The sequence below is a fragment of the Martelella lutilitoris genome (assembly GCF_005924265.1).
GTDB classification, from domain to species: domain Bacteria; phylum Pseudomonadota; class Alphaproteobacteria; order Rhizobiales; family Rhizobiaceae; genus Martelella; species Martelella lutilitoris.
Genome location: NZ_VCLB01000002.1, coordinates 343,175 through 400,845, shown reverse-complemented (window position 1 = coordinate 400,845; position 57,671 = coordinate 343,175). Strand labels below are relative to the sequence as shown.

General features: G+C 62.7%; 47 protein-coding genes, 2 tRNA genes and 1 pseudogene (2 of these 50 running past the window's edge). 22 read left to right on the top strand and 28 right to left on the bottom strand.

The genetic code is table 11. The features are described 5' to 3' along the window. Positions 1-373, top strand: partial view of an HpcH/HpaI aldolase/citrate lyase family protein gene (locus FF124_RS04620; protein WP_138747303.1) — the 3' end only. 536 nt of this gene lie to the left of the window's left edge; 373 of the gene's 909 nt are visible here — the last part of the coding sequence; its start codon lies off the left edge, out of view; its stop codon occupies positions 371-373. Positions 374-382: 9 nt separating this feature from the next. Next, entirely contained in the window at positions 383-589 is a 207-nt protein-coding gene (locus tag FF124_RS04615) for a DUF1737 domain-containing protein (protein WP_138747302.1), read from the top strand. Positions 590-600: 11 nt separating this feature from the next. On the opposite strand, the gene FF124_RS04610 is transcribed toward FF124_RS04615, so the two are convergent. The 3 genes from FF124_RS04610 to rpsO form a co-directional block, all read right to left on the bottom strand. Beyond that, entirely contained in the window at positions 601-1,605 is a 1,005-nt protein-coding gene (locus tag FF124_RS04610) for a class I SAM-dependent methyltransferase (protein WP_138747301.1), read from the bottom strand. Positions 1,606-1,848: 243 nt separating this feature from the next. Beyond that, the gene (gene pnp / locus FF124_RS04605) at positions 1,849-3,987 is read right to left on the bottom strand and encodes a polyribonucleotide nucleotidyltransferase (RefSeq protein WP_138747300.1); all 2,139 of its coding nucleotides are present in this window, start codon (positions 3,985-3,987) and stop codon (positions 1,849-1,851) included. A gap of 286 nt (positions 3,988-4,273) precedes the next feature. Next, positions 4,274-4,543 (bottom strand): 30S ribosomal protein S15, encoded by a 270-nt coding sequence (gene rpsO / locus FF124_RS04600; protein ID WP_138747414.1) that lies wholly within the window; start codon positions 4,541-4,543, stop codon positions 4,274-4,276. A 388-nt stretch (positions 4,544-4,931) separates the two neighbouring features. Here rpsO and FF124_RS04595 point away from each other — a divergent pair, with 388 nt between their 5' ends. Then, a complete protein-coding gene (locus tag FF124_RS04595) occupies positions 4,932-5,912 on the top strand; it encodes a zinc-binding dehydrogenase (protein WP_138747299.1) in 981 nt (326 codons plus the stop codon). An 88-nt stretch (positions 5,913-6,000) separates the two neighbouring features. Further along, positions 6,001-7,176 carry a serine hydrolase gene (locus FF124_RS04590; RefSeq protein WP_138747298.1) on the top strand — a complete coding sequence of 392 codons (1,176 nt, stop codon included), beginning with the start codon at positions 6,001-6,003 and terminating at the stop codon, positions 7,174-7,176. On the opposite strand, the gene truB is transcribed toward FF124_RS04590, so the two are convergent. From truB to rimP, 6 genes are all read right to left on the bottom strand, one after another. Next, complete coding sequence (gene truB, locus FF124_RS04585) at positions 7,177-8,109, bottom strand: tRNA pseudouridine(55) synthase TruB (RefSeq protein ID WP_138747297.1); 933 nt, start codon at positions 8,107-8,109, stop codon at positions 7,177-7,179. Between the two features lie 8 nt (positions 8,110-8,117). Then, complete coding sequence (rbfA, locus tag FF124_RS04580) at positions 8,118-8,531, bottom strand: 30S ribosome-binding factor RbfA (protein ID WP_138747296.1); 414 nt, start codon at positions 8,529-8,531, stop codon at positions 8,118-8,120. 586 nt (positions 8,532-9,117) lie between these two features. Beyond that, a complete protein-coding gene (gene infB / locus FF124_RS04575) occupies positions 9,118-11,871 on the bottom strand; it encodes a translation initiation factor IF-2 (RefSeq protein ID WP_138747295.1) in 2,754 nt (917 codons plus the stop codon). A gap of 103 nt (positions 11,872-11,974) precedes the next feature. After that, on the bottom strand, positions 11,975-12,637 hold the full coding sequence (locus FF124_RS04570; RefSeq protein ID WP_281285228.1) for an RNA-binding protein: 663 nt from the start codon (positions 12,635-12,637) through the stop codon (positions 11,975-11,977). Between the two features lie 6 nt (positions 12,638-12,643). Then, positions 12,644-14,299 carry a transcription termination factor NusA gene (gene nusA / locus FF124_RS04565; protein WP_138747293.1) on the bottom strand — a complete coding sequence of 552 codons (1,656 nt, stop codon included), beginning with the start codon at positions 14,297-14,299 and terminating at the stop codon, positions 12,644-12,646. Positions 14,300-14,393: 94 nt separating this feature from the next. After that, positions 14,394-15,002, bottom strand: a complete 609-nt coding sequence (gene rimP, locus FF124_RS04560; protein ID WP_138747413.1) for a ribosome maturation factor RimP — start codon at positions 15,000-15,002, stop codon at positions 14,394-14,396. Positions 15,003-15,272: 270 nt separating this feature from the next. Here rimP and FF124_RS04555 point away from each other — a divergent pair, with 270 nt between their 5' ends. Continuing rightward, entirely contained in the window at positions 15,273-16,919 is a 1,647-nt protein-coding gene (locus FF124_RS04555) for an MFS transporter (protein WP_138747292.1), read from the top strand. Between the two features lie 145 nt (positions 16,920-17,064). Here the strand turns inward: FF124_RS04555 and FF124_RS21085 are convergent, their stop codons facing one another. Continuing rightward, positions 17,065-17,172, bottom strand: a complete 108-nt coding sequence (locus FF124_RS21085; protein ID WP_484177343.1) for an SEC-C metal-binding domain-containing protein — start codon at positions 17,170-17,172, stop codon at positions 17,065-17,067. Positions 17,173-17,208: 36 nt separating this feature from the next. Further along, positions 17,209-19,854 (bottom strand): annotated as a pseudogene (secA, locus tag FF124_RS04550) (preprotein translocase subunit SecA); the annotation flags it as partial. Between the two features lie 353 nt (positions 19,855-20,207). On the opposite strand from secA, the gene FF124_RS04545 reads away from it, so the two are divergent. The 4 genes from FF124_RS04545 (at position 20,208) to mutT (ending at position 23,670) form a co-directional block, all read left to right on the top strand. After that, positions 20,208-21,071 carry a peptidylprolyl isomerase gene (locus tag FF124_RS04545; protein WP_138747290.1) on the top strand — a complete coding sequence of 288 codons (864 nt, stop codon included), beginning with the start codon at positions 20,208-20,210 and terminating at the stop codon, positions 21,069-21,071. 54 nt (positions 21,072-21,125) lie between these two features. Continuing rightward, positions 21,126-22,361: a bifunctional glutamate N-acetyltransferase/amino-acid acetyltransferase ArgJ gene (gene argJ, locus FF124_RS04540; RefSeq protein ID WP_138747289.1), complete on the top strand. Its 1,236-nt coding sequence runs from the start codon at positions 21,126-21,128 to the stop codon at positions 22,359-22,361. A 140-nt stretch (positions 22,362-22,501) separates the two neighbouring features. Then, positions 22,502-23,263 (top strand): GNAT family N-acetyltransferase, encoded by a 762-nt coding sequence (locus FF124_RS04535; protein ID WP_138747288.1) that lies wholly within the window; start codon positions 22,502-22,504, stop codon positions 23,261-23,263. Further along, the gene (gene mutT / locus FF124_RS04530; RefSeq protein ID WP_138747287.1) at positions 23,263-23,670 is read left to right on the top strand and encodes an 8-oxo-dGTP diphosphatase MutT; all 408 of its coding nucleotides are present in this window, start codon (positions 23,263-23,265) and stop codon (positions 23,668-23,670) included. Before FF124_RS04535 ends, mutT begins: the two co-directional genes overlap by 1 nt. A gap of 6 nt (positions 23,671-23,676) precedes the next feature. Here the strand turns inward: mutT and FF124_RS04525 are convergent, their stop codons facing one another. After that, positions 23,677-24,540, bottom strand: a complete 864-nt coding sequence (locus FF124_RS04525; RefSeq protein WP_138747286.1) for a LysR family transcriptional regulator — start codon at positions 24,538-24,540, stop codon at positions 23,677-23,679. Between the two features lie 102 nt (positions 24,541-24,642). Between FF124_RS04525 and FF124_RS04520 the strand changes: the two genes are divergently transcribed. Further along, positions 24,643-25,572, top strand: coding sequence for a DMT family transporter (locus tag FF124_RS04520; RefSeq protein ID WP_138747285.1), 930 nt, complete (start codon positions 24,643-24,645; stop codon positions 25,570-25,572). Here FF124_RS04520 and FF124_RS04515 read toward each other — a convergent pair. Next, positions 25,569-26,453, bottom strand: coding sequence for a methyltransferase domain-containing protein (locus FF124_RS04515; RefSeq protein ID WP_138747284.1), 885 nt, complete (start codon positions 26,451-26,453; stop codon positions 25,569-25,571). The two genes, FF124_RS04520 and FF124_RS04515, sit on opposite strands and share 4 nt — an antisense overlap. 80 nt (positions 26,454-26,533) lie before the next feature. Between FF124_RS04515 and FF124_RS04510 the strand changes: the two genes are divergently transcribed. The 4 genes from FF124_RS04510 to FF124_RS04495 are packed head-to-tail and all read left to right on the top strand — an operon-like array spanning position 26,534 to position 28,930. Continuing rightward, positions 26,534-27,319 carry a ComF family protein gene (locus FF124_RS04510; RefSeq protein ID WP_138747283.1) on the top strand — a complete coding sequence of 262 codons (786 nt, stop codon included), beginning with the start codon at positions 26,534-26,536 and terminating at the stop codon, positions 27,317-27,319. Positions 27,320-27,356: 37 nt separating this feature from the next. Then, entirely contained in the window at positions 27,357-27,614 is a 258-nt protein-coding gene (gene grxC / locus FF124_RS04505) for a glutaredoxin 3 (RefSeq protein WP_138747412.1), read from the top strand. 10 nt (positions 27,615-27,624) lie between these two features. After that, a complete protein-coding gene (locus tag FF124_RS04500) occupies positions 27,625-28,485 on the top strand; it encodes a carbon-nitrogen hydrolase family protein (protein ID WP_138747282.1) in 861 nt (286 codons plus the stop codon). Positions 28,486-28,501: 16 nt separating this feature from the next. Further along, a complete protein-coding gene (locus FF124_RS04495; protein WP_138747281.1) occupies positions 28,502-28,930 on the top strand; it encodes a DUF1178 family protein in 429 nt (142 codons plus the stop codon). Between the two features lie 30 nt (positions 28,931-28,960). Here FF124_RS04495 and FF124_RS04490 read toward each other — a convergent pair. Continuing rightward, positions 28,961-29,036, bottom strand: a tRNA-Ala gene (locus FF124_RS04490). A gap of 577 nt (positions 29,037-29,613) precedes the next feature. Between FF124_RS04490 and FF124_RS04485 the strand changes: the two genes are divergently transcribed. Further along, positions 29,614-30,678: a porin gene (locus tag FF124_RS04485; protein ID WP_187326807.1), complete on the top strand. Its 1,065-nt coding sequence runs from the start codon at positions 29,614-29,616 to the stop codon at positions 30,676-30,678. 248 nt (positions 30,679-30,926) lie between these two features. Then, positions 30,927-32,384, top strand: coding sequence for a peptide MFS transporter (locus FF124_RS04480; RefSeq protein ID WP_138747279.1), 1,458 nt, complete (start codon positions 30,927-30,929; stop codon positions 32,382-32,384). A 167-nt stretch (positions 32,385-32,551) separates the two neighbouring features. On the opposite strand, the gene FF124_RS04475 is transcribed toward FF124_RS04480, so the two are convergent. The 3 genes from FF124_RS04475 to FF124_RS04465 form a co-directional block, all read right to left on the bottom strand. Continuing rightward, a complete protein-coding gene (locus FF124_RS04475) occupies positions 32,552-33,355 on the bottom strand; it encodes a 2-keto-4-pentenoate hydratase (RefSeq protein ID WP_138747278.1) in 804 nt (267 codons plus the stop codon). A 254-nt stretch (positions 33,356-33,609) separates the two neighbouring features. Continuing rightward, positions 33,610-33,685, bottom strand: a tRNA-Ala gene (locus tag FF124_RS04470). Between the two features lie 305 nt (positions 33,686-33,990). Beyond that, positions 33,991-34,383 (bottom strand): TIGR02300 family protein, encoded by a 393-nt coding sequence (locus FF124_RS04465; RefSeq protein ID WP_138747277.1) that lies wholly within the window; start codon positions 34,381-34,383, stop codon positions 33,991-33,993. Between the two features lie 265 nt (positions 34,384-34,648). Between FF124_RS04465 and FF124_RS04460 the strand changes: the two genes are divergently transcribed. Next, positions 34,649-35,224: a transglycosylase SLT domain-containing protein gene (locus tag FF124_RS04460; RefSeq protein WP_187326817.1), complete on the top strand. Its 576-nt coding sequence runs from the start codon at positions 34,649-34,651 to the stop codon at positions 35,222-35,224. A 17-nt stretch (positions 35,225-35,241) separates the two neighbouring features. Here FF124_RS04460 and FF124_RS04455 read toward each other — a convergent pair whose 3' ends face one another. The 10 genes from FF124_RS04455 to FF124_RS04410 all read right to left on the bottom strand — a co-directional run bounded on the left by FF124_RS04455 (position 35,242) and on the right by FF124_RS04410 (position 50,320). After that, entirely contained in the window at positions 35,242-36,408 is a 1,167-nt protein-coding gene (locus FF124_RS04455) for an alginate lyase family protein (RefSeq protein ID WP_138747275.1), read from the bottom strand. Between the two features lie 40 nt (positions 36,409-36,448). Further along, entirely contained in the window at positions 36,449-39,226 is a 2,778-nt protein-coding gene (locus FF124_RS04450) for a tetratricopeptide repeat protein (protein WP_138747274.1), read from the bottom strand. Then, positions 39,223-40,491: an alginate O-acetyltransferase AlgX-related protein gene (locus tag FF124_RS04445; protein WP_138747273.1), complete on the bottom strand. Its 1,269-nt coding sequence runs from the start codon at positions 40,489-40,491 to the stop codon at positions 39,223-39,225. Before FF124_RS04445 ends, FF124_RS04450 begins: the two co-directional genes overlap by 4 nt. Continuing rightward, complete coding sequence (locus tag FF124_RS04440; protein WP_138747272.1) at positions 40,484-41,281, bottom strand: hypothetical protein; 798 nt, start codon at positions 41,279-41,281, stop codon at positions 40,484-40,486. The genes FF124_RS04445 and FF124_RS04440 overlap by 8 nt, the downstream gene beginning before the upstream one ends. Before the next feature lies 1 nt (position 41,282). After that, on the bottom strand, positions 41,283-42,875 hold the full coding sequence (locus tag FF124_RS04435) for a right-handed parallel beta-helix repeat-containing protein (protein WP_187326806.1): 1,593 nt from the start codon (positions 42,873-42,875) through the stop codon (positions 41,283-41,285). Beyond that, positions 42,872-44,290: a mannose-1-phosphate guanylyltransferase gene (locus FF124_RS04430; RefSeq protein WP_138747270.1), complete on the bottom strand. Its 1,419-nt coding sequence runs from the start codon at positions 44,288-44,290 to the stop codon at positions 42,872-42,874. Before FF124_RS04430 ends, FF124_RS04435 begins: the two co-directional genes overlap by 4 nt. After that, positions 44,287-45,483 carry a hypothetical protein gene (locus tag FF124_RS04425; RefSeq protein WP_138747269.1) on the bottom strand — a complete coding sequence of 399 codons (1,197 nt, stop codon included), beginning with the start codon at positions 45,481-45,483 and terminating at the stop codon, positions 44,287-44,289. Before FF124_RS04425 ends, FF124_RS04430 begins: the two co-directional genes overlap by 4 nt. 10 nt (positions 45,484-45,493) lie before the next feature. Then, the gene (locus FF124_RS04420) at positions 45,494-46,960 is read right to left on the bottom strand and encodes a glycosyltransferase (RefSeq protein ID WP_138747268.1); all 1,467 of its coding nucleotides are present in this window, start codon (positions 46,958-46,960) and stop codon (positions 45,494-45,496) included. Positions 46,961-46,968: 8 nt separating this feature from the next. Continuing rightward, on the bottom strand, positions 46,969-48,288 hold the full coding sequence (locus FF124_RS04415) for a nucleotide sugar dehydrogenase (RefSeq protein WP_187326805.1): 1,320 nt from the start codon (positions 48,286-48,288) through the stop codon (positions 46,969-46,971). 262 nt (positions 48,289-48,550) lie between these two features. Beyond that, positions 48,551-50,320 carry an IlvD/Edd family dehydratase gene (locus FF124_RS04410; protein WP_138747267.1) on the bottom strand — a complete coding sequence of 590 codons (1,770 nt, stop codon included), beginning with the start codon at positions 50,318-50,320 and terminating at the stop codon, positions 48,551-48,553. A gap of 275 nt (positions 50,321-50,595) precedes the next feature. On the opposite strand from FF124_RS04410, the gene FF124_RS04405 reads away from it, so the two are divergent. Further along, entirely contained in the window at positions 50,596-51,201 is a 606-nt protein-coding gene (locus FF124_RS04405; RefSeq protein WP_138747266.1) for a hypothetical protein, read from the top strand. A 139-nt stretch (positions 51,202-51,340) separates the two neighbouring features. Next, complete coding sequence (locus tag FF124_RS04400) at positions 51,341-52,696, top strand: mechanosensitive ion channel family protein (protein WP_138747265.1); 1,356 nt, start codon at positions 51,341-51,343, stop codon at positions 52,694-52,696. A 103-nt stretch (positions 52,697-52,799) separates the two neighbouring features. On the opposite strand, the gene FF124_RS04395 is transcribed toward FF124_RS04400, so the two are convergent. Further along, positions 52,800-53,594, bottom strand: coding sequence for a DUF1206 domain-containing protein (locus FF124_RS04395; protein ID WP_138747264.1), 795 nt, complete (start codon positions 53,592-53,594; stop codon positions 52,800-52,802). Between the two features lie 413 nt (positions 53,595-54,007). On the opposite strand from FF124_RS04395, the gene FF124_RS04390 reads away from it, so the two are divergent. From FF124_RS04390 to FF124_RS04380, 3 genes are all read left to right on the top strand, one after another. After that, the gene (locus FF124_RS04390; RefSeq protein WP_138747263.1) at positions 54,008-55,354 is read left to right on the top strand and encodes an ABC transporter substrate-binding protein; all 1,347 of its coding nucleotides are present in this window, start codon (positions 54,008-54,010) and stop codon (positions 55,352-55,354) included. Positions 55,355-55,426: 72 nt separating this feature from the next. Then, complete coding sequence (locus FF124_RS04385; protein ID WP_246072171.1) at positions 55,427-56,731, top strand: carbohydrate ABC transporter permease; 1,305 nt, start codon at positions 55,427-55,429, stop codon at positions 56,729-56,731. Beyond that, positions 56,728-57,671, top strand: partial view of a carbohydrate ABC transporter permease gene (locus tag FF124_RS04380; RefSeq protein WP_210237433.1) — the 5' portion only. Its footprint extends 307 nt past the window's final position; 944 of the gene's 1,251 nt are visible here — the first part of the coding sequence; it begins with the start codon at positions 56,728-56,730; its stop codon lies beyond the right edge, outside the window. The genes FF124_RS04385 and FF124_RS04380 overlap by 4 nt, the downstream gene beginning before the upstream one ends.

Genomic DNA, 57,671 nt, shown 5'->3' with positions numbered 1-57,671 from the left:
CGCGCCCGGCCGTGCCTATCTGGTGCCCTGGCTGATGCAGGTGGTGCTTGCCGCCCGCGCCTATGACATCGCGGTGATCGACGGGGTCTATAATGACTTTGCCGACAGCGAAGGCTTTGCGGTAGAATGCGAAGAGGCTCGCGCCATGGGCTTTGACGGCAAGATGCTGATCCATCCGAACCAGATCGAGCCCGCAAACGCGCATTTCAGTCCTTCAGAAGCAGCCCTTGCCGAAGCCCGCGCCATTGTCGAAGCCTTTGCAAAGCCGGAAGCGCAAGAGCTGAACGTCATCGACCTTGACGGCCGCATGGTGGAACGCCTGCACCTTGAACAGGCCGAAGCCCTCCTCGCCAAGGCCGGCCAATCAGCATAGGAAACCCTAATGAAACTCTACCGCTTTCTCACCGGCCCCGATGACTCCAGCTTCTGCCATAAGGTCACCGCAGCGCTGAACAAGGGCTGGGCGCTCCACGGTTCTCCCTCGCTCACCTATGACCCGCTTCTCGGCAAGACCTATTGCGGCCAGGCCGTGGTGAAGGAGGTCGAGGGCAAGGACTATGACCCGTCGATCAAGCTTGGCGAACAGTAGGGCGCGAGGCCCTACTTCGCGCCCCAGAGCAGCTTGAAGCGTGCGTTGCGGTATTCCTCGCCGCTCTTCTTGCAGTTTTCGGCGAGCACGTCCTCGTATGGCAGGCCGCGATTGGCGACCAGCAGCAGACGACCGCCGGGCTTCAGCGCGGTCGCGGCAGCCTTGACCAATGCCTTGCCAAGCGACGGCTCGGCTGCCTTTCCGGTATGGAAGGGCGGGTTCATGATGATCAGGTCATAGCGGATCTTGACCGGTTCGGAGGCCAGGTCCTGCCAGAAGAAGCGGGTTGCGGGTGCCGCCGCCGCAAGGTTGACCTTCGCCCGCTCCAGCGCGCGCCAGTCCGCCTCATAGAGATCGATGCCGACCGTACCCGGCGCCCTTTCCGCCAGCATGGCCGAGAGATACCCCCAGCCCGCGCCGAAATCGGCCGCGAGACCGGCAAAATCTTCCGGCAGACGTTCGGCCAGAATGCGCGAACCTTCATCCACCCGGTCATGCGAGAAAAGACCCGGCACGGTGGTGAACCGGCCGTCGATTTCGACGGTCGGGTGCGTGAATGCGGCAACCGCCTCGCGCGCATCGTCGGGACGGGTGAACCACAGCGCAACGCCGTGATATTTCGGCATGGCCTCCAGATCGGCAAACATCTTGCCGAGGCGCTTGCGCATGGACTGCACGCCGTCTTCCTTCGAGCCGGCAATGACGATGAGGCCGCCGGGGACGGTTTTCGCCAGCGCTTCGGCCACGCGATTTTCGTTTTCGCCGCGATGCTTGGTGAGAAGGATCAGCGTCGCCGCATAGGGCCCCTCGCCCGCCTCCGGCGAGACGGAAGCGCCTGCCCGCTCAAGCGCGGCATAATGCAAGCGAAACGGCTGCACGGCCGAGAGTTCTCCGGAAAAGCCTTCCGGCAGGCGATAACCGGCTTCAGCGCCGAGAAACAGCACGGGGCCGGCAACCGGCTCGACAGTGCCGCTGTCGAAGGGATGGAAGAGTGTTTTCAGCGTCTCGCGAGCCATGATGTCACCTGTGAAAAAGGCGTGAGCCACAATTGCTCACGCCTGAAATTGTCGGTCTGCCGGGCCACGCCTCTCACAATCTCTTCCCTTGAGGCAGAGAGGGGTGAACGCTATCGGCAAATGCGGAGCAACGGGCTTATGCCCATTACCCCTCTCTGTCGCTTTCGCGACATCTCCCCCTCAAGGGGGAGATTGGAGGGAGCATCACTGCTCCGCAGGTCCAAACCTGACAGTTAGCCAGCCTTACTCGGCGGCGTCGGATTTCGGCTTGCGCTCGATTTCCTTGCCGGTTTCCTGGTCAACGACCTTCATCGACAGCTTGACCTTGCCGCGCTCGTCAAAGCCGATGAGCTTGACCCAGACCTTGTCGCCTTCCTTGACGACGTCGGTGGTCTTGGCAACGCGTTCCTGCGCCAGCTGCGAGATGTGAACCAGACCGTCGCGCGGGCCGAAGAAGTTGACGAAAGCGCCGAAGTCGGCGGTCTTGACGACCGTGCCTTCGTAGATGGCGTTGAGCTCCGGCTCGTCGACGATGGAGTGGATCCACTTCTTGGCGGCCTCGATCTCCTTGCCCGAGGAAGACGCGATCTTGATCGTGCCGTCATCGTCAATGTTGATCTTGGCGCCGGTCTTCTCGACGATCTCGCGGATGATCTTGCCGCCTGCGCCGATCACGTCGCGGATCTTGTCGACGGCAATCGACATCATCTCGATGCGCGGTGCGTATTCGCCGAGCTGCTCGCGGCTTTCGGCAAGCGCCTTGGACATTTCGCCCAGGATGTGAAGGCGACCGCCCTTGGCCTGGTTCAGCGCGATGTTCATGATCTCTTCGGTGATACCGGCGATCTTGATGTCCATCTGCAGCGAGGTGACGCCGGCTTCCGTGCCGGCAACCTTGAAGTCCATGTCGCCGAGGTGGTCCTCGTCACCGAGAATGTCGGAGAGCACGGCGAAACGTTCGCCTTCGAGGATCAGGCCCATGGCGATGCCGGCAACCGGCTTGGCCAGCGGAACGCCGGCATCCATCAGCGCCAGCGAGGTGCCGCAGACGGTTGCCATCGAGGACGAACCGTTGGATTCGGTGATCTCGGAGACAACGCGCAGCGTGTAGGGGAACTGCTCGATTTCCGGCAGCATCGGACGGATGGCGCGCCACGCGAGCTTGCCGTGACCGATTTCGCGACGGCCCGGGGAACCCATGCGGCCCGTCTCACCGACCGAATAGGGCGGGAAGTTGTAGTGCAGCAGGAAGCGTTCCTTGTACATGCCGGTCAGCGCGTCGACGAACTGCTCGTCCTCGCCGGTGCCGAGCGTGGCAACGACCAGCGCCTGGGTTTCGCCGCGGGTGAACAGCGCCGAACCATGGGTGCGCGGCAGAAGGCCGACTTCGGAAACGATCGGGCGGACGGTCTCGAGATCGCGGCCGTCGATGCGGCTCTTGGTGTCGAGAATGTTCCAGCGGACGATCTTGGCCTGGAGGTGCTTGAACACGGCGCCGATCTGCTCGGCCGTGTACTTCGCTTCCTCGCCTTCGGCCGGCGCGTAGCGCTCCTTGACCTTGGCCTTGCAGGCATCAACCGCATTGTAGCGGGCGGCCTTGTCGGTGATCTTGTAAGCGTCGCGCAGTTCGCCTTCGATGAAGGAAAGCATGTCGGCTTCGAGGGCGGACTGGTCTTCCGGCTCGAATTCGCGCGGCTCCTTGGCGGCAACTTCGGCGAGCTTGATGATCGCGTCGATGACCGGCTGGAAGCCCTTGTGGCCGAACATGACAGCGCCGAGCATGACGTCCTCGGGAAGTTCCTTGGCTTCCGATTCCACCATCAGCACGGCATCGCCCGTACCGGCGACGACGAGATCGAGCGCGGTTTCCGGCATTTCGTCGATATGCGGGTTCAGCACATATTCGCCGTTGATGTAGCCGACGCGCGCGCCGCCGATCGGGCCCATGAAGGGAACGCCGGAAAGAGTCAGCGCTGCAGACGTTGCGACCATGGCCAGAACGTCCGGATTGTTTTCAAGGTCGTGCTGCAGAACGGTGATCACGACCTGCGTGTCGTTCTTGTAGCCTTCCGGAAAGAGCGGGCGGATCGGACGGTCGATCAGGCGAGAGACCAGCGTCTCGTTTTCGCTCGGACGACCTTCGCGCTTGAAATAACCGCCGGGAATGCGGCCGGCCGCATAGGTTTTTTCCTGGTAGTTGACGGTGAGCGGGAAGAAGTCCTGGCCGGGCTTGGCTTCCTTGGCGGAAACGACGGTGGCGAGAACGGCGGTCTCGCCATAGGTGGCGAGAACGGCGCCGTCTGCCTGACGGGCAACCTTGCCGGTCTCCAGCTTGAGCGTGCGTCCCGCCCACTCGATTTCCACTGTGTGGGTGTTGAACATGTCTTGTCCTTCAATAAGTGCGCGCGCTGCCCTTTCCTCATGAAAAGGGCGCAACGCGATCTCGACGTTACATTCGACGCGTCACGGGCAAGACAGCGCGCCGCTTCCGATATCGAAGCGGCCAGCAATCCTGCCCCATGACAGGTCCGTTACGGCTTGCGCGGAACCGGAATGCCATCATCCCGGCTTCGCCTTTCAGATCCCTTCGCCCGCCACGGCTTGGAACCGGCGCACATGATGCGCGAAATAAAAGCGGCGGACGCGAGGCGCCCGCCGGTCATGCGGCTTAGCGGCGAATGCCCAGGCGACCGATGAGGGTCGTGTAACGGCTTTCGTCGATCCGCTTCAGATAGTCGAGCAGCGAACGGCGGGTCGAAACCAGCGTCAGCAGACCACGGCGGGAATGGTTGTCCTTCTTGTGGTCCTTGAAGTGCTCGGTCAGGTTGGTGATCCGCTCGGTGAGGATCGCAACCTGAACCTCCGGCGAACCGGTGTCGCCTTCCTTCGTTGCGAATTCCTTGATCAGCTCTGCCTTGCGTTCAGCAGCAATCGACATCGGGTCATCCTTTCGAAATGAGGGTGTTTTTTGGGTCGCCCGGGCCGGGATGTCGTCCAGCAAGGGCCGTTTAAACGCATTTATTTCAATGCTGGCCGCGATATAGGGCAAAAGCGCGTGTTTGTCGAGTGTCATGGTAGGGGCTGCCTGCGGCACGGCCTTTCGGCATTTCCCGGGGCGTGAGCAGCGACCTTCTCCTGCTTCAGCGAAAACGACGGTCGTCCTCCTCTGGCGAGAAACGCAGTGCCCTCCTATATCACTCCCACTAACGAACCATAAACTCCGCACCTGCCTGCCAGACGAAATCCGGCGTTCCGCCACACTCTTGATGTGACATGCCGGCTGAATAGTCCTCCGGCGCGCGGAGCCAGAACAGGGAGCGTCAACCATGCTTGCAGTCATACACGATACCTTCGGCGAACCTGCCGATGTTCTCGTCGCCAGGGAAACGGCGACGCCCGTGCCTGGTTCCGGCCAAGTCCTGGTACGGATGAAACTCAGCCCGATCCACAATCACGATCTCTGGACCATTCGCGGCAATTATGGCTACAAGCCGGAACTGCCCGGCGCCATCGGCGGTAGCGAAGCGCTCGGCGTGATCGAGAAAGTCGGCGCCGATGTAGATCAAGCCATGGTCGGCAAGCGTGTTGCCGTGGCCGGCGTCCATGGCAGCTGGGCCGAGTTCTTCATCGCACCTGCGGGTAGCGTACTGCCATTGCCCGACGAAATTTCCGACGAGGACGGCGCGCAGTTGATCGCCATGCCCTTCAGCGCTATCTCGCTACTGGAAACGCTGCGCGCCAAGAAAGGCGACTGGATCATCCAGACAGCCGCCAACGGCGCGGTCGGCAAGCTTATGACCACATTGGCGAAAAGCCACGGCATCAATCTCGTCAGCCTTGTGCGTCGGAAAGAAGCTGTGAAGGAACTTCACGACCTCGGCATCGGCAATGTCTTCTCCACAGCAGATGAAGACTGGAAGGATGAGGTTCGCGCGCTGATCGGCGAGGACGGCGCGACCTCTGCGATCGATTCCGTCGGCGGCGACACTGCGGCTGATCTTGTCGATCTTCTGGGCGTGGATGGCGAGTTGGTCGTTTTCGGAACGGCCACCGGTGCGCCCATGCCGCTTTCTTCCGGCACGCTGATCATGAAGCATATCACCGTTCGCGGCTTCTGGGGTTCCAGGGTCAGCAAGGAGATGGATGATGAAAAGAGGAAAACGCTGATCGGAGAGCTGGTCGCGTTGGCGGCGAAAGGCGAACTGCAGCTTGAAACGGACGAAATCTTTCCGCTCCAAAAGGCAGCCGACGCCGCCAGTGCCGCATTGAAGCCCGGACGCAAGGGCAAGGTGATGCTGCATCCCTGAAGACTGCACAGCGCCGGTCCGACCGGAGCATTGCCGTCCGCTAGTCGCGATGCGATAGTTTGAAAGAGCAGAACGGAAAGGCCGCACAATGGCTTATCGCAATATCATCGCGGCTGGCGCAATGGCGGTGCTTGCGACCGCCACCCAGGCGCTCGCCAATCCCGCCGAGATCAAGGCGATCGAAACGCTCTGGCAGAACCCGCAGGACCCCGGTGCTCTGGTATCGGAAAGCTTTGCCCGGGCGGTGCCCGACGAACAACTGACCGCTCTCGTCAATCGCCTGAAAAAGGAGACCGGACCGGCGATCAAGGTTGAAGGGGACAAGGGCGAGTATCTGATCGTGACCGAAACCCATGAGATCCCGGTGGAAATCTCGCTGGATGGTGACGGCAGGATACAGGGCCTGTTCTTCAGTCCGCCCGAGGTCCTGACCGAAGGGCCCGCCGCGACGCTCGCGGCCTTCGAGGCCTTGCCGGGCACGGTTTCCTATCTGGTGAGCTCCGACGACAAGACGCTTTTTGACCGAAACGCCGACACCCCTCTTGCCGTCGCCTCGGCCTTCAAGCTCGGCGTTCTCAAGGTGTTGCTTTCCGACATTGCGGCGCAGACGCGAAACTGGCAGGACATCGTCACGCTTCAGCCGGAAGACAGGTCCCTGCCGAGCGGTCGCCTGCAGACTTTTCCGGACGCCTCGCCGCTGACGTTGCATACGCTGGCAACGCTGATGATCGCCGAAAGCGACAATACCGCGACCGACATGCTGATGCGCGTGCTCGGCGCCGACCGGGTCGCAGACGCCCTCGGTCTTCGAAGCGTGCTCACCACCCGCCAGGCCTTCGCGCTGAAGGCCGATCCGGAACTCGCCCGGCAATACGAGGCTGCGCCGGTCGAAGACAAAGCGGCGATCGCTAAAAAGGCGGCGGCCGCCCCGCTTCCGTCCGTCTCCGCCGTGCTCGGGCCAATGACGGCAGGCATCGAGTGGTCTTTGTCCAACGCGAAACTCTGCGCCCTGATGGGCGAGGTCGCCGGGACGGACGTCTTTTCCGTCAATCCCGGACCGGTGCGCCCCGGCGACTGGCAATCGGTCGCCTTCAAGGGCGGCAGCGAGACCGGCGTGCTGAACCTGACGGCGCAACTGACGGGCAAGGACAAACGCACGGTCTGCCTCTCCGTCACCATAAATGACACGGCCGCCATCGATGAAACGAAGGCGGCCGGTCTGTTCACGCGACTTGCGCATCAACTGGCGACATCAGGAAAGTGATCAGCCGAACACCCGGCGCGGCTTGAACTGGCCTTGCGCGATCTCGCCAATGGCCACAAGACGACCGCCGACAGAGGCATAGGCCTCCGGCTCCTCCACCGGCGCGTGGGCGCCGCGCAGGATGATCGGGTTGCCGAGCTTGAGGCGGCGCGCCTGTTCGTCCGTCACCGGCACATGCGGCAGGCTCGTCAGCGCTTCCGAGGTATCGACGAGGAATTCTTCCAATGCGGCAAAGCGCTCGGCGTCGTCCTCGATTTCCTCCAGCGCCGTCAGTTCCGAGAGCGGAACCAGCATGTCCTCGGAGAACGGCGCGACGAAGGGGCGGCGCAGCGCCGAGATATGGCCGAAACAGCCAAGGTCGCGCCCCATGTCACGGGCGAGCGCGCGCACATAGGTGCCCTTGCCGCACTCGACTTCAAAATCCGCCGAATTCTCGTCCGGGCAGCCGATCAGCGTCAGCCGGTGGATCTCGACCTCACGCGTCGGGATTTCCACCGTCTCGCCCTCGCGCGCCAAGTCATAGGCGCGGTTGCCGTCGATCTTGATGGCGGAGAACTGCGGCGGCACCTGTTCGATCACGCCGGTGTATTTTTCAAGCAAGGCCTCGATATCGGCCCGCGCCGGGCGCTTGTCCGAGCTTTCGGTGACATCCCCCTCAAGGTCGTCCGTCGCCCGTTCCTCGCCCCAGGTCACGGTGAATTCATAAATCTTGCGGCCTTCCATGACATAGGGCACGGTCTTGGTCGCGTCGCCGAGCGCGATCGGCAACATGCCGGAGGCCAGCGGGTCGAGCGTGCCGGCATGGCCCGCCTTCTGCGCCTTGAACAGCCATTTGATCTTGGAGACCGCCTCGGTCGAGCCGAAATCGACGGGCTTGTCGAGGATCAGCCAACCGGAAACGGGACGGCCCTTGGGTTTTCTCTGTCGTGCCATATCCGGTCTTATTCTTTGTCTTCGTTGTCGTCGTCGTGATCGAGATCGCGCGCCACTTCCGGCGAATGCAGAAGCTCGTCGATCTTGCGGAAATTCTCGAAGCTCGTGTCGTCACGGAAGCGCAGCTCGGGCATGTATTTCATCTGCCGGAGCTCGCGCGTGATGCGGCCGCGGATGAACTTCGCATGATGGTTCAGGGCGCGCACCGTCGCGTCGTGATCGCGGTCGCCGAGCGGCGTCACATAGGCGGTCGCGACCTTCAGGTCAGGCGACATCCGCACCTCGGAAATCGAGATGACAGTGGTTTCCAGCAGCGGATCAAGCACTTCGCCGCGCTGGAGAACCTTGGTAATGGCGGCGCGAACCTGTTCGCCAACGCGAAGCATGCGCTGGGAGGGCGCCGAGGAGGTAGCTCTCGTCATATCAACCTTGTCTAGATCGTTCGTGTTTGTCTCGTGCCCGACCGTTTGACGGGGTTCGAACCCGCGCGGACATGTTCGATGACTGGCGGCCCGTTTAGCGCTTCGGCGGCGCAACGTCAATCGCCGCGCGCTGTTTCGACGCGGCTGGCCCGATCCTCATTTTTTTGATCAATCAGATGATCATCAGAAAATCAAACTTTTCCGTCGGCCAAGATCAATCATTTGATTCAGCGCAAATCGCTGACACGCATTAGCGGCTAGAAACAGTTCCAGACCGATGAGGCAAGCAACTGCCGACCACACGGAAAGGAATTCAAAGATCAGGGCGTTTCACGATCTCCTCCTCCTTCAATAGCTGAAACGCTTTGTAAGGCCGTCCCGCAGGCCAATCTCCCTCCTCTCAATTGCGGGAAAAGAACGGATCGCCGCAAACGATCCGTTTCAGTTCCGGTCAAACCGGAAAAGCCCGGCGCGCTGCTCCTCAAGAGTTGTTCGCCGGGCTTTCTGATTCTGGAGACGCGGCAAAATCCGCGCATGAAAAAACCGGCCGAAGCCGGTTTTTCCAATTCGTTTGCGCGCTCTCAAATCAGAGCGTGCGGGTGATATGCTCGACGCGGAAGGCCTCGATGACATCGCCGGCACGGATGTCCTCGTAGTTCTCGAAGGCCATGCCGCATTCCTGGCCGCCCGGCACTTCGGACACTTCGTCCTTGAAGCGCTTCAGCGTCTTCAGCTTGCCTTCGTGGATGACCACATTGTCGCGGATCAGGCGTACGCCGGCGCCGCGCTCCATCTTGCCTTCGGTGACGCGGCAACCCGCGACCTTGCCGACCTTGGAGATGTTGAACACTTCCAGGATCTCGGCATTGCCGAGGAAGGTCTCACGACGCTCCGGCGACAGGAGACCCGACATCGCCGCTTTCACGTCATCCACAAGATCGTAGATGATGTTGTAATAGCGGATCTCGATGCCGGCCTGTTCGGCGGCGCGGCGGGCCTGGGCGTTCGCACGCACGTTGAAGCCGATGATCGCCGCGTCGGATGCCTCGGCAAGCGAGATATCCGATTCGGTAATGCCGCCGGCGGCCGCGTGAACGACGCGGGCGCGCACTTCGTCGGTCCCGAGCTTTTCAAGCGCGGCGTTGATGGCTTCGACCGAGCCCTGAACGTCGCCCTTGATCAAGAGCGGGAACTCCTTGAGGCCCGTATCCTGAAGCTGGCTCATCATCTGCTCGAGCGAACCGCGCGAACCGGACTGACGGGCCGCCGCCTTGTCGCGGGCAAGCCGCTGGCGATATTCGGAAACCTCGCGGGCCTTCGCCTCGTTTTCGACGACGGCAAAACGGTCACCGGCCGACGGCGTGCCGCCAAGGCCGAGAATTTCCACCGGCATGGACGGTCCGGCTTCCTTCACATGTTCGCCGTGATCGTCAATGAGTGCGCGCACGCGGCCCCACTGGTCGCCGGCAACAAGAACCTGGCCCGGCTTCAGCGTGCCCTTCTGCACCAGAACGGTTGCGACCGAACCGCGGCCGCGGTCGAGCTGGGCTTCGATGACGACGCCCTCGGCCGTGCGGTCGGCATTGGCCTTGAGGTCGAGAATTTCCGCCTGCAGCAGGATCGCTTCCAGCAGCTTGTCGAGGTTCTTGCCGGTCTTGGCCGAGACCTCGACTTCCAGCGTCTCGCCGCCCATGGTTTCGACGAACACTTCGTGCTGAAGCAGTTCGGTGCGCACCTTCTGGGCATCGGCGGCGGGCTTGTCGATCTTGTTGATGGCAACAATGATCGGCACGCCGGCAGCCTTGGCGTGATTGATGGATTCGATCGTCTGCGGCATGACGCTGTCGTCAGCGGCGACCACCAGAATGGCGATATCGGTCACCTCGGCGCCACGGGCACGCATCGCGGTAAACGCGGCGTGGCCGGGGGTGTCGATGAAGGTGATCTTCTGACCGTCCTGCTCGACCTGATAGGCGCCGATATGCTGGGTGATGCCGCCGGCCTCGCCCGAAACGACATTGGCATGGCGGATCGCGTCAAGCAGCGAGGTCTTGCCGTGGTCGACATGGCCCATGATGGTCACGACGGGTGCACGCGGCTCAAGATCGGCCTCGTCATCGCCGACATCGAAGATGCCCTCTTCAACATCCGACTCAGCAACCCGCTTTACGGTATGGCCAAATTCGGTGGCGATCAGCTCGGCGAGATCGGCATCGATCACGTCGCCGGGCTTCATCATCTGCCCTTCCTTCATCAGGTACTTGATCACGTCGACCGCCCGTTCGGACATGCGTTGCGACAGTTCCTGAATGGTGATGGTCTCCGGCAGGATGACCTCGCGCAGAACCTTCTCGCGCGGCTCCTGCATCTGGGCGCGGCGCATCTTTTCCTGGCGGCGGCGCATGGCCGAGAGCGAACGACCGCGCTGGCTGCCGCCCTCGTCATCGCCGGTCACGGCTGTCACCGTCAGCTTGCCGCGACGCCGCTCGCCCGTGCCCTTCGGGCGCGAAGCGGGCTTGGCCGGCGCTTCCGGACGCAGCGCCTTGCCGCGGGCCGGTCCGCCGGCATCCTCGCTCTCGCGACGCGGCTTGCGACCGCGGCCTGCATCGTTCTCGTCTTCCGTCTCTGTGCGAGCCTGAGGGCGGTGGCGCGGGGCGGCACGGCTCGGCTTGGCATCATCGCCCGGGGGAAGCGCGGCAGCGGCGGGTGCCTCAGCGGCGGCAGCAGGCGTTTCCGGAACCTCGGGCTGTTCTTCCTTGACCGGCTGTTTCTTGGCTTCCTCGGCCTCGCGCCTGGCCTTTTCCTCGGCCTCGCGTTTGGCGGCCTCTTCGGCCACGCGGCGCTCTTCTTCCTCGCGCTTGCGACGTTCGGCCTCTTCAGCCTCGCGCTGCTGCGCCATCACCAGCGCACGGCGACGGGCATCCATCTCACCTTGCGAAAGATCGTGAAGCACATTGCCGCGCTGACGGTTCTGGCCGCCATTGCCGCCGCGATCAGACTGCTGATTGCCGCGCTGGCGGTTCTGGCCGCCCGGACGCGAAGGCTGCCCTTTCGGCTGGCGCTGCTGGCGGCTGGCGTCATCGGCACGGCGCGTCTGCCCTTCGGGCGCGCGCGGCTGCGCCGGCGCAGCACTGCGCTGGTTCGTCGTTGCTGCCGGTGTTGAGGTTGTCTCTTCGCTCGGCTTGTGCAGCCGGCGTTTGCGTGTTTCCACCACGACCGCCTTGCTGCGACCGCGGCCCATATCCTGGCGCACGGTGCCCTGGCTGACACCCGACGGCTTAAGCTTCAGTGTCTTCTTGCCTGCGTCGTTGGATGTCTTGTCGTCTTTACTGTCCGTCATTCGGTTCCCGTTCCTTGGCGCGGGAACCGCCATCACCATCAGTGAGACGCAATTCCCGCCTTGAAATTCATGCTCTGGCGCACGGCCAATATCCGTGACGTCGTCATTTGTTCGTCATCGCGGCTTTTCCTTCAGTTCCGGGAGCGGCCCGGTACCTGTGAAGCATCATCGCGCGCTTCACTACACCCTCTCCGGCCTTTCCCGCAAGCGCCGCGGCATGTTTAAACGCATTCTCATGCAAAAGAGTGTCGATTTCCGCAGCCCCGAAAGGGACAAATGCCGGAATCGGCCCTTCGGTCTCCATCTGGAGCCAGAAGGCCTTGCGGGCCTGGTCAAGCTTGCGCCTGCCATCGGCCGCGGCATCGGCGGCATGGAATGTGGCAAGGGCCGCGCCGCTTCTGATCGCAAGATCGACCTTGGCCGATCCGGCGACGAACTCGCCCGCCTTGCGGGCCATATTCATCATACCCGCAAGCTGACGCGCCATCAACATGTCGACGGTTGCGCCGAGATCGGGCGGCGCAACGACCTTCTGCTTCAGCGCCCGGGCATAAAGCCCCTTGGCCACGGCCTTGTCGACCGCCCAGCGTTCGGCCGTCACCCAGCATCCCCTGCCCGGCAGTTCCCGTTTGAGATCGGGAACCACCTGGCCGTCGGGGCCGGCGACGAAGCGGATCAGGTCATCCGGCCCGCCGGTTTTGCGGGTCACGATGCAGGTCCGATCGTTCATCGCCGCCTCTTCAGCCACTTTGCGGGGTGTGGTCACCGGTCCTTACACGCTCTTGCCGGCTTCGTCGCCGGATGAAGTCTGTTCTTCGACGGCGCCTTCCTCGGCCAGGGCTTCCTCGTCCTCGTTCACCTCTTCGGCAACCGCGAGATCTTCCTCGGTGATCCAACCGACCGCCAGGCGCGCCTGCACGACCATGTTCTCGGCTTCCACCCGCGACAGGTCGAAGCCCGAAAGCGTGCCCTCGAAGCGCTTGGTCTGGCCGTTCTGACGCTCGGTCCAGCCGACAAGATCATCAGCGGCGCAACCGGCGAAGTCTTCCATCGTCTTGATGTCGTCCTCGCCGAGCGCGACCATCATCGCCAGCGTCATGCCGTCGATCTGGCGCAAGTCGTCGGAAACGCCGAGTTCGCGGCGCTTTTCATCGAGTTCGGCTTCCTGGCGCTCGAGGAATTCCTTGGCGCGCATCTGGATTTCTTCCGCCGTTTCCTCATCGAAACCTTCGATGGAGGAAATTTCGTCGAGCTCGACATAGGCGAGTTCCTCGATTGCGGCAAAGCCTTCGGACGCCAGAACCTGGCCGACCATCTCGTCAACGTCGAGCGCATCCATGAACAGCTGCGACCGCTCGTTGAACTCCTTCTGGCGGCGCTCCGATTCCTCGTTTTCCGTCATGATGTCGATGTCCCAGCCGGTGAGCTGCGAGGCGAGACGGACATTCTGGCCGCGACGGCCGATCGCCAGCGAAAGCTGGTCGTCCGGCACGACAACGTCGATGCGCTCGGCATCCTCGTCCAGCACCACCTTGGCGACTTCGGCCGGCTGCAGCGCGTTGACGATGAAGGAGGCCGGATCCTCCGACCACGGAATGATGTCGATCTTCTCGCCCTGAAGCTCGCCGACGACGGCCTGAACGCGGCTGCCGCGCATGCCGACGCAGGCGCCGACCGGGTCGATCGACGAATCGGAAGAGATCACCGCGATCTTGGCGCGCGAACCCGGATCACGGGCCACCGACTTGATGGTGATGATGCCGTCATAGATTTCCGGCACTTCCATGGTGAAGAGCTTGACCATGAACTGCGGATGGGTGCGCGACAGGAAGATCTGCGGTCCGCGCTGCTCGCGACGCACATCATAGACATAGGCACGGATGCGGTCGCCGTAACGCGGCACTTCGCGCGGGATCATCTCGTCGCGGCGGATGATCGCCTCGCCACGGCCGAGATCGACGATGACATTGCCGTATTCGACGCGCTTGACCGTGCCGTTGACGATCTCGCCGATGCGATCCTTGTATTCGTCGAACTGGCGGTCGCGCTCGGCTTCGCGCACCTTCTGGACGATGACCTGCTTGGCCGACTGGGCGGCAATGCGGCCGAAATCCATCGGTGGCAGCGGGTCGGCGATGAAATCGCCCAACTTTGCCTCAGGGTTGCGGTCAAGCGCCAGCGTCAACGGGATCTGGGTGTTGTAGTCCTCGGCTTCCTCGACCACTTCGAGCAGGCGCTGAAGATGGATTTCGCCGGTCTTCGGATTGATGTCCGCGCGGATATTGGTTTCCGACCCGTAGCGCGACTTGGCCGCCTTCTGAATGGCGTCGGCCATGGCGGTCAGAACGATCTCGCGATCGATGGATTTTTCGCGCGCCACCGCATCGGCGATCTGCAACAGTTCAAGCCGGTTCGCACTTACTGCCATTTTGCTGGTCTCCGTCCTTGCAAGCGGAACCGCACCGGTTCCGAAAATATCCTAAATTGAAAGGCCGCCCGTCAGCGGGGCCTCAGCTCTTGTCTCAATTGTCGTCGCCGTCGGCGACGTCTTCCTCGTCGTCATTCTCGTTTGCCGCCTTCTGCTTGGCGAGCTTGTCGGCCCTCAGCGCCTCGCGGATCAGTTCGTCCGTCAGCACCAGTTTGGCATCGGAAAGCGCGGTAAAGGGAATGGTCACCTCGGCAGGCTCGCCATAGGCCACGCCGTCACGCAACAGCGTAATGCCGTCGACATCGGCCTCGACGATTCGGCCGCGGAAGCGCTTGCGTTCGTTGACGAGCACCGAAGTCTCGCATTTCAGCAAGTGGCCCTTCCAGCGGTAGAAGTCGGATTTGCGCACCATCGGCCGGTCGATGCCCGGCGAGGACACTTCCAGGTGATAGGCCCGGTCGATCGGGTCTTCCACATCGAGCACCGGTGAAACGGCCTGAGAGACTTCCTCGCAGTCTTCCACCGTCATCGTGCCGTCGAAACGTTCGGCCATGATCTGCAGCGTCAGCCCGTTCTGGCCGGAAAGCCTGACGCGCACCAGTTTGAAGCCGATATCTTCCAGAACGGGTTCGATCATGTCGGCGATCTTCTTGTCGATGCCCGTTTCCACGATCAGCCGTTCTTCTCTTGCTTTGTCCGCCATCTGTTCAAAATCTACCAAGGTTTGCTCCCGGCGGCCCATGCCGCCGCCCGCGCCAAATAAAAAAGAGCGGGTCCGCGAGGTCCCACTCTTCATCTGACGATCAAGAATTTGAGCCGTAAATAAGCCCTTGCCGCGCAAATTGCAAGTTTTATCGCCATTGTCGCCAACGCAAGCGCTGCACTGCGTATAGGCAAGCGACGCCGCAAGGGCCTATAGTGTCCAGCCGGAACGCCCGGCGAATTCCCGGCATTTTAAGAACAGAGAGCATTGATGCAGTCCGCGCCAGTCCCGAAATCGCTCTTCGCGCCCTTCTCCCACCCGACCTTCCGCTATATCTGGCTTGCCTCGGTCGCCTCAAATCTCGGCAGCATGATCCAGAATGTCGGCGCGGCGTGGATGATGACCTCGATTTCCGATTCGGAAAGCATGGTGGCGCTGGTGCAGGCCTCAACGACGCTGCCGGTGATGCTGTTTGCGCTTCTGGCCGGCGCGATTGCCGACGGCTTTGACCGTCGCCGGGTGATCCTTTCCGCCCAGATCTTCATGTTCACGGTTTCGGTGCTACTGGCGATGGTCGCCATCGCGGGGCTGATCACGCCCTGGCTTCTGCTCGCCTTCACCTTCCTGATCGGCTGCGGAAATGCGCTCAACAATCCGTCCTGGCAGGCCTCCGTCGGCGACATGGTGCCGCGTTCGGACCTGCCCGGCGCCGTCACGCTCAATTCCGTCGGCTTCAACATCACCCGCAGCCTTGGCCCGGCCATCGGTGGCACGATCGTCGCCATCGGCGGCGGGGCGGCCGCCTTCACCGTCAACGCCTTCTCCTATCTCGGCCTTCTGACGGTCGTCTATCGCTGGAAGTTCCGCCGCCCGGAAAGCCCATTGCCGCGCGAGAAGATGACAACCGCCATCGGCGCGGGGCTGCGCTATGTCTTCATGTCGCCGAACATTCTGAAGGTCATCCTGCGCGCCTTCATCTTCGGCCTCGCCTCGGTTTCGGTGCTCGCGCTTCTGCCGGTCGTCGCCCGCGACGTGATTGCCGGCGGGCCGCAAACCTTCGGCATCATGCTCGGCGCCTTCGGCATCGGCGCAATCGGCGGCGCCTTTGCCAACGGGCATGCCCGCGCCCGGCTTTCCAACGAGGCGATCGTCGCCATCTCCTTCCTGATCTTCGCCGCAAGCGCCGTCTCGATCGGGCTTTCAACCTCGCTCGTGCTCGATTGTCTCGCGCTTCTCTTCGCCGGGGCCTGCTGGGTGCTGACGCTTTCGCTGTTCAACACGGTGGTGCAGCTCACCACGCCGCGCTGGGTGGTCGGGCGGGCACTGTCGCTCTACCAGACGGCCTCCTTCGGCGGCATGGCGCTTGGCAGCTGGCTCTGGGGTCAGGTCGCGGAGAATTACTCGATCACGCTGGCTTTCGTCGCCGCCGCCGCCGTGATGGCGCTGGGCGCCGCCATCGGCCTCTTCCTGAAGATGCCGGCGCTCGAAAGCCTCAACCTCGATCCGCTGAACCGGTTCCAGACGCCGGAAACCAAGGTCGACATGCTGGCCCGCAGCGGCCCGATCGTGGTCGAGACCCGTTTCATCATCAGCCCTGACGATACGGAAGAATTCCTGCGGTTGATGATCGAACGCCGCCGAATCCGCAAGCGCGATGGCGCGCGCAAATGGGCGCTGATGCGTGATATCGCCGATCCGGAAGTCTGGATCGAGACCTACCACGCGCCGACATGGGTGGATTATGTGCGCCACAACCAGCGCCGCACGGTGGCCGATGCCGAAAACCTCGACCGCATCCGCGAACTGCATCGCGGCGAAGGCAAGCCGGAGGTCCGCCGCATGATCGAGCGGCAGGCAATCCCGCCGCGCGACGAGGTCTTCAACCGCCCCTACCACATGCATCATCAGCATCACTGACCGCAGGCGCGGAGACGCCAAGCACCACGTTCTGCTCACATTTCTGGCGACAATTGTGCGCTCGGGTTCGTGTCAGGCGGAAGAAACACTCTTGTGGCGACAAGGCGCGCCAAAAGAAATCAGGGCAACGCCTTGGCCGATATTATCAGGCAAGCCGGCCGTGGCAGTGCTTGAACTTGCGGCCCGAACCGCAGGGGCACGGGTCGTTGCGGCCGACATTGCGGTATTCTTCCGGCAGTTCGCCGGCAGGCATTGCCGCTTCACCGGCCCCAACCTGTTCGCCGGACATCTCGTCTTCGCCGGTATCCGGGTCAAGGTGGCTGGCGCGCAGCTGCGCGGGATCGACTTCGGGCTGCGGCTGGGGCGGCTGCTGTTCACGCACCAACTGGACGCGCGAAAGCTGAGAAACCGCAAGCTCGCGCATGTTGCCGAGCAGCGCCTGGAACAGTTCGAAGGCCTCGGCCTTGTATTCCTGCAGCGGATCGCGCTGGGCATAGCCGCGGAAGCCGATGACCGAGCGCAAATGGTCGAGATTGACGATATGCTCGCGCCAGAGATGGTCGAGCGACTGCATCGTCACCTGACGCTGGACATATTTCATCACGTCCGGACCAAACTGCTCGGCCTGCTTGGCGCGCATTTCCTCGGCCTGATCGGCGGCGGCATTGATGCGCTCGAGAATTTCCGGCTCGGCAATCCCGTCTTCGGCCGCCCATTCCTCGATCGGAAGGTCGAGGCTGAGAATGCGCAGGCAGTCTTCCTTCAGGCCCGCGACATCCCACTGTTCGGCATAGGCGCGTTCAGGAATGCGGCGATGAACGGCGTTCTCGATCACTTCGTGACGCATGTCCTCGACGATCTCCGTAATGTCTTCGGAATCCATCAGTTCCTTGCGCTGGTCGAAGACCACCTTGCGCTGGTCGTTGAGCACATCATCATATTTCAGCAGGTTCTTGCGAATGTCGAAGTTGCGGGCTTCGACCTTCTTCTGCGCGCGCTCGAGCGCCTTGTTGATCCACGGGTGGACGATCGCCTCGCCTTCCTTCAGGCCGAGCTTCTGCAGCATGCTTTCCATGCGGTCGGAGCCGAAGATGCGCATCAGGTCGTCCTGAAGCGAGAGGTAGAATTTCGAGCGTCCCGGGTCGCCCTGACGGCCGGAACGGCCGCGCAGCTGGTTGTCGATGCGCCGGCTTTCATGGCGCTCGGTGGCGATCACATAAAGACCGCCGGCAGCCAGCGCCTCCTGCTTGAGGCGAGCGACATCCTCGCGGATCGCCTGTTCCTTCGCCTCGCGCTCGGGTCCCGGCGGAGTGAACTTGCGTTCGACCTCGACGCGCTCGCCCTCTTCGTTGGTGACGATATCCGTGCCCGGTTCCAGATAGCCGAGTTCGGCCTGGATACGCATTTCCAGATTGCCGCCAAGCTGGATATCGGTACCGCGACCGGCCATGTTGGTGGCGATCGTCAGCGCGCCGGGCACGCCGGCCTGGGCGATGATGAAGGCTTCGTTTTCATGGTAACGGGCGTTCAGGATCTCAAACTCGGTAATGCCGTCGCGCTTGAGCGCCGCAGCCAGCATCTCGGACTTTTCAATCGAGGTGGTGCCGACGAGAACCGGCTGGCCCTTTTCCTTGGCCGCCTTGATCTCCTCGACGATCGCCTGGTATTTTTCCTGGACCGTGAGATAGACCTCGTCGTCCTCGTCCAGACGGACGATCGGCAGGTTGGTCGGCACTTCAACGACGTCGAGGCCGTAAATATTGCCGAATTCTTCCGCTTCGGTCGCCGCCGTGCCGGTCATGCCGGCTAGCTTGTCGTACATGCGGAAATAGTTCTGGAAGGTAATCGAGGCGAGCGTCTGGTTCTCCGGTTGGATCTTGACGCCTTCCTTGGCTTCAAGCGCCTGGTGCTGGCCTTCCGAATAGCGACGCCCTGGCATCATGCGACCGGTGAACTCGTCGATGATCACGACCTCGCCGTCGCGGACGATGTAATCCTTGTCGCGGGAGAACATCTTGTGCGCCTTCAGCGCATTGTTGAGATGGTGGACGATCGCGACATTCTCGACGTCATAAAGCGACTCGCCCTTCATCAGACCGGATTCGGTCAGCATCTTTTCCAGCTTCTCCATGCCGTCTTCGGAGAAGTTGGCCGAGCGCTGCTTTTCGTCGATCTCGTAGTCGCCGTCGTCCAGCATCGGAATGATCTTGTCGATGGTGACGTAGAGATCGGAACGGTCGTCAAGCGGGCCGGAAATGATCAGCGGCGTGCGCGCCTCGTCCACCAGGATCGAGTCGACCTCGTCGACGATCGCGTAATTATGGCCGCGCTGGACCATCTCGGCGCGCTGCATCTTCATGTTGTCGCGCAGATAATCGAAGCCGAGCTCATTATTGGTCGCGTAGGTGATGTCGGCGCTGTAGGCCGCGCGGCGCTGCTGGTCGTCGAGACCGTGATGGATGACGCCGGTGGTCAGCCCGAGGAAACCGTAGAGCCGCCCCATATTTTCGCTGTCGCGGCGAGCCAGGTAATCATTGACGGTAACGACGTGGACGCCCTTGCCGGCAAGGGCGTTGAGATAGACGGGAAGCGTGGCGACCAGCGTCTTGCCTTCGCCCGTCTTCATCTCGGCGATCGCGTTTTCATGCAGGATCATGCCGCCGATGAGCTGAACGTCGAAAGGTCTGAGGCCCAGCACACGCTTGGAGGCTTCCCGGGCAACGGCGAAAGCTTCAACAAGAAGATCGTCCAGGCTCTTGCCTTCGGCGAGCTGCTTTTTGAATTCCTCGGTCTTTGCCTTCAGGTCGTCATCCGAAAGCGCCGCCATCTGCTCTTCGAGCGCATTGATTGCAGCCACACGGGGTTTGTAGGAACGGATCCGGCGATCATTGGCCGAACCGAACAATTTGCGGGCTACGCCACCGAGTGAGACCATTTCAATAGCTCTTTCTGAAAGTTGTCATATCTATCCTGTACGTGGCGCCGTACAAACGCATTCCTGACAAGCGGGGTCCATATCACCGTCCGGAGCTTCACTGGACGCGGGCTTGGCAGACAGATAAGAGGGGGGTCGGGGGATGTCAACGTCAAAGGCCGCGCCACAATCGCCACATTCCTGTGTTGCCGGTCTTCTCGCGGACCGCCGCACATTAAATCGCGGTAAGGATGCAACGCATTCCGGCCGCACACGTTGACGCGTGACAAGGTTTCTACCACATGCGACGGGCCCGACCGGCGCGAAAGGGCGAAACAGGAGGTTTCGCCGTACAACAGAAAAAAGGTGAACTCATGCAGAAAAGACATCTGGCAGCCGCAGCACTCCTGGCAACAACTGTCAGCTTCGCGGTCCCGTCCTTCGCCCAGGACAGCGGTTCGACAGCGGATGACGCGGTTGTCGCCACCGTTGACGGCGCCCCCATCACCCAGTCGGAACTGCAGACCACGCTCGACCAGTTCAAGGGCCAGTTCGGCCAGATGCCCGAGGAGCAGCTTCGCGCGGTCGCCCTTTCAAGCCTGATCGACATGAAGGTCATCACCGATGCGGCGGAGAAGGAAGGTCTCGACAAGACCGAAGCCTTCAAGACGCGCATGGACCAGATGCGCCAGGAAGAGCTCTACAACACCTTCTTCGACGAGAAGATCAATGCCCAGATCACGCCGGAAATGCTGAAGGCGCGCTATGACGAGGAAATCGCCAATGCGCCGAAGCAGGAAGAGGTTCACGCCCGCCACATTCTGGTGGACACCGAGGACGAGGCCAAGGAAATCATCAAGGAGCTCGACAACGGCGCCGATTTCGCCGAACTCGCCAAGGAACATTCGACCGGCCCGTCAGCCGAAAGCGGCGGCGATCTCGGCTACTTTTCGAAGGGCCAGATGGTTCCCGAATTCGAAGAGGTCGCCTTCTCGCTCGAGCCCGGCGAATACACCGAGACCCCGGTGCAGACCCAGTTCGGCTACCATGTGATCGAGGTCGAGGACGTGCGCGAGAAGACGCCGATCCCGTTCGAACAGGTCGAGCCGCAGCTTCGTCAGCTCGTTGCCAGCGAGAAATACAACGAAGTGGTCTCCAAGCTGAAGACGGGCGACAAGATCGTCATCGAAGATAAGGACTTGCAACAGGCCTACGAGGCCGTCAATAAAATGCAGTGATCCAAACCACCGGCCCGCGCTTTTCCCGCGGGCCGGACTTTCGAGAGGCCTGCCATGACGACCGCCATATCTCCGCTCGCGCCCAAATCCTATCCGCCGATGCCGCCAATCGACGGCCTGCGCATCGCGACCGCAGCCGCCGGCATCAAGTACAAGGGACGGACGGACGTCATGATGATGATCTTCGATGATCAGGCGAGCGTCGCCGGCCTCTTCACCAGATCGAAATGCCCCTCCGCACCCGTCGATTTCTGCCGCGCCAATCTTGCTGGCGGCAAGGCGCGCGTGCTGGTGGTCAACTCCGGCAATGCCAACGCCTTTACCGGCAAGAAGGGCGCGGAAGCCGCGGCGCTGACCGCGCGCACAGCCGCAGAAGCCGCCGATTGCGCCGAAAGCGACGTGTTCCTGGCCTCGACAGGCGTCATCGGCGAACCGCTCGACGCCTCCAAATTCGCAGGCGTTCTCGCAACCATGGCCGGCGAGGCGAAGCCGGACCTCTGGCTTGAGGCGGCAAAGGCGATCATGACCACGGACACCTATCCGAAGGTCGCGACAAGAGGCGCCGAAATTGACGGCGTTTCGGTGACGCTGAACGGCATTGCCAAGGGCGCCGGCATGATCGCGCCCGACATGGCCACCATGCTCTCCTTTATTGCCACCGATGCGGCGATCTCGGCCGAGGCGCTGCAGCAGCTCCTTTCCGAGGGCGTGGGCGCAAGTTTCAATGCCGTCACCGTCGACAGCGACACCTCCACCTCCGATACGGTTCTGGCCTTCGCCACCGGCACGGCGCCCGGACAGGACATGGTCACCGACGGTTCCGATCCGCGCCTTGACGATTTCCGCGCCGCCCTTCACGCGCTGATGCAGGACCTGGCGCTGCAGATCGTCCGCGACGGCGAAGGCGCGCGCAAGATGGTAACGGTGCGGGTGACGGGCGCAGAAAGCAATCGCGCCGCCGATGTCATCGCCCGCTCGATCGCCAACTCGCCGCTGGTCAAGACCGCCGTTGCCGGCGAGGATGCCAATTGGGGCCGCGTGGTCATGGCCGTCGGCAAGGCCGGCGAGAAGGCCGACCGCGACCGTCTTGCCATCTGGTTCGGCGATATCCGCGTTGCCGTCAACGGCGAGCGCGATCCCGACTATTCCGAAGAATTCGCCTCCGCCGTCATGCGCGAGGACGAGATCACCATCCGGGCCGATATCGGCCTCGGCGAGGGTCAGGCGACGATCTATACCTGCGACCTGACCAAGGAATATGTCGCCATCAACGGCGATTATCGCAGCTGATACCGCTCAGCCGAGCCGGGTGGGCCGCGTTGCCTGCGCGCAACACCGGCCGCCTCAAGCGCGCGCGCCATGTTTACAGTCCGGTCTGAAGCGCACTAGATGAACAAAAACAATAACGTCGCGACAGGATCGGAACAAAGGTGAGTGCGGATCTTCCTCTTGTGCGTCGGCTGGAAGCCATGGGTCTGCGCGCATGGCCGGCAAAGAACGTGCATTATGACGGCGCCTGGCAGCTTCGGCTGACAGCGGGTCACCCGTCCAAACGTCTCAACAGCCTGTCGGTCCTCGATCAGTCGGATATTTCCGATATCGAGATCAGGTTCGAGAAGGCGCGTCGCCATTACGAGGCCTTCGGACGGCCGCTTCTGGTGCGCGAAACGCCGCTGACGCCGCCGGCGCTCGTGGAGTTTCTGGAGGGCGAAGCGGCTGAGCCGTTTGACGCGAGCATCGTCATGACGCTCGACCTCTCCCGCTTCGAACCGGAGGATGGCGTCGAGCTTCTGCCAAGCCAGGATGTCGGTCGCTTCGTCGGCGCGGCGCTGAAGGTCAATCCGGTCGCGGACCTGACGCGGGCCGGCCTTGCCGAAGTCGTCACCGCCATCAAGCCCGCCCACGGCTTTTTCATCCGCGAGACGGACCAGGGAGAACCCGTCGCCACCGGCCTTTGCGTGCACGATTTCGACATGGCTGGAATCGAGGCTTTTGCGGTGGCGCCCGAAGCGCGGCGCAATGGGCACGGTCGCGAACTGGCGACAGGCATTCTGCGCTGGCTCAAAGGGCGCGGCGCACGCACCGCATGGCTGCAGGTAACCGAGACCAACACAGCGGCGCTTTCCCTTTACCGATCACTCGGCTTTCAAGAGGCCTACAGATACCGCTACTGGCGCGAAAAGGCACAATAATGAGCGAAAAGAAACTCCTGCTGGTGGCCGCCTGCGCACTGATCGACCAGGACGGTCGTATTCTTCTGGCGCAGCGTCCCGAGGGAAAAAATCTGGCTGGCCTGTGGGAATTCCCCGGCGGCAAGGTCGAAAGCGGCGAGACGCCGGAACAATGCCTGATCCGCGAGATGGAAGAGGAACTGGGCATCACGACCAAGCCTGACTGCCTCGCCCCGCTGACCTTCGCCAGCCACACCTATGAGACATTCCATCTGCTGATGCCGCTCTTCGTCTGCCGCCGCTATCAGGGCATTCCATCCGGCAGGGAAGGCCAGGCAATCAAATGGGTGCGCGCCCGTGACCTGCGCGACTACCCGATGCCGCCGGCCGACGAACCGCTGATACCGATCCTGCAGGATCTGCTGTAATAGCGATTATCGCCCGGAAAGTTCGCGCCTGCGGCCGATGATCTCGGCGGCGACGGCTTCCGCCACGCTTGCGACCCGCTGCGAACCGACGAGATCGCCATGGGTGACGAGCATGATCGGCCGCTCCATCACGCTTCCGTCCGGCAGCCGGTCGGCAAGGCGACGCATCCCCTCGCCTGCCAGAAAATGCGGCAAAACCGCCCTACCGATGCCGCGCCGGACCGCTTCAATCTGGCCCGCGAGCGTGTTGACGGCAAAACGCGCGCTGCCGGACTGGGAAAACGCAGATGACCAGCCGAGTGGAACCGCGAGGCTTTCCGATTGCGGCCAGGTGACGATACGCGAGGGTTGAGCGCCATCCGCCGGCCCGTAAAGCCCGAAACCCATGGTGGCAAGCTGGCGGACCACCAGGTTGCCACGCTCCGGCCGCACCATGCGAAGCGCCAGATCCGCATCGTGACGATGCATATTGACGGCCGTCGTGGAGAACGCAATTTCGACATCAAGACCGGGATTGTCGGCAAGCAAAGGCGCAAGCGCCGGTACGATGAAGGCGGCGACGAGGCTTTCCACGCTTGCCAGCCTCACCTGCCCGCGGATGCCGACATGATCACTTGCCTGCCGATGCATGTCCTTGACGGCGAGCTCCACCGCCTCGGCGCGCGGCAGCAGCGCTTCGCCCTGGTCGGTGAGACTGTATCCGCTCTGGTGCCTGAGGAACAGCGGAACGCCCAACGCGTCTTCCATCCGCTCGATCCGCCGGGAGACAGTGGCGACGCCGCTTTTCAACTGCGCTGCCGCCCCGGATAACGTGCCCTCCCGCGCAAGAGCGAGAAACACGCGATTATCGTCCCAGTTGAACTGAACCATTGGTTTTCCGTTTTTGAAAAATAAGATGCCAAAAACCGCTATATAACAAATCAAACCGGAAAGGCATATTCCTCGCAGTTCATACATATCGACGAGGTTGCCATGTCCGTCTCCAACGACACTGTGTCCGTTCGCGCTCCCAACACCGACACTGCGGCGCTCGGGCTCAGCGCCCTTTCCGCGGTCTTCTGGGGAACCAATTTCGAAGCGACCCGCATCGCGCTTTCGGGCCTGCCGCCCTGGACCGCCGCCGCACTTCGGTTTGCAATCGCCGCCGTGGCAATCCTGTTCTGGCTGCGGCTGAGCAGCACTTTCGAGCTGAAGGTTCTGAAGCGCAACCTCCCGGCGTTTTTGAGCCTCGGCATAGTCGGCGTCGCGGGCTTCAATGCCGCGCTGTTTCTGGGGATGCGGACGTCAAGCCCTGTCACGGCGGCGCTGATCATGGGCACGACCCCACTGACCACCAATCTGATCGAGTCGATACTTCAACGCCGCCTGCCCTCGACCGGCATGGTCCTCGGCATGGCGATCAGCCTGTTCGGTGTGGCGCTGACGGTCGGAGCCTTTTCCGGCGCCCGGTTCACATCGGGCGACATCCTCATTCTGGCAGGAAGCCTCGCCTGGGCGCTCTACACAATCGGTTGCCGTCGGATCGTGCGCGATGCGACGCCGATGGAGACCACAGCCTGGACAATGACCGGAGGCGCCGTCACGCTCCTTCTGGCTGCTTTCTTTTTCGAAACGCCGTTCACAGCGCTCGCAAATGCCAATGCTCCCGCGCTCGGCGCAGTGTTGTGGATGTCGCTCGTCGGCTCGGTGCTGGCCTATATCTTCTGGCAGATCGGCATAGCCCGGCGCGGGCCCGGCGCCACGTCGGTGGTCTTCAACCTTGTCCCGGTCTCCGCCCTTGTGGTCGCGTCGCTCTTCGGGCGGATGCCGGACCTGTTCCAGATCGGCGGCGTCGCCATTGCGATCTTTGGCATCCTGCTGGCGAGCTGCAGGATTCCGTTGCCCGGGCGCCGGTACTTCTAGCGCTTCAGTTTGAATTCCTCGGTGTTGAGCGCGTCGGCAAGGCGCGCCTTCGCTGAGCCGGGCTTCAGCGGTTTCTGCTGGCTTTCATGCGGCGCCCAGCCGGAAACATAGATGATCGAGAAAGTCGCGCGGATGCGCCCGTCCGGATCGCTGTAGCGCTCGGCGTAAAGTTCGGCCGCCCGCAGGAAGAAGGCCCGGCTGACGGGTTTTCTCGATCGGTCGGACAGCGGATTAGCCATGCCCATGGCCCTGAGATCCGCCATCAGGTCGAACAGCGTATCATAGCGAACCGTATAATTCTCCTGGTCCACGACGGGTAGTGCGAAACCGGCGCGCTGCAGAAGACCACCGACATCGCGCACATCGGCAAAGGGAATGACGCGCGGGCTGACCCCGCCGTAGATCTCGGCCTCTGCCGCAAGCAGGCAATCGCGCAGTTCGGCAAGCGTTCCCGACCCCGCAATGGCGGCAAGGAACAGCCCGTCGGGCTTCAGCGCCCTTCGCGCCTGGATGAAATAGCCGGGGGTGTCATTGGTCAGATGAGCGGCAAGCGGGGAAAGCACCAGATTGAGCGACTGGTCCTCAAGCCCCGGCCATTCGAGCGGCGCGACGGCGACCGTCTCGCCCGCTGCCGCAAAGGCCGCATCGCTCTCCACCCGTCGCATTGTGCCGACCTTGCCCGTTTCAAGCGCCGCCTTCGCGACAACGCCCGTCACTCCGTGAAGCTCGGCGGCGACATCGAAGGTTCGCTCGACAACGGCCAGCCGGTCGGCGATCTCTTCGGCAACGATATTGAGCAGGAAATCCGCGCCGGGTTTGGCCGTGCGCCAGGCCTTCAGCCGGTTTTTCGCCACCCGTTCCGTTTCGAAAACCTGTTCCATGACACGTGGCCTTTCTTCTTGACGCCTGTGCGCCAATTAGGGAGTCGCAAAGCATCCGTCAACGCGCTACCTTCAAGGCCATGGACGAGATCGACCCCTTGCGAGGCGAGACAACAGGGCAACGCTCCGCGGCTTTGACCCGCGGCGCGCTGTCGGCGTTCGGCAATCTCCTCTTTCCGCCGGTCTGCGCGGCCTGCGGCAGAACCACCGGCACCCATCGCGCGCTCTGCGTCGCCTGCTGGAGCGATATCCGCTTCATCGAACGCCCCTATTGCGCGGTTCTCGGAACGCCGTTTTCCCACGACCTCGGGCCGGACATCCTGAGCGCGGCGGCGATCGCCAATCCGCCGGATTTCGACCGGCTGCGCTCCGCCGCCTATTACACAGGCACCGTGCGCAATCTCGTCCACGCGCTCAAATATCGCGACAACACGCATCTTGCGGTGATGATGGCCGAATGGATGCGGCGCGCCGATGACGGCATGATCGCGCGCGCCGACGGCATAGCCGCCGTTCCGCTGCATGCAACGCGGCTGATGTCGCGCCGTTTCAACCAGTCGGCGGAACTGGCCCGCAACCTGGCGCGGCTGACGGACAAGCCGTTCCTGCCGGGGCTTGTGCGGCGCACGCGGCGCACAAGCCGGCAGGTGGGGCTTACCCGTACGGCGCGCGAGGACAATGTGCGCGGCGCCTTTGCGCTTGCGCCCGACAGCGAGGATATGGTCTTCGGAAAGTCGATCCTCATCATCGACGATGTCTATACGACGGGCGCCACGGTTTCGGCCGTCGCGCGGGTGCTGAAGCGCAAGGGCGCGGCCGAGATCAATGTTTTGACCTTTGCACGGGTCCTTGATGAAACTATATGAGGGCGAGACACCAGCAACGAAAGGACCCCAGTTCATCATGGCGAATGTCGAGATCTACACACGGGAATTCTGTGGTTTCTGCGCGCGCGCAAAAAAGCTCCTCGCCGACAAGGGCGTCGACTTTACCGAATACAACGCGACCGAAACCCCGGATGTCAGGGCGAAGATGATCGAACGCTCCAATGGCGGCTCGACCTTCCCGCAGATCTTCATCGATGACCGTCATATCGGCGGCTGCGACGACCTTCTCGCCCTGGACCGCGCGGGCCAGCTCGATCCGCTTCTTGCCCGCTGAGGAACTCCACATGACCCGCTTTACCGCCGCCGCCCTGCAGATGCGTTCCGGTACCGACCCCGAGGAAAACGCCGAGACCCTGTCGCGACTGGTCGCAGAGGCTGTCGCGAAGGGTGCCGGCTATATCCAGACGCCGGAAATGACCGGCGCGGTGCAGAAGAACCGCAAGGCGCTGATGGCGGTGCTGAAGGGCGAGGACGACGATATCGTCGTCCGCACGGCGTCATCGCTTGCCGAAAGGCATGGCGTCTACCTGCATATCGGCTCAACGGCGATTGCCGTCGGCGACGACATGGTCGCCAACCGCGCGCTCCTGTTTGCGCCCGACGGGACTGTCGCGGCGCGCTACGACAAGATCCACATGTTCGACGTCGACCTCGACAATGGCGAGAGCTGGCGCGAAAGCGCGGTCTACCGGCCCGGAGAGACCGCTCTTCTGGCGAACCTGCCCTTTGCGCGCCTCGGCATGGCGATCTGCTACGATGTGCGCTTTCCCGACCTCTTCCGCTCCTATGCGCTTGCCGGCGCCGAGGTGCTGACGGCGCCCGCCGCCTTCACGAAGCAGACCGGCGAGGCCCACTGGCACGTGCTGCAGCGCGCCCGCGCGATCGAGAACGGCGCCTTCATGATTTCCGCCGCCCAGGCGGGCGTCCACGAGGACGGTCGCGAGACCTTCGGCCACTCGATCATCATTGATCCCTGGGGCCATGTGCTTGCCGAGGCCGGCGATGTCGGCGAGGCGGTGATTACCGCCGAGATCGACACCGACCAGGTGGCTGAAGCGCGCGGCAAGGTGCCGAACCTGAAGAATATCCGTCCCTTTTCGCTTGAAGAGCGACAGGCGACGCAAGCCGGCGCCGAAAAGGCCTGAGTGAAAGACCGACCCCGTGATCCATTATTCCCTCTCCTGCGACAACGGCCACGCCTTTGAAGGCTGGTTTTCCGGCAGCGATGATTTCGACCGTCAGGTTGAAAGCGGTTTTCTCACCTGCCCGGTCTGCAATTCGGCGAAGATCACCAAGGGGTTGATGGCGCCGCAGGTCTCCACCGCGCGCAGTAAGGATGAGCGCAAGGCCGCCCTTGTCGACAAGGCGCAGCGCGAGGCTGTCGAGAAACTGCGGCAGGCCGTGGCCGAGATCCGCGCCAGTTCAGAGGATGTCGGCGAGCGCTTTCCCGAGGAAGCACGCAAGATCCACTACGGCGAGGCGAAGGAACGCGGCATCATCGGCGCGGCAAAGCCCGACGAGGTGCGCGATCTTCTGGAAGAGGGCATCGAGATCATGCCGCTGCCGGTCCTGCCCGAAGACAAGAACTGAGGGACGACCGGAGCGAATGTCGAAGGTGGTTGGTGGAGCCGAGCGGGATCGAACCGCCGACCTCTGCAGTGCGATTGCAGCGCTCTCCCAGCTGAGCTACGGCCCCTTTCACCGAAATCGCTGATACTCCAAACCGGCCTTGCGGGCAAGCGGCAAGAGACCGAAAATTGCGGGCGGAGAGGTTCAGGGAACGACGACCGATTGCCGCAGGCAGCTCGGCCGGTCGCGGGGCGGGCGTTCGCCTCCTTCGGAGCGCAGACAAGCTGGCTTCTGCCAGACCGCGGTTGCGTCGTGGTTGCGCCCTGCGCGTCCTCCCGGCCAAGCCTTTGCGCGTTTCAACAGTCGCGTGGAAACACCCATGCGCTTCCCGAATATCAGCATAACAATATGTTTTCTTTTTATTTTCTAGTCGTTTCTTTTTGACGCCGGACGACCGGGCGCGGGCGGCTCCGCCCCTCTTGATCGCGCGAAAAAGTTGCCGTTCGACAACACTCCCGCGCCATCGAAACGGAATCCGGCCGGAACATGACAAGAATCCGACGGCGGCAATTGTGTTTCAAACAGGTAAACGTATAGTCGTCAATGCAATCGCCAATAATCGATTGAACACAATAACAACCGAGTGCGTCATGGCGTCCCTGCGTTCGTGTGATGATTATCAAGGGCTCTGGAGAGTACTGACCATGAAGACCAATTTTTTTCTCATCGGCTCCGCCTCGCTGCTTGCAGCCGCAACAGGCGCCAAGGCAGCCGACCCGGTCGTGATGATCGAGCCGGTCACGGCCAATTACGTCGAAGTCTGTGACGCCTTCGGCAGCGGCTATTTCTATATACCGGGCACGGAGACCTGCCTTGATATTGGCGGCTATGTCCGCTTCGAGACGAAATTCGGCGGCATCCAGACCGGTTCGGCGGCTGACGGCGACTGGTATCCCTACGTCAAGACCAATCTGGAGATCACCGCCAAGTCCGATACCGAACTCGGTACGCTGACATCGCGCATGGTCCCGGAACTCTATTTCTACTCCAACGGCACCGGCGATGACTTCGCTTTTGACGAGGCCTATATCGACATCGGCGATGCGCTCGCGCTGCGCGCCGGTTACATCAAGGGCTACTGGAACGAAGACCTCTGGGGCGAACTCGACAATATCGACAATGTGAGCCGCTACAACGCGATCCGCATCGCCTATAACGGCGCCGACCATTTTCAGGCCGCCCTCGAGCTTGATGCAATGACGCCGGGCAACGTCGGCCTCAGCGACACCAACTATCCCAAGCTCGGCCTCGCCGCCCGCCTCGGCTACATCGTCTCCGACAGCAACTACTTCAAGTTCGACGCCGCCTGGGACACCTATAACGAGACCTATGCGCTGCGCCCCTGGGCTGGTGTCGGCATCGGTCCCGGCACGTTCGAAATCGCCGGTCTCTATGAGAGCGGCTTCATTGCCTATGGCCCCGACTTCACCGCGGCCAACTGGAATGACAGCCCCATTGCCGGCACCTATCTGAAATATGCGGTGGCCGCCAACTACTATTTCAACGTCACCGAGAACTTCATCCTGTCGCCGCAGACGCAGTATAACGTCGCCAGCAACGACAAGGTGTTCTGGGAGGCGGGCGCCACCGCCGACTGGGAGATCGTCGACGATTTCCACCTGCGGACGAACATCAACTACGCCTTCCTCGACGACAGCTGGAACCAGCAGAACTGGTTCGGCTGGGTTCGCCTCGAACGCGATTTCTGATCGCGTCGTCGCGGAAAACGCATTTTGCCCTTGCTGATTTCGTCATTCCCGGCATTCTGCCGGGAATGCCTTCTTTAGCCTGCCGCCTGCGTGAGAGCTTCCGGCGTGGAACGATCGCTTCCGGCAAGGCCCACCGCGGTGAGCGCGCGCTTTGCCGAATGCCGCCGATGAATGCCGTCCGGCCTGCCGGATTGACGTCAAGCGCGGCCCGCCTTGCCCGGCCGCAGGCAATGTGAAGCGAGACCGCCATGCCCCCTGCCCCCGATACCAAGCAGCCCCGCGCCCTCTACGTGTTGTTCATGACCGAATTCTGGGAGCGGTTCGGCTATTATTCCATGGTCTCGATCTTCACGCTCTATCTCGTCAACGTGCTGAAGATGGACGATGCGCGGGCCTTCCTGATCTTCGGCGCCTATACCTCTTTCGCCTATCTGACCACAGTCGCCGGCGGCGTTGCGGCCGACCGGGTGCTTGGCTTCGGCCGGGCCATCATCACAGGGGCGATCATTGTCGGCTTCGGCTATCTGACGCTTGGCTTCGGCGGCGAGAAGCTGATGTTCCTGGCGCTGGCGCTGATGGCCGTCGGCAACGGCCTGTTCAAGCCGAACATCTCCGCCCTTCTCGGCCATTTCTACACCGATGACGATCCGCGCCGCGCGCCGGGCTTCACCATCTTCTACATGGGCATCAATATCGGCGCCTTTGCCGGCGCGCTTCTTGCCGGCATCATCGCCACGAAGTTCGGCTACACCATGGCCTTTGCGCTGGCGGGTCTTGGCAAGATGGCCTCGCTTGTCACCTATCTGGCCGGCAGGCGCTTTCTGGAAAAGCGCGACCGGCCGCCGGAGATCTCAGGCAGCGCCCGCTGGAATGCCATTGTCGGTCTTGCGATCCTGCTGGCGGTCGGGCTGTCGGCCATCCTTCTGTCACGGCCGGAATGGGCCGGGTGGTTCGTTTTCGCCGTTGGTGTGGCACTGGTGATTTCCTACTTCGCCATCATGGCCAGGGAAGACCCCGAAAGCCGCCGCCGCATGCTGATCCTGCTCGTGCTGATCCTGTTCTCGATCCCCTTTTGGGCGATCTACCAGCAGCAGGGCATCTCGGTCACGCTGTTCACCGATCGCGACATCAACCGGAATGTCTTCGGCTGGATCGTGCCGGCAAGCGAGGGCACGGCCTTCTCGGCGCTGGTGCTGATCATCCTTTCGCCCTTCATCGCGCGTCTCTGGCTCTTTCTTGCCCGCAAGGGCTATGCCGTCAGCGACCTGATCAAATACGCCCTCGGCCCGATCTTCCTTGGCCTGTCCTTCTGGGTTCTCTCGGTAGGCATCGTCGAGACCGGGGATACGGTCAAGGCGAGCCTGATGTGGATCGTGCTGTTCTATATCGTCTTCGAGATCGGCGAGATCTGTCTGTCGCCGCTCGGCCTGGCGCTGACGACCAAGCTCGCGCCGCGCCGGCTCGGCGGTTATGCCATGGGCGTCTGGTTCTATGCCACCGCCGCCGCCAATTTCGTCGCCGGCGTGATTGGCGATTATGCTGCCGTGCCGAAGGGCGCAGCGCCCACCGCGGAAGCCTCGATCTACGAGCACGGCTTCTTCGTCTATGGTCTTATGGCGATTGCCACCGGCATCGTCCTTCTCGTCCTGGCGCCTTTCCTGAAGCGGATGATGCATAACCGCGACGACACGGAAGCGCCGGGCTGAACGGAGGCAAACAGGTTGAGGAAAGCTGTTGGAACGCGTTGAAGGCCGATGTTTTTGCGGCGATGTTCGCCTTGTCGCGCAGGGTCGACCCTTGCGCGTCGGAAGAGGAGCAGGGCGACGGCCGGTAAAGCGCGCTGCCCGCAGACCGGCAGCTTGCAACCGTCGCGTCAGCGCGGCTTAGCCGCTTTTACCGCGATCTCGAAGACAGCAGCGCCGGCGAATTCGACGCGGGCGGTTGCCCCTGGTGTCACGGCGTGAATGCCCGTCGTCATGCCAGTCAGAACGATATCGCCCTTCCTGATCTTGCGACCGCGCCTCAGGAGGATTTCAGCAAGCTGGCGGATCGATTCGAACGGCCCGCCGGCGGGCTTGGCGGCCGATCCTTCGCCCGCAAGCGCGCCATCGACGAACATGCGGGAGGTCATTGCTTCAAGGTCAAGCTCTTCCCAGTCTGCGATCACCGGACCGACAATCGCGCCGGCATTATTGCCGTGGTCACTGACGACGGCGCACGGGCCGAGAGCGTTGAGGCTCGGCAGCGGCGACGAGGCGATCTCCGCGCCGGCGTGAAGGCCGGAAAGCGCGGAAAGGATGACCGCATTGGAAAAACCATCTTCGGCAGGCTCCAGATCCTTTGCGAAGACGGCGGCGAATTCCGCCTCAAGCGCTGCGAACCCGCCGTCGAAGACCGCAGCCTCGGCCACGCCGCCTTCCGGCCGGTGATGGACATTATCGGCGAAGATCGGACCGACGAGGCGCGTCGCGCCGAGCGTCTGCTGAAGATCGGGATGCACGCCGGCAACCTTCCATCCGGCAACCGGGCGGCCGTCAAGCTGAAGCGCCCTGTCCTGCACCCGGTACGCCTCTTCAAGGGTTTCCGGGAGATCGCCGGGGAAGGCCTCAAGGGGCGTCGCTGCGCGGCGCGCTTCAACAAAGGCGGCCGCGACATTCTCAATGTTTTCTTCGCTCATGCTCTCTTCCAACTGCCGCGAGCGGAAAAGCCTTTCCGCTCCGTCTTTTCCTGTTGCGGCTTCACGAGCTTCGCGGTCACTGCCTGCCCGCGAAGCGGTCGACTTGAAGTCTCCCGCAGGGCGCGCGACCCGCAACGTGATGCCAGGCTAACCGAGTATACTGTCGATGCCAGAAAGTACATGACGGATGCCGGCAGGAGGCGAGCCGACACTATTCGCATCGGAAAGCAGAGAACGGATGGAAAAGGAAAATTTGGTGGAGCTAAGCGGGATCGAACCGCTGACCTCCTGCATGCCATGCAGGCGCTCTCCCAGCTGAGCTATAGCCCCAACCTCCAGACCGCCTTAGCGGTTCGAAGCGACGCTTATCGCGTCGGGTGGCGGCTTATTACTGTCGATTCTCAGTGGATGCAAGCCATAAAAAAACAATGTCTGAAAAAAAGTGCGTACCGTCTCCCAAGAGAACGCGGAACGTCGCTCCGAATGGCAGTCATGTCAAAAACCGAAGACATTTCAAGCGACGGCTTCTGCAGGATATGGCCCATGCAGCCCGACGCGTTGTAAGAAAAAAACCGCCGGATCTGACGATCCGACGGCTTGCAAAGTCAGTGCGATAAAGCCCTCAACCGAGAGGATCAGTTGTCGTCGTCGTCGTCCGAAACGCCGATGATATCGGAGACGTCGTCATCGTCGTCATCATCGGTCTCAAGGAAGGTGTCGTCGTCGTCATCGACATCCACGTCGTCATCATCGTCGCCGTCAACATTGGGAATGTTGTCGGAGGGGCTGTCATCGTCTGATTCCGCGATCGCGCCCATCTCGCCGTTGCCGTTTTCGGCGTCGACTTCCGCAACCTCGTTTTCCTCTTCCTCGCTTTCGACAACGGCGATCGAAGCCTCATCCTCAAAATAGCTCAGCGGCCAGGAATTGCCCGAATAGGGCGAAACCACCGGATTCTTGTTGAGGTCGTAGAATTTCTTGCCCGTATCCGGGCATGTTCTTTTTGTGCCAAGTTCCGCTTTCGCCACGTTCAAACCCTCTCATGTTGCGGTTGAAGGCTGGCTTTCGCCGATCGAAATGCGCTGATCATTGCGCTTCATCTTCAGGCGGTCCCCTTATCGTCATGCCGCCCGTCTGTCAAAGATTAAGTTGAAAGAAATCGGCATTGCCGGGAAAGGCCGGCCGGACGCTCCTTCAGGCCGCAGCGGCGAAAAACAATGCGGGCGTTAACCATTCTTAAAAACCTTTCCTTAAGGTCCCGCGCGTAGACCATGCCTCATGTCTATTTCGCGCTTGAAGATTGTCTTTGCAGTGTTCTGCCTGGCCGTTCTGACGGGTTGCTCAACGACCGTCAGCAATGTCGGTAACAGCTGCGCGATTTTCGCCCAGAAGAACGGGATCTTCGAAAACTGGCGCCGCGACGCCGAGAAGGCCTCGCGCGACTACGGCGTTCCCGTTTCCGTTTTGATGGCGACGATCTATGTCGAGTCTTCCTTCGACAGCCATGCCCGTCCGCCGCGCAAGAAAATCCTCGGCTTCATACCCGGTCCCCGCGCCTCCAGCGCGCTCGGCTATTCGCAGGCGCTTGACGGCACCTGGGCCGAATACAAGAGCCGCACCGGCCAGCGCGGCGTCAGCCGCACGGATTTCGGCGATGCGATCTATTTCATCGCCTGGTATCACAACCAAAGCCACATCAGGAACGGCATCGCGCTCAACGACCCCTACAATCTCTACCTCGCCTATCACTCCGGCCATGCCGGCTATAGTCGCGGCGTGTGGAAAAGCCGACCGGTAGCAAAAAGCGCCGCCGCCCGCGCCCAGAAGATGACGCAGATCTACGAAGCGCAGCTGCAGCGCTGCCGCTGACGGCGCCGGCCAGCCCTCTATTGATCACCGCTCTTTGCTGTTTTCGGCGCAAAACAACCTGGCTGCATGGCCGGGTTGTTGCGATAGAGCAAGGTCAGGTCTCCGCCCAGCTTGGAGTTTGACAGGGGCCGGAGAGGCGCGAGCTTGCGGTCAAGCGCCGCATCGCTTTCCAGACTGAGATAGGCCTCGAGGAAGGCGATCGAAAACGGCTCCTGATTGTTGAGCCCCTGTTTGACCGTCTGCGGCTTGCCGGCAACCAGCGCGACCTCGCTCGGCTCCGCGATCCCCTCAAGCGCGAAGGCGACGGCCCTTTCGATCGCCGCCTGCTCGTCTTTGGAATAGGTGTAGTCGTTGTGGCAGATCAGCGCCGCCGAAGCCGTGAGCGGGGCCAGCGCGTGAAGCTGGTAGTGGAGCGCATAGGCGCCGCGCCGCATCTCGTAGGGCATGCTGCCGTTTTCGTCCACCGTCGCGAGAATGGTGCGCTGGCTGTCGAGCGCCCAGTTGATATATTCGGGCTCGCGCAGGATCAGCGCCGCCTCCGTCACGGCAAAGGCGGCCCAGAGTCTGAGGTTGCCCATCTTCGCCTTGGGCGGCGCGTCATTGCTCCAGTAATCCGTCAGGAAATCGGCATTCTTCCGCAACCAGGCCTCGATCGCCGTCTTCTCCTCGGAAAGGTCCTCGGTCTTGTCGCGCACCTGCCGGTAGGCGCTGGCAATGCCGCCCACCCGCGAGGCATAGGTCATCTTCGCGTTCTCCGTCTCAAGCGCGCTGAAGGCGCCGGCATTGGCCCAGACGGCGATGCCCGAGATGACGCAATCCGCCCTTGTCTTGGCTAGCACCGGATTGACCAGCGCGTCATTGGCGAGCCCGTCCAGCTGCCTGATGAATTCATCGGCATCCTTGAGCGCCAGATCCACTTCCTCGTTGCCCGCCGAATCGAGCTCGGAACGGTCGCTGCTGCTTTCCTCGTAACGGCTGCCATAATCGAGCGTCACGGTCGGCGCGGGGAAGACGGGACAGGCATCGCTGTCGGCATCGGGCGCGGGCGGCTCGGCGGCAGCGGCAAGGATCACTGCGGCGCCTGCGAGAAAGAGGTTGCGGCGGAACCTGAAAGGACCGGAATATAACCGGTTCGAGAGGCGTCCAAAGCCGGACTGCTCTCGCTCGCTGCTGAATTCGGCCAAATCGGGCTCCCTTTCGGTCGGTGCCAATGCTCAATGATGTCTACTGTACGCGCATGATGGAGAGCAAGGTCCCCGCCGTCTCGTCTCCGGCGCTGGCTGCGGCCTGCAGCCATTGCCGCGCCTTTTCCGCCGAGGGCTCGACGCCGAGCCCGAAAGCATAGGATTGTGCCAGCATCATCATGGCTTCGGGATCGCCGGCACTCGCCGCGCCGGTGAGCCACTTCGCCGCCTCCTTCACATCGTCCGGCGTCGAACCGTCCTGCAGCAGGAGCTTGGAAAGCTCGCGCATGGCGACCGGTTCTCCGGCGTTGGCCGCGCTCCGATAGGCATCCTTGAGATCGAATTGGGCCAGCACATTGTCGAACACGCTTTTCGGCGCGCTCCTGAGCTTTGCCACAGCGCTGTAGAGCGCGGCCGGACTTGCATTTCTCAGCTGGTGGAGCAGCAGTTCCTCGTGTAGCGCCTCGTCGTAGAACGGCCCGTCGCCGCTCGAGAACCAGTCGAGCAACCGCCAGACCGCCGGTTCGTAACCCTGGCGAAAGGCGGCGACATAGAGATCATAGGCCTCTTTCCGGTCATCGATTGACCCGAGCGCCAGATAGATATCGGCAAGCTTGACCTGCTGCCAGGCCTGTTCCGGCGAGAGCGCCAGCGCCGCGTCAAGCGCATTGAGCGCGTCGTCCGGTCTTCCGGCATCGAGCGCGTAGCGCGCCTTGCGCGCCAGCGCATTGAGGTCGCAGGGCATGATGGAAAGAGCGCGGTCATAGTAGAAATCCGCCGTTTCCTCGTCCGCCGAACGCGCGGCTGCAAACAGCATCGCCTCGAAATCCCCGACCGTCGCGATCTCGGCCAACATGGCGTCGGAGGGCTGGAACTGTTTCTTGCCGGCCGCGCGATAGGCGTCGTCCAGCCGCCAGAGGCTTGATCCCTTGACGCTGCCGCCGACCGCCTCGATCAGGTCCGTCGCCTTTTCCAGCGTCTCGTCGTCAATGACTTCGTCGGCCGGCACGTCGGCCAGGTAGATTTCCGCAAGCGCGGTCTTGGCGTAGGGGTCACCGCCATCGGCAAGGGCCTTCAGCGCATCGAAGACGTCCGTACGGCTGGCATCATCGGGTGCGGCCGCATAGGCCGCCTGAAGCACGGAAGCCTCGCCGCCGGCCCTGCCCGTCATCATCGCCCGCCAGTGGGCGACAATATCCTCGAATTGCGTGGGCTTGAGATCGGAGAGGATCGTCGTCAGCCGGCCCGCCGCCTGGCCGCTGCCGCCGAGCGCTGCCGCCTGCAGACGCGCCAGGGCGTCGGCAATCTCGGGTTTCGCCAGGTCCTTGGCTTCGATATGGTCCGGCAGTTCCGGAAGATTGTCGGGGTCAAGCGCCTGCCACGGCGCCCACCGGTCCGTCTCGGGACCGTCCGGCGCACGGCACAGAAGCGCGTTTCTCAGATCATCGATGGCGAGCGACTTGCCGTCCTCGGCCACCAGATCTTCAAACAGCGCGATCGCCTTCTGCCGGTCGGCCTCATCGCCGCGTTGAAGGTAGAGGCGACCGAGTTGCAGCTTACCCTCGGGATCATCGCGCTTCGCCGCCTCCTGAAACAGGTTTTCGCGCGCGCTTTCCTGGGCAAACAGCCCGGATTCGTCCTGCAGCATCGTCCCGAGCCGTGAGAAGGGCCAGCCGGGCGCATCGGGAAAGCGCGCCAGCGTCACCAGCCGCTCTCGATATTTCTGCTTGTCCTCTTCCGTGACAATGCCCTGCCTTTCCTGCAGCCTGATCGCGGCGATCAGCCCGTCCTCACTGCCGTCGGCGGCAAGCGCGTCATAGATGCGCATCGCCGCGACCGGATCCTGGGTCAGCAGCCGTCCCTGTTCGTAAAGCGATCCCATGGCAAGGCGCGCCGGAACGATGCCGGCTTCGTAAGCCTGGGTCAGATACCGCATTAAAAGCGTATCGTCCTGCGCGAGCCCGTCGCCGGAAAGCTGATAGCGCGCGGCCTTCCAGGCCGCCTCCGGATCGCCGAGCTCGGCGGCGAAACGGTACCACTCCTCCGCCAGCGCATGATCCTGGGCAATGACCTCGCCCGTCTCGAAAGCCCGGGCGATACGGCGCACGCGTTCGCATATGCCGCTATCGAGATTGCCGAGGAGCGAGGAAAAGCCGAGGGTGAAGGCAAGCTTGGGCGGCATGTCCCAACCCGGCACGCTCTGCCCCATGGCCGTCCGCTCGGCAAGGTCGAGAACGGCGTTCGGATTGCCGTTATAGGCGGCCTGGAGCTTGCGCTGCAGGCCGCGCTGCTCGTTTTGCGGCACGGCGCGGCCTTCGAGATAGAGATCGCCGAGGAAATTGACGGTCGCCGCCGAAGCTGCCGGCCCGGTTGCCTCCAGCTCGGCGACAAAGCCGGTCTCGCGCAGGTCGGCGAAACGCTCGGCCTTTACATAGAGGGAGATCATGTCGAGCAGATAGGCCGTGCGGTTGTAATAGGGATCAACCTTGGCCCGGAGGTTATAGGCCTTCTTGATGGTGTCGAAATACTTGTTCGCGTCGATATTGCGCAGCCGCGCCAGTTCGGTGTCGAGATCGCGATATTCGATGCCCGGGGGCAGGCGCTCCCCGTCCCAGGAGGACCATTGCAGTTTCAGCATGTCGTCGGACTTGCGCTGCGCGCAGACCTTGGCCGGCTGGATATCCGGCGGCCTAAAATCGATCGCCGGCTTTTCGGCATAGGCTGTCGAGACGCCTGCGGAGAAGACGACGGCGCTTAAAAGGACGGCGAATGCGACGCGGAAAATCCTGCTGCCGGCGGTGTTGGCATGCTCCGTCATTCATCCGCTCCGCTTTTGCCGCAAGTCGCGTGTTCGGCCGAGCAGTCACCGGCCGCGTTGGCGGAGAGCGTCAGCCAGGGCAGCGGGCCGAACCGGGCCAGGTTGGCGCCGGCCGGCACTTCCCAGATCAGGAACAGCGGTGGATGGTCCTGGAACTCCTGCGACTTCAGATAGGCGTCGATCGACTGGAACGGATAGGCATCCGCGCTTGCGCGATTGGCCACGTCGAGACCTGACGCCTGTCTCAGGAACCCGTCGAAATGGCTCTGGCCGCCGGCTGAAAAGCGCGACCCGACGAGAACCGCAGGCGCGGGCGCGTCGGAGCCCAGCACGTTGAACGGCCTGTCGGCGGCATAGGCCTCCTGGCCCGTCGTCTCGAACCGTTTCTCGCGGACCGCCGGCAGCGGCGCGCTGCAATGGGTCTGCAGCGCCGTGCGCAGGTCGGAGGGGCGCGAAATCTCGTCCTGTTCGGTGGTTTTGAACGTCATCAGGTTCGCCTTGCGGTAGGCCGGAAGCGCCTTGATCTCCGCCGCCACGGCCTCCGCCGCAAGCCGCGCGCCCTCCGGCGTCCACAAAGGATCGGCCTTCTGGAACGGCGGCGTTGCCGGATCGGCCTTTCTGAGCGCCGACTGCAGATCGACAACGACGACGCTCGCAGCCTTCAGCCGCGACAGAGCCTGCGCATAGATCTCCTCATTGACCGTCTCGTTGTAGCCGTAGACCCATGCGGAATCGGGCACGTCATCGGGCATGGCCTGGCTCTTGCTGGGCACGGGGGCGTAGACGAGAACCGTGCCGCGCTGGCGCAGACGCTTCGCAAGATCGCTGATGCTCTCGACGAGGGCAGGATCAGCGACCTGCTGCATGGCGATATCGTCCTTCACCGTGAAGAAGAACCCGTTGGCACCTTCCAGCACGGCCGGGTCCAGGCTTTCGAGGCCGGTGCAGCCATAAAGCGAGCCCGAAGCGGCCTGTCGGGGGGATGCCGCAGCTTCGGGCGCTGGCGTCTCCTGCGTCGATGGCGCCTCCGGTTCCGGCGCGGGTTGGTCGTCAGAGGCCGCTTCCTGCGCTGCCGGTTGCTGCGTTGCCGGTTGCTGCATTGCCGGTTGCTCGGGGGATTGCGCGGCCGCCGGCGGCGTCTGCGTCTCGGTCATCTGAAATGGCGGTTTCGGCGCGGCCTGGCCTGTCTCCTGCTGCGCCAGGGTGCCGCCGGCCGCAGCAAGGGCGGCGATCACGCCCGCAATCGTCAAACCGGCCTTATTCATCGTCGTCCTCCACTATGGCCGTCCCCGGGTCCGGATAGGAACGCATCAGATTTTCGGCAGCCGTACGCACGCTCAGATCCGGGCTTTCAAGCGCGATCGCAAGAAATCGCCGGATTTCCATGATCTCCGCCGGATCGTTGGGCTCCTTTGAAGCAAGCCAGAGCGCCGTCCGCAGGGCCAGTTGGCTGTCTCTGGAGGCTGAAGCGCCGGCCTTCATCAACGCTTCGGCCATGTCGGGGCGGTAGCCGAAAGGCCGGCCCTGGAGATAGAATTTCGACAGGACATCAACCGCGTCCCTGTCGCCCTGGCTTGCCTGCAGCAACAGCGCCCTTTCAATATTATCGAGACGCGCCTGCGGAATGACGGTCTGCCCGTCGTTCAGGATTTCGACAAGCGGATTGATCGCATAGCTGCGTCCCCGGGCAACCGCCACTGCGTAATAGAACGCCGCATCCGCTCTCAGTTCCGGCCGGTCGCTGTCGATGTAGCGCTCCGCCAGCGCATAGGCGGCAAGCCCGTCTCCGGCATTGGCCAGAACCCGCAGTTCCGCCGTGGTCACCGGCTGGTCATTGACGAGCTTGTCGCGGATCGCCTTGAGGCCCGGCTGCCGGTCATAACGCGAGTCAACCCGCAAGACATGCAGTTCCCGCTCCGACAAACGCGCTGAGGCGAACGCCGGAAGCGACATTCCCGCCTGCGCCGGCGGGGGAACCGCAAGTGTCGTGCTCATGAAGAGCAGAAAAAGCAGAACGGCGGCCGAATGGCCGATGCTTGTGCGACGCCTCGCCATTTCACTTCAGCTCCTCGAAATGGCAGCCGGTCATGTCGGACAGGCGGAACATGCCGTTGCTGTCGCCCTGGAAGATCAGCGGCGATCCGCCGCGCGCCGACGAGATCTCGAAGACGGCGTCCGGATCATCCTCATGCGCGCGGGCCCAACCGAGATAGCGCGGCGTATCGTATTGAAGCGCGCCGCCGAAAAGGAGCGGGAGTTGGTCGGAGAGATTGTTGCCGCTCAGCCGGATCGCGGAGAAACGTTCGGCCGTGATGCCGATATTGTTGGCAATGAACCGGTTCTGCGTGATCTCGACGCTGTCTGCCGGCGAGATACTGTCATTGATGGCGATGCCCGCCCCCTGATTGCGCACCAGGAGATTGCCGGCAAGACGGACGCCAAGGCTTTGCGAAACGGCAATGCCGTCCCGGCGGTTGCGCAGCACGGCGTTGCCGCGGATATCGACACAGGACCCGCCGGCAACCGCAACCCCCTCATCCTGATTGGCGACGAAGACATTGTCGGCGACGACGAGATGGCCCACGCCGTCGCGCGCGAAAAAACCGCGCCCCGCATTCTCCGCGGAGATATTGCCCCAAAGCTCAAGGCCGGTGCTTCCGATTGCCAGCATGCCATGCATGCCGCTCTTGACAATCACATTATCGCGGATTGCGCCGCCCTGCAGATTTTCCAGCCTGAGCCCGATCCCGCGGGCTTTCTGGATGCGGTTGCGGGAAAAGACGAAATCCTCGATGCCGGTGACTTCAACCGAGCGGACGTTGTCGAAAACCGTGTCGCTGACCGTGCCCCGGCTCTTGAGCGAGGCAAACGGGCTGGAGCCGAAAGCAAGGCCGCTCATCAGCGGCCGCGTGTCGAAACCGAGATTTGAAAACCGGCTCCCCGTGATGATCGCGCGGCCGCCGCGCGCGGTCAGGATGAAGGGGTGGAAGTCCGGAACTCTCGGCTGCGCGTCGGAGCCCGAGACGGTCGCGTCGGTCACCGTCAGAGCCCCGAGATTGAGGATAAACGCGCCCCGGTCGGCGGACAATTCCAGCCTGTCGCCGGGTTGGATCACGAGCGTTCCGTCTTCCATGATCACCAGCGGAATATTGAGGCTGTAGTTTCCGTCTGAGCCGATAAGAAAATCCTGCCAGCCGCTGTTTTCGAGCGCATCGGGCAAGGCAGAGAGTGTCAGCGACCCGGCTTTGACCACCAGCACCTCGCCGCCCGACGGCGCGGCCGCCTCCATCAGTTCGCGGTGCCCCGCGCTGCCGACCTCGAGCGCGACCTGCTGCAGGATCGGCGCGACAAGCGCCTTTCCGACCACACCCTGTCTTGTGCTGCCCGTTGGCGCAGCGTCCGAGCCCGCCGGGCCGGATTCGTTCGCTTTGGGACGGTCCTCTCCGTGGTTCAGCAGCCGATAGGCGGCATCAAGCGGCGCGTCAACGCCGTCCGCCGGATCGGCCTCCAGCGCCGCCATCATTGCGGTATAGTTGCGGTTGATAGTCTCGATGCCTTCGCGGTCGAAGGCCTTTGCGGCGCCGACAAGCGCCGGCACCAGCAGCAGCGCCAGGACGCTGCGCTTCCAAAGGCCGCCGACCACGCTCATTTTGCCTCTCCGCCCGAGACCATGCGCGGGCGCGCCTGAACCGGAAGGCCGAGTGGTACGACCGGCGTGACCGCGTGGCGCACCTCGACCAGCCGGGCCGGCTCCCCGCCGCCGTTTCGCAGCCGGCAGGCGCTGCCCGCAGCAACCCTGACGGTCTCGCCCGGCCATTTCCGGCCGATCTCGCTGCCGCCCTCCAGTTCAACGGCCCCGGCACAGACCGTCAGCACGCGATGTTCGTCCTTGAGCGGGGCGAGAGAAACGGCTTCGCCGGGGCGAATGTCGAGCGCGTAGACGCCGTAGCCTTCGCCGGAGCGAACCGGCCGTTCAAGCGGCTCAGCCACTTCACCGGCCGCGGTCCCACGCGACTTCAGCGCTTCAAGCACCATACGCACGTCCTGGGTGCGATCCAGCGAGGTCACGAGCAGAGCATCCTCGGTATCGACGATGGCGAGATTGTCGACGCCGACGGTCGCGACCAGACGCCCGGAGGACGCCCGCACATAGGAATTGCTGGTATCGACAGGCACGACATGGCCGGAAAGCACATTGCCGTCCCCGTCCTTGTCGCCGATCTCGTAGAGCGATCGCCAGCTTCCGACGTCGCTCCAGGAAATGGCGGCAGGCGCCAGAAGCACCTTGTCGCTGTGTTCGAACACCACACTTTCGGTCGCTTCACCATGGGCGCGGCGGAAGTGTGTGTCGCAAAGCTCGGTGCGGCCGGGCTTGCGGCCGGCATTGCGGACCGCCTCGCTGACCGCCGCGAAGGTCTCCGGATCGAGCCGCTGATATTCCGCCATCAACACATCGGCGCGAAACAGGCTGACGCCCGAAGCCCAGTAGGCATGGCCCCCGGCAATCAGCCTTTCGGCCAACGGTCGCGCCGGCTTCTCGATGAAATGGGAAACATCGTGCGCGCCTGGATAGCGCGTGCTCGGTCCGCTGTCGACGATATAGCCATAGCCGACCTCCGGATAGGCAGGCTCGATGCCGAACAGCACGATCCGTCCGTCGGCGGCAGGCGCGCGCATCTTCAAAAGCACGCTGCTGAAATCCCCCTCGATCAGGTGATCGGACGGCAGCACGGCCATCAGCGCGCCGGGATCGCGCTCATTGATCGCGATGGCGCTCGCCAGCACGGCGGGCCCCGTCCGCCTGGCGGTCGGCTCGATCATCAGCTCGCCCGAGCGGCCGATCGCCGCAAGCTGGTCGCGCACCACATCCTCATAGCGCATGCCAACGCTGACATAGGGAGCATGAAAGCCTTCCCCGCTATGGCGCTCCACCGTCGCCTGGAAGAAGGTGAGCGAACTGTCGGGGCCGATCCTGTGAAACTGCTTCGGCGTGTTGAGACGCGAAAGCGGCCAGAGGCGCATGCCAACGCCGCCGCACATGACGAGAGGATAGATCGCACTCATTGCCCGTGCTCCTCGACCGTTCCGGCAAAGGCATTGCCGATCAGCGGCCAGTCATTGGCCCGTTGCGAGAGCGATTGCGCCCGACCCGAGAAAGGCAGCATGGCGCGGATCCTTGTCAGCAGATTGGCGTAGGGCTTGCTGGTAACGGTAAGCGCCACCGTCTTGCCGATGTCGCCCGCGCCCAGCGCGCCGCTCGGCGCCGAAAGGCTGACGATGCTGCGCGAGCCGGAGCCGCCCTCTTCGGCCTTCACGTCGACAACCGTCAAGGGTAGCGTCTGTCCGTCCGGCAACCTGGCCTCCGCCTCGGCACCGAAGAGCAACATTTTCGACAGATCGTCCGGCATCACCACCTTGATCGTCGGGCCGGCGTCGCCGGTTTTCACATAGGCGATCGGGGTGCCCGGAAGCACGGTCGCTCCGACGGTTCCGTTCGACGTCAGCATGATGTCGCAATTGCAGGGGTTGGAGAAATTCAGCACGCCGCCGCGCGCCGATTGCAGCGAGAACACCACGCCGCCCTCCGGCGCCTGGCTGTCGACATAGGCGATCTGCCCTGCCTCCGGCGCCGTCAACGGCAGGCCGGCGGGCGTCACGGTCGCAAGCCCGGGCACCTTGTGCACGAAGATATGGTAGTGGATCGTCCAGACAGTCAGCGCAATGAGGGCCACGGTAAGCGCGCCGACCCAGAGCAGGCCGAAGACCTTGCGAAGCCGCTCTTTGACGGTCGGCGGCTTCGGCGGCTCCAGGACTTTCGACTTTTTCTTGTATTCAGGCGGGATGCGCAGCACTTCGTTGATCTCAATGAGGTCGCCCGCCAGATAGGCGTTCATCATATAGCGCAGATGCGCAAGATGCGGGCCGGTCGGATCGAGAAACACGAGCTTGTAGGCGCCGCTGCGGCGGTCCTCGAGACCGGCGCGCACCTCGATCGGCAATACGATCGAATAGCCGTCGAACTGGAAGCTGAAACGGGCGATCAGATCGCGACCGGCAAGATCGGCGCCGCCCCAGCCGCCGACATAGGCGGCAACAAGCGATATGCCCACGCCCTCCAACTCCTGGCCGTCGATGAAGACCGAAAACGGCATCCAGATCGAGGGATGGTCGCTGTCATGGCCGTTGTCGGGCAGGTCGGGCGGGAGACGGATCTCCTGCTCGTTGCCGGCATCGTCAGTGCGGTTTTCCTCAAACATTGCCAAGCTCCTAAGCGCCCGAGATATCAACGAGCCAAACCATGCCCAGCACAAGCCATCCTACAGCAAGGGCATGCATATAAAAAGAAAAGCGATCGGACGCCAGAATACCTCTTTTGGTATCGGTCGTGGCGGCTCCGGTCTGTCGGGTCCATTTCTGCCGGTCGAGCCGGAAGAGCACATAGGTCTTGACCATGGCGCCCACAAGCTGGCCGAAATAAAGCATGAAGGGATAGGTGATGGGAAAGCGGCTCGCCCGAAAGGTCGAGATCAACGCGCATGTGACATAGCGCGACAGCATCACCCATGAAATATAGAACAGCAGCACGAACGGATTGAACACCACCGTCGCGATCAGCATGCCGCACGGTCCGGCAAGCGACGTCCACATCGACATGCGCTGGTCAAGGATCGACCACCAGGTGAAATAGCCGATCCGGCTTGCCGGCAGCGCCAGCGCGCGGTTGCTGGTGCGCAGCGTATTGCCGAACCAGCGCCGCATCAGCACGATGGCGGAATCGATGAAGCCCTCGCGCGGTTGCGTCTCGACGGAAACCGTCTTGACGTCCGGCAGGTAGCCCATCTTGTAGCCGCGTTGCAAAAGCCAGTACCAGGTCGACTTATCGTCGCCGGTCAGAAAATCGATGCGCCCGAAGCGCCAGTGGTCGATGAAGTCATGCTGGACGCTTTCGATGAAGGTCGGGTCGCTGGCGAGATCGCCGCGAAAGGCGGACATGCGCCCCGTCAGCGTCAGGACGCGCTCGCTCAGGCCCATGGAGGACATCATCATCTGCCGCTGGGAGAAGCGCAGCGCGAACCAGTCCTTGAACAGCCTTCCGCCTGAGGCCTCCGAAACCTCGTCCGTCGTCACCGCGCCCATGATCGGATCGGTGAAGAAGGGGGCCGCCTGGGCCACCACGTCCGGCGGCACGCGAGTGTCGCCGTCCACCAGGAAGATGACGTCCTGCCAGCCGGGATTGAGCCGCGCGATGGTGCGCATCGATGTGGCCAGCGCATCCCGCTTGCCGGTGCCGGGGATCCGGTCGAACTTCAGGCTGACAAGGCCGGACCTGCTCGCATCGGACAAGGCGAAGATCGCCTTGATCAGCCGGACGTCGCTCGCATCGACGACCGAGGAGACGATCGTCGCGCCCCCTTCCGAACGCGCTGCCGCATCGAAGATCGAACGGTAGACCGGCCCCGTGATCGACGGGTCGATCTTGTAGGTGGTGACCAGGAAGAAGGCGTGCGCGCGCCACTTCTGCTCCCGGTAGCGCTTCTCCGCGGCCTTGCGCCGGCGCGGAAAGACAATGTGGAGATAGATCTTCGCCCTGATGAAATTGATGATCGCCCAGGAATAGCGCCAGATGCCGAGCGTGCCAATGGTGAGCGCCAGCCCCGTTGACTGGCCCACGACTTCAGGCGCCGCGAACAGCCCGATATTCAAACACACAAGCAGGTACAGAAGATGATACACAGTCTTTCCTACCAGCAGATTCCTTCATAGGCCGGGCCCGAGACCTTGCCTGGCTCGACGCGCGTCAGATCCACCATCGGCTTCTGCCCCAAAATCGCGGAAAGCGGGGCGACGGCCTCTTCATAGCGATGGCCGACGACGACGATATCTGACAGCGCTATCAGGTCTGACATATCCCCGACGAGCTTTTCCGCGAGGTTCTCGACCTTGTCATTGCCGCGGCCGGCGCCGGCCATTCTGTCATCAAAGGCCGATTTCACAAAGGGGTCATAGATCCTGACCGTATAGCCAGCGTCAATCAGCCTCCTGGCAAGGGCGGCAAGCGGGCTTTCCCTCAGGTCGTCGGTGGCCGGCTTGAAGCTGATCCCGACCATGCCCACGGTCTTGCCCTCGAACTTTCTGACCAGAGCCTCGGCGCGGGCCACCTGGTTCTCGTTCGCCGCCATGATGCCGTCGAGAAGCGGCGCGCCGACGCCCCTTTCATCGGCAAGGAAGCGCAGGGCCCGCACATCCTTCGGCAGGCAGGAGCCGCCGAATGCGAAGCCCGGCCGCAGGAAATAGGGCGACATCGAGATCTTGTCGTCGGAGCAGAGGATCTTCATCACCGTCTGGCCATCAACGCCGACGCTCTTGGCGATGTTGCCGATCTCGTTGGCGAAGGTGATCTTGGCCGCGCGCCAGCTGTTGCTGGTGTATTTGATCATCTCGGCGGTCTTCATGTCGACGGCGTGATGCTCCACCGCAAAGGAAGCATTGAAGCCGGCGAGCATGGCCTGCGTCTTCTCGTCCATCGAACCGTAGACGACGAGGCAGGGCTCGAAATAATCCTTGATCGCCGAGCCCTCCCTGAGAAACTCGGGAAAATAGCCGACGCCGAACGTCTTTCCGGCGACAAGCCCCGAGGCGCGCTCGAGTTCCGGCACGCAGACGGTTTCCATCGTGCCCGGCACCAGCGTGGAGCGCATGACGATGCTGTGGAACGCGGGCTTTTCGGCAATCGCCGTGCCGATCGCCGTGCAGAGCGCCTTGACCTGCGACAGGCCGATGGCGCCGTTCGGCTCGCTCGGGGTTCCCACACAGACGATCGAAACGTCGCTCGATGCGACGGCGGCGAGAATATCCGTGGTTGCCGATAGCCTGCCCGCCTTCTGGTTGGCGGCGACGAGTTCGGCAAGCCCTTCCTCGACGATCGGGCTCTTGCCCTCGCTGATCGCCTGGACCTTGGCCGGATCGATATCGACGGCAATCACCTCATGGCCCTGTTCGGCCAGACAGGCGGCAGACACGGTTCCCGTATAACCAATGCCGAACACACTTACTCTTGCCACGTTCTACCCCCTTGTATCCGGGCGCGCGCACCGGACCTTCAAAACCTCTCCGAAGAGAGCGCTATCATATCTCGCCGACCACAGAGCCGGAATCAGTTCCCCGCTTGAGAAGGGCGGGCGCGACTGCCGGTCGCGGCACAGGCTGGCGGTCCATCTGCCGCCATTAATCATGAACATCGCCTGAAATCCTAAACATATCGTATTCAGCGGGCATTTCGGGGCGCCACGGTCAGGAGCATGCGGCAGCAAGAGCCGCGCGCGCCTAATGGTTATGCCGGGGCGGCCGCGAAGCGATGTCGCGAAACGTATCGGCCCCCGAAAGCGTCGCACCTTCGTCGATCTGCGTGACAGAATTGCGATAGATGCGCTGCCATGGTGTCGCATCCGGCGGCACTTCGGGAATGCCTTCCGCCTTTCGGCGCGCAATCTCGGCATCGTCAACCAGCATGTCGCAGTGGCCGGCATTGAAATCGATGCGGATGATATCGCCTGTGCGAAGATAGGCAAGACCACCGCCGGCCGCACTTTCCGGCGAGGCGTGGAGGATCGACGGACTGTCGGCCGTGCCGGACTGGCGACCGTCGCCGATCGTCGGCAGGCTGTTGATGCCTTTCTGGATGAGGCGATCCGGCGGCTGCATGTTGACCACCTCGGCCGAGCCCGGCCAGCCCAGCGGCCCTGCCCCGCGAATGGCAAGGATGGTGTTATCGTCGATATCGAGCGCCGGATCGTTGATCCGGGCGTGATAATCCTCCGATCCGTCGAAGACGACCGCCTTGCCCTCGAAAATGCCTTCCCGTCCCGGAACCGACAGATACCGCTTGCGGAAATCCTCGGAGACGACGCTCATCTTCATGATGGCGAAATCGAACAGGTTTCCCTTCAGCACCAGGAAGCCGGCGCGCTCCTGCAACGGCTCGGAAAACGGCCTGATCACGGCCCGGTCGCTTGCCTGCCTGCCTTCGAGGTTTTCGGCCATGGTCCTGCCGGTGACCGTCGGGCAGCCACCGTCAAGCCGTCCCGCCTGCAAGAGTTCCCACATGATGGCCGGCACGCCGCCGGCGCGATGGAAGCGCTCGCCGAGGAACTCGCCCGCCGGCTGGACATTGGCAAGCAGCGGAATGTCGAAGCCATGCTCCTGCCAGTCGGACGGCTTCAGCTCGACCCCGGCATGGCGGGCAATGGCGGAAAGATGCGGCTGGGCGTTGGTCGAGCCGCCGATCGCCGAATTCACCCGGATCGCATTGAGGAAGGCCTCGCGGGTCAGGATATCGAGGGGGCGGATATTCTCGTTGACCAGTTCGACGGCGCGCCGTCCGGTGCGATAGCCCATCTGTCCGCGCTCGCGATAGGCGGCGGGAATGGCGGCGCAGCCCGTCAGCGACATGCCGAGCGCCTCGGCCATGGCATTCATGGTCGAGGCCGTGCCCATCGTGTTGCAATGACCAACAGAGGGCGCGGAATCAAGCGCCGCCTCGAGAAATTCCTCGCGGCTGATCTCGCCGGCGGCGAGTTTGCGGCGCGAACGCCAGATTACCGTGCCGGAACCGACCAGTTCGCCCTCGTGCCAGCCGTCGAGCATCGGCCCGCCGGAATAGACGATCGCGGGAATGTTGACGGTGGCGGCGGCCATCAGCGCGGACGGCGTGGTCTTGTCACAGCCCGTGGTCAGCACCACGCCGTCGAAGGGATAGCCATAGAGCAACTCGACCAGGCCGAGATAGGCGAGATTGCGATCAAGCGCCGCCGTCGGGCGCTTGCAGTTTTCAAAAAGCGGATGGGATGGAAACTCGATCGGGATGCCGCCGGCATCGCGGATGCCGTCGCGCAGACGCCGGGCGAGATCGAGATGGTGCCGGTTGCAGGGGTTGATGTCGCTGCCGCTCTGGGCAATGCCGATGATCGGCTTGCCGGAGCGCAACTCCTCCGGCGTGGTGCCGTAATTCATGAAGCGCTCCAGATAGAGCGCCGTCATATCCGCATGGTCCGGATTGTCGAACCAGTCCTGAGACCTGAGGCGACGCTGCGGCATGTGTCTTCTCCCATTCCTTTCGGACCCGCAAGCCGGCCGACCGCCGGAGGCCCGGCGGCATATGATCAGAAATCGGCGGACGATGCACGGTTTTTAGAAACCATCATGCCAGCGGAAAAACGGCGACCGCTCGGAACGATCCCCGCCAGTACCCGTTTAACAGGCATCGAATTCAAACGGAGCAGACATTATGAACGGTATCATCTACCTCGTAGGCCTTGTCGTCGTCGTCATGTTTATCCTGTCCGTCCTGGGCCTGGCATAAGGGTTCCACCATGGCAGAACAGGAACATATTCCCAAAACCGCCGCGCCCAGGCCGGGCGTCTCCTATCTCGAATGGGGCGCGATCTTCGGCGGCGCGGCCGTTGCCGGCGCGCTCGCCACCGTTCTCTCCCAGTTCGGCGCAGGCATCGGACTTGCCGCAAGCGACGCGCAACCCACGCAAGACAGCCTCAGCTGGGCGCTCTTTCTGATCGGCCTCTGGCTTATTCTCGTCGCCTTCGCCAGCGCATCCGCCGGCGGCTATGTCGCGGGGCGCATGCGCTCGCATTTCGGTGACGGAACCGCGGACGAGAGCGAGTTCCGCGACGGCATCCACGGCATCGTCGTCTGGGCGCTGTCGACGCTTGCGCTCGGCGCGGGCGCGGCCCTCGTCTCCGCCATTTCCGGCCTCGGCGCGACATCGGCAAGCGGCGAGATGACGGATGAAATGATGCGCATGGCGCAGAATGCCTCCGTCATCACCGCATTCGGTTCGGCCGCAGGGGCGGTCCTCGGCGCGGCCGGGGCCTGGTTTGCCGGCGTTGCCGGCGGCAAGCACCGCGATGAGGGCCTGTCGATCCACAGTTTCGTGCCATCGGCGCTGCGTCGCAAGGCGTGACGAAAACGCGACAAAACGAAATCTCAAGCGGGCCTCTTGACGCGGCCCGCTTTTGCCGTTCCCTCAAACGGATCAATGCGCGTGTCACCAGACGCGCGCTTTGCGCTACAAGAGGGATGGATGGAGGGGACAGCCGGACATGAAAACCATACTCGCCCTGATCTTCTGCCTTCTCGCCCTTCCGGCGGGGTTGGCGGGTTTTGCCTTTGCCCAGACGACGAATGCCGGCATCGAGACGGATATTGCGGCCTCTTCCGATGCCGCGATCGAGGCGCGTCTCTCAGGCATTTTCGACCAGATCGAGGGACTGGAGAATATCGATGCGACCGTACGCTCCGGCGTGGTGACGCTGCGCGGCAAGGTGCAGGAGGCTCGCTTTGCAGCCCGAGCGGCCGAGCTTTCCGAACGCGTGAACGGGGTGGTTGCCGTCAACAACGAGATCGCCGAGGAAACATCGGTCGGCGAGAGGCTGGTTCCGGTTTTCGAAAGGCTCGAGGCGCGCGCCTTGCAGGCCTTGAGCTATGTCCCGCTGATCCTCGTTGCGCTTTTATGCTGGGCGGTCGTCGCGTTTTTCGGCGCCTTTCTGGCGCACCGCCGGTGGCCTTTTCGACAAGTGGCACCAAATACCTTCATCGCCGATCTCTTGCGCCAGGTGGTGAGGATCGCCTTCATGATCATTGGCGGCGTGCTGGCGCTTGATATCCTCGGCGCGACCGCGCTGCTCGGCACGCTGCTGGGCGCTGCCGGTATTGTCGGGCTCGCAGTCGGCTTTGCCGTGCGCGACACGGTGGAAAACTACATCGCCAGTATTCTTCTTTCCGTCCGCCAGCCCTTCCGCCCGCAGGATTTCGTCAGGATCGACAATTACGAGGGTTTCGTCATCAGCCTGACGGCGCGCGCCACCATCCTGATGGAGGTTGACGGCAATCATATCCGCATTCCGAACGCCACCGTGTTCAAGAGTGTGATCATCAACTACACCGTCAATCCGCAGCGCCGCTTCACCTTCGAGGTCGGCGTCGACGCCAACAGCGATCTCGATCGCGCGCTGAAGATCGGGCTGGAGACGGTATCGCGCCAGGACTTCATCCTCGACGAGCCGGCAGCCGACGCCTGGATCCGGGAGCTTGGCGATTCCAATGTGGTGCTCGTCTTCGTCGGCTGGGTCAACCAGGCGGCGACCGATCTGCTGAAGGCGCGGTCCGAGGCCATGCGGCTGGTCAAACGGGCGCTGGAGACCAACGGTTTCTCGCTGCCAGAACCGACCTATCGTCTGCGCCTTGACGACGACATTCAGAGTGCGCTTTCATTCCCCGCAGCGAGCCTTTCGACCGGCGAGGAGCGCAAAGCGGCGGCGGTTTCAAGCGAACCCGAAACGGCGCAGGACACGGCGATTGATAGCGATCTGCAGAGACGGATAGCCGAGGAGCGCCATCAGCAGGGGCGCGGAGACCTGCTGGATGAAAACGCGCCGAACGAATTCGGCAAGTCCTGAACGCTGGATCGTGCGGCGGTCAATCTGAACGGCCCGGGGATCAAGCTCTTTGTTTTAGTCATCGGCTTGTCGAACACCGGACGCCACTTTTTCGCCCGATGCCCTAGGCATCCTCGATATTGATCTCGCGCCAGATGGCCTCGGCAAAGGAATAGACGGCGAAGAGCACGACGCCGATGCCGAGCGCCGCCAGCAGGAATGCGCCGAACGGCAAGTCCTGGATATATTCCAGCGCATCCTTGAGCCCCGGCGTTTCCCCTCCCTCGCCGCTCGAAAGTCCGCGCAGGACCAGCATCACCGCAAGGGTGGCAAAGACGCAGCCGCGCGCTGTGAGGCCCGTGATCGAGATGGGGTGCAACCATTCCATGACCGTTTCCGACGCCTTCAGGTGATCGGCATATTTGCGTTTGTAGGCCTTGACCCAGTGGGCGATCGCCACGCCCAGGAAGATGGCGGCAAGACCAAGCGAAACCGGACGCGAACCGACGAAGGCGGCCAGCATCTCGGCCGGCGAAGCCCCCCCGCCGCGCCCGCCGCCATTGGAAATGCCGACCAGCGAGAGGGCGTAAAGGGCAAGCAGGCCATAGGTGACCGCGCTGGAAAACAGGCCGGCGCGAACGGCGAGCCCCTTCGCGCCCGTGCCGTGATCATCCGGATCCATGACCGACTGGAACACGCGCCAGACGCCGTAACTGATCAGGCCTATGATGAGGATTGCGATCAGGACGGAACCGAAGGGCTGCTCGAGAAGGGTCTGCAGCGCGCCCTTGGTGTCCTTGCTTTCGGCCGCGCCGATCGCCGCGAGCACCGCGAACAGGCCGATGATCGTATAGACCAGGCCGCGGGCGAAATAGCCCGTTCGGGCCAGGTGCTTGATCCATCGTGCGCCTTTTCTCATTGAGCGTCCCCTTTGCTTCGCTTCAACAAGGCAACGCCCGGTTTAGGCCATTGTTCCTGTCGGAACAGGCGCGTGCGGCTGCATTTTCGTAAGCCCTATACGACCAAAGTGGAACGGGACGGCGGATCAAAGGCGGCCGCTTGCCTTGACCGATCCCCTCAAAGCGCTAAAGTTTATTCAAGCGGTGGCGCAAACTTTGCGCCTTTTCAAACCGCTACGACAGGCTGATGGGAGGAGAACCATCGGTTTCAGATGCTTTTGGCGCCATGCGCCGGGAACGCGCGGCGGGCCGCACTGTCGACCTGCCTGTCTCGCCCATCTGGCGGACGAGAACTGACGGGAACAGGCCCTGCTGCAGGGCTTTGGAGGAAAGCCGATTTCCGGTTTTCCATGGGACGCTTTTGGAGGACATGATGAAAACACTGAAGACACTGACGGCGACGCTCTTGCTCTCGGCAAGCGCGGCATCCATGGCGCAGGCCGACACGATCCGCTTCTGGACGACGGAAGAACAGCCGGAGCGGCTGGCCAAGCAGCAGGAAATCGCCGACGCCTTCAAGGAACAGACCGGCAATGAGGTGCAGGTCATTCCGGTGACGGAGTCCGAACTTGGCACGCGCGCCACCGCCGCCTTTGCCGCGGGCGACCTGCCCGACGTCATCTACCTCACCGTACAATATGTTCTGCCCTGGGCCGAAGCCGGCATTCTGGACGCTGAAATCAACGACGAGATCGTCAACGACCTTGGCATCGACACCTTTGCCCCCGGTGCGATCGAGATGGCGCAGTTCGAGGGCATGACGGCGGCCGTGCCGGTCGATGGCTGGACGCAGATGATCATCTACCGCAAGGACCTGTTCGACGAGGCAGGCCTTGCCCCGCCGGATTCCTACGCAAACATCGCCGCCGCCATCGAGGCGCTGCACAATCCGCCGGAGATGTACGGTTTCGTTGCCGCGACCAAGATCGACGAGAACTTCATGAGCCAGGTTCTGGAGCACGTCTTCCTCGCCAATGGCGTGACGCCCGTCGATGAGAACGGCTTCAAGCCGCTGGATGAAGCCAAGACGATCGAGGTTCTCGACTTCTACAAGACGCTAGCCGATGCGTCGCCGGAGGGCGAACTCTACTGGCAGCAGTCGCGCGCGCTCTATTTTGACGGCAAGGCGGCGATGATCATCTGGTCGCCCTTCATTCTTGACGAGCTTGCCGGTCTGCGCGACAGCGCCCCGCCGACGATCAACGACGATCCGACTTCCACGGAGCTGGCGCAGATGACCGATGTGGTCACCACTTTCTCCGGTCCCTCCAACCCGGATGGCGCGGCATGGGCGGATATCCGCTATCTCGGCGTGACGGCGGATGCGACCAATCTCGATGTCGCCGCCGACTTCATAAAGTTCTCCATGGACGAGGGCTATATGAACACGCTCTCCATGGCGCCGGAAGGCAAGTTCCCGGTCCGTCGCGGAACTGCGGACGAGCCGAGCAAGTTCGTCGACGAGTGGGCGACGCTTCCCGTCGGCGTCGACCGCAAGGCCCCGCTTGCCGATCTCTACCCGGAAGAAACCGTACAGAAGATCGTCACCGGCCTTGAGACCGCCAACCGCTGGGGCGTGAAGGAAGGCCAGCTGGCGCTTGCCTCCAAGATGATCAACAGCCAGATCATCAACCAGGTCGTGCGGGAGTATATCGACGGCGAAATCTCCGGAGAGGAAGCCGTCGAGAAGCTGAATTCGGAGCTTTCCGGGATCAACTGATCCCGAAGGCCGGACAAACCGCCGGGCGCTGTTCGTCAGCGCCCGGCCCGTTCTTTTCCGAAGGCTTTTCAGATGTCCGACATGACCGACAAGGCTGAAATCACGCCGACGCCGCCAAAGACCTATGGCCGCATGGCCAAGCGCGAGATGCGCTTTGCCTATTCGATGCTGGCGCCGACCTTCCTGATCGTGCTGGCGATCGTGCTCCTGCCGCTGGTCGCCAATTTCTGGATCTCGTTCAAGCCGGTCACGCTTTCCGACCTGCGACCGCCGGAACTCAACATCAACGAGCGCCTGCGCGGCGATCTTGAACAGGTTGGCGACACGGCAGAGCTTGAATACAGGCTGCGCAACACCTCGCAAAAGGCCTCGATCTACGAGGCGGGCTTTGTCGATATCATCCCCGACGGCCTCGAAGTCACCGGGCTGGACCAGCGCTGCACGCTCACTGGCCGCGAACTGACCTGCACGCTCGGTGACCTGCCGGAGAAATTCCGCGACCGCATCCGCCTGCAGGTGATTGCCGATACCGCCTACCTGACCTCGCCTGTCGAGCCGCGCGACAACCCGGCCGAGGCCTTCGGAAGATCAGACAATATCCTCACCAATTTCCAGTTCACGCTGGACAATTTCTCGCGCATCTTCTCCTCGCCCGATTTCTGGAAAGTGCTGCGCGTCACCTTCTATTACACGGTGTTCGGCACGGCGAGCGCGCTGGTGCTCGGACTTTTCGCCGCCCAGCTCCTAAACCAGAGCTTCAAGGGACGCTCGGTGCTGCGCGGACTTTTCCTGTTTCCCTATGTGGCGCCGGTGATTGCGGTTGCCTTTACCTGGATCATCCTGCTTGATCCTTACTCCGGCACGCTGAATGCCCTTCTGGTGCGCTCCGGAATGATCGGCGCGCCGATCGATTTCTTCGGCCAGCGCGATGTCGATATTTCGATCTTCGGTCTCACCTTCCAGTTCCCGGTGGCGCTGACGACGGTGATCGCGTTCGAGGCCTGGCGCTATTTCCCGCTGTCCTTCCTGTTCATCCTGGCGCGCATGCAGGCGCTTTCCACCGATGTCTACGAGGCAGCCGAGATTGATGGCGCAACGCCGCTGCAGCAGTTCTGGTACATCTCGCTGCCGCAGCTTGTCGGCATCCTCGCCGTGTTGTTCCTGCTGCGCTTCATCTGGACCTTCAACAAGTTCGACGACATCTTCCTTCTGACCGGCGGGGCCGCCGGCACGCGGACGCTGACGGTCGATGTCTATGAACAGGCCTTTGCCGTTTCCAATCTCGGCGCGGGCGCGGCGGTCGCCGTCGTGGTCTTCGTCGTGCTTCTGGTCTTCTCGCTGATCTTCTTCAAATTCTCACCGCAGGATGATGGATGATGCGCATCGGAACCGGTTTCATCGCCGCCATTCTCCTGGGCGCCTTCTGGGGCATCGTCTGGATGATCGTGGTCGGCCTTGTCTTCACCCTGTTTTCGGGGCAGTCGACAGCGCCGCCGCTTGCCATAGCGGCCCTGGCCGGGGCCGTGGGCGCAGCGATCTATGCGCTTTCGCCGGTCAAGACGCGCGACCGGCCGAAAAGCCGGGGCCCGCGCGTGCAGGCGACCATGGTGATCGCCATCTTCGCTGTGCTGATGCTTCTGACCTTCGGCGAACCCTTCGGCCTTTCGCTGGCCTACACGACCGTGCCGCAACTGGCAGCCCTTGCCGCCTTCCTCGTCGCCGTCTGGTGGTCGATCGTGGCCGCGCTTCATGACCAGACCTCCGGCAATCTGGCACGCTATCATCTCGAAGTGATCTTCCTGCGCTTCATGAAGGGGCTGGGTCTGACGATTTTCACAATCGTCGTTGCGCTTCCCTTCTACGTCATGGTGATGACGAGCTTCAAAAGCCAGCAATCGCTGATCTCCAATCCGCTCGACCTGTCGATCGATCTCAGCCAGGGGCTGTCCGGCCTGTTCAGCTCCTATATCGAACTCTTCACCGTCTATTCCTTCGGCACCTTCCTGATGAATTCGGCAATCGTTTCGGTCGCCACCGTCATCATCACGCTGGCCTTTGCCGTGCCCGGCGCCTATGCGGTGGCGCGGCTGAATTTTCCCGGGCAGGCCTTTCTTTCGCGCTCGATCCTGCTGATCTACATGGTGCCGGCGATCGTGCTGGTGATCCCGCTTTATTCTGTGTTCTCGCAGGTGGGTTTGAGAAACTCGCTGGTCGGGCTGATGATCGTCTATCCGGCCACCACCATTCCGGTTGCGCTCTACATGCTGCAGGGTTACTTCCGCGGCCTGCCCTCCGAACTGGAGGAAGCCGGCTTGAT

Excerpts from the sequence above, each read along its gene's own strand:
- FF124_RS04615 (WP_138747302.1), top strand. The coding sequence starts at position 383 with ATGAAACTCTACCGCTTTCTCACCGGCCCCGATGACTCCAGCTTCTGC.
- FF124_RS04610 (WP_138747301.1), bottom strand. The coding sequence starts at position 1,605 with ATGGCTCGCGAGACGCTGAAAACACTCTTCCATCCCTTCGACAGCGGC.
- pnp (WP_138747300.1), bottom strand. The coding sequence starts at position 3,987 with ATGTTCAACACCCACACAGTGGAAATCGAGTGGGCGGGACGCACGCTC.
- rpsO (WP_138747414.1), bottom strand. The coding sequence starts at position 4,543 with ATGTCGATTGCTGCTGAACGCAAGGCAGAGCTGATCAAGGAATTCGCA.
- FF124_RS04595 (WP_138747299.1), top strand. The coding sequence starts at position 4,932 with ATGCTTGCAGTCATACACGATACCTTCGGCGAACCTGCCGATGTTCTC.
- FF124_RS04590 (WP_138747298.1), top strand. The coding sequence starts at position 6,001 with ATGGCTTATCGCAATATCATCGCGGCTGGCGCAATGGCGGTGCTTGCG.
- truB (WP_138747297.1), bottom strand. The coding sequence starts at position 8,109 with ATGGCACGACAGAGAAAACCCAAGGGCCGTCCCGTTTCCGGTTGGCTG.
- rbfA (WP_138747296.1), bottom strand. The coding sequence starts at position 8,531 with ATGACGAGAGCTACCTCCTCGGCGCCCTCCCAGCGCATGCTTCGCGTT.
- infB (WP_138747295.1), bottom strand. The coding sequence starts at position 11,871 with ATGACGGACAGTAAAGACGACAAGACATCCAACGACGCAGGCAAGAAG.
- nusA (WP_138747293.1), bottom strand. The coding sequence starts at position 14,299 with ATGGCAGTAAGTGCGAACCGGCTTGAACTGTTGCAGATCGCCGATGCG.
- rimP (WP_138747413.1), bottom strand. The coding sequence starts at position 15,002 with ATGGCGGACAAAGCAAGAGAAGAACGGCTGATCGTGGAAACGGGCATC.
- FF124_RS04555 (WP_138747292.1), top strand. The coding sequence starts at position 15,273 with ATGCAGTCCGCGCCAGTCCCGAAATCGCTCTTCGCGCCCTTCTCCCAC.
- FF124_RS21085 (WP_484177343.1), bottom strand. The coding sequence starts at position 17,172 with ATGCCTGCCGGCGAACTGCCGGAAGAATACCGCAATGTCGGCCGCAAC.
- FF124_RS04545 (WP_138747290.1), top strand. The coding sequence starts at position 20,208 with ATGCAGAAAAGACATCTGGCAGCCGCAGCACTCCTGGCAACAACTGTC.
- argJ (WP_138747289.1), top strand. The coding sequence starts at position 21,126 with ATGACGACCGCCATATCTCCGCTCGCGCCCAAATCCTATCCGCCGATG.
- mutT (WP_138747287.1), top strand. The coding sequence starts at position 23,263 with ATGAGCGAAAAGAAACTCCTGCTGGTGGCCGCCTGCGCACTGATCGAC.
- FF124_RS04525 (WP_138747286.1), bottom strand. The coding sequence starts at position 24,540 with ATGGTTCAGTTCAACTGGGACGATAATCGCGTGTTTCTCGCTCTTGCG.
- FF124_RS04520 (WP_138747285.1), top strand. The coding sequence starts at position 24,643 with ATGTCCGTCTCCAACGACACTGTGTCCGTTCGCGCTCCCAACACCGAC.
- FF124_RS04515 (WP_138747284.1), bottom strand. The coding sequence starts at position 26,453 with ATGGAACAGGTTTTCGAAACGGAACGGGTGGCGAAAAACCGGCTGAAG.
- FF124_RS04510 (WP_138747283.1), top strand. The coding sequence starts at position 26,534 with ATGGACGAGATCGACCCCTTGCGAGGCGAGACAACAGGGCAACGCTCC.
- grxC (WP_138747412.1), top strand. The coding sequence starts at position 27,357 with ATGGCGAATGTCGAGATCTACACACGGGAATTCTGTGGTTTCTGCGCG.
- FF124_RS04500 (WP_138747282.1), top strand. The coding sequence starts at position 27,625 with ATGACCCGCTTTACCGCCGCCGCCCTGCAGATGCGTTCCGGTACCGAC.
- FF124_RS04485 (WP_187326807.1), top strand. The coding sequence starts at position 29,614 with ATGAAGACCAATTTTTTTCTCATCGGCTCCGCCTCGCTGCTTGCAGCC.
- FF124_RS04480 (WP_138747279.1), top strand. The coding sequence starts at position 30,927 with ATGCCCCCTGCCCCCGATACCAAGCAGCCCCGCGCCCTCTACGTGTTG.
- FF124_RS04475 (WP_138747278.1), bottom strand. The coding sequence starts at position 33,355 with ATGAGCGAAGAAAACATTGAGAATGTCGCGGCCGCCTTTGTTGAAGCG.
- FF124_RS04450 (WP_138747274.1), bottom strand. The coding sequence starts at position 39,226 with ATGACGGAGCATGCCAACACCGCCGGCAGCAGGATTTTCCGCGTCGCA.
- FF124_RS04445 (WP_138747273.1), bottom strand. The coding sequence starts at position 40,491 with ATGAATAAGGCCGGTTTGACGATTGCGGGCGTGATCGCCGCCCTTGCT.
- FF124_RS04440 (WP_138747272.1), bottom strand. The coding sequence starts at position 41,281 with ATGGCGAGGCGTCGCACAAGCATCGGCCATTCGGCCGCCGTTCTGCTT.
- FF124_RS04435 (WP_187326806.1), bottom strand. The coding sequence starts at position 42,875 with ATGAGCGTGGTCGGCGGCCTTTGGAAGCGCAGCGTCCTGGCGCTGCTG.
- FF124_RS04430 (WP_138747270.1), bottom strand. The coding sequence starts at position 44,290 with ATGAGTGCGATCTATCCTCTCGTCATGTGCGGCGGCGTTGGCATGCGC.
- FF124_RS04425 (WP_138747269.1), bottom strand. The coding sequence starts at position 45,483 with ATGTTTGAGGAAAACCGCACTGACGATGCCGGCAACGAGCAGGAGATC.
- FF124_RS04410 (WP_138747267.1), bottom strand. The coding sequence starts at position 50,320 with ATGCCGCAGCGTCGCCTCAGGTCTCAGGACTGGTTCGACAATCCGGAC.
- FF124_RS04405 (WP_138747266.1), top strand. The coding sequence starts at position 50,596 with ATGGCAGAACAGGAACATATTCCCAAAACCGCCGCGCCCAGGCCGGGC.
- FF124_RS04400 (WP_138747265.1), top strand. The coding sequence starts at position 51,341 with ATGAAAACCATACTCGCCCTGATCTTCTGCCTTCTCGCCCTTCCGGCG.
- FF124_RS04395 (WP_138747264.1), bottom strand. The coding sequence starts at position 53,594 with ATGAGAAAAGGCGCACGATGGATCAAGCACCTGGCCCGAACGGGCTAT.
- FF124_RS04390 (WP_138747263.1), top strand. The coding sequence starts at position 54,008 with ATGAAAACACTGAAGACACTGACGGCGACGCTCTTGCTCTCGGCAAGC.
- FF124_RS04385 (WP_246072171.1), top strand. The coding sequence starts at position 55,427 with ATGTCCGACATGACCGACAAGGCTGAAATCACGCCGACGCCGCCAAAG.